Source organism: Paenibacillus rhizovicinus (assembly GCF_010365285.1).
GTDB lineage: Bacteria > Bacillota > Bacilli > Paenibacillales > Paenibacillaceae > Paenibacillus_Z > Paenibacillus_Z rhizovicinus.
This window is the reverse complement of record NZ_CP048286.1, coordinates 1-57671: the sequence shown is the minus strand read 5'-3', so window position 1 is coordinate 57671 and position 57671 is coordinate 1. Positions and strand designations below refer to the sequence as shown.

Sequence of the window (57671 nt, the reverse complement as noted above, 5' to 3'; positions counted from 1 at the left end):
GGGTCGGGCCTGACGTGCGGCCGCATGCTTGGCGACTTCGGCGGCAGCCCCGGCATCGGGTATGCGTGGCTCGCCGAATCTCGCGGGTGGAGCGGCTACGGCAAGTTCGAACAGTGGAACATCAAGCAGTTGACCGGCGCGACGGTCGCCGGCATCCCGGTCGACACGAATATCACGAACGGCAACGGCGGCGGATTCAAAGTGGAAGGAGCGTGATCGGCCGATGGCGCAGCTACGGCTCTCACCGCTGCCGCGTAAGGTTGGCCTGACCGGCTTTGCCGGGCTTATCGGCATTATCGTGCTGATGCTGGTTCTGCCCAGCCTCCTCGTTCACGCGAATTTGACGAAGCCCGAGACGAAGAAGCTTGTGATCGAGCTGGACCGGGCATTGTTCGGCAAGGAGCTGACGGAGAAGGATGCCGCCGGCAGCCGGGTGATGAAAGCGGAGGTGAACCGTATTCTGGCCGCCGCCAATGAACAAGGCGACGCCAAGACTCCGCTCTCGGACGCGCAGCAGAAGCTCGTGGCCTCGCTGAATGAACGAGCGGCTGACGGGCAGGGCGCCTTATGGCTGGCTTCGTTCGTACTGATGGCGTGCTTCTTCTTGATCGTCAGCCTCCGCATTACCGGCAAGGCTTTCGGCCTGCTCGTCAACGAACGCAACCTGATGGATTTATCGCGGTTCCAGACGGTGTTATGGACGATGATTCTGCTCTCCGCCTATTACACGGCAGCTTCCCTGCGCATCTATGGTCTTCAAAACATCGAAGATGCGCTTAACGTTACGTTGGATTGGCATCTTTGGGCGCTGATGGGCATCAGCTTCACCTCCCTCGTCGCCACTCCGTTGATCCACGTGAACAAACAGGCCAAGACGATCGCGGACGACGAAGCAGCGAAGCTGCAACCCGCCGCGGTAGAAGAAAGCGACGGCATCCTGTGCGCCCGTTCGAACTTCGCCGACGCGTCCTGGACGGACCTGTTCAAGGGCGACGAGCTTAAGGACGCCGCCTACGTCGATATCGCCAAGCTGCAGATGTTCTTCTTCACGCTCGTCGCCGCGCTCAGCTACGCCGCGCTGCTGCTACAAATGTTCGGCAGCCTGGCGCCCGGCGCGATTACGGACTTCCCGGCGGTCAGCGAAGGGCTGCTCGCGCTGCTCGGCATCAGCCACGCCGGCTATTTAACCAGCAAATCGATCGATCGGACGAAGAGCGCATGAGACTTGCGATCGTCAACGCGAAGATCGTCAACCCGAAACAATAAAGGAGAGATGAACGGTGAAAGACAGCACTAATCTGCTCACGGACTTCGATTTATGCCTCGCGCTTGCCCAGAAGGCGATCAACAGCCAGATGACCTACGCATGGAAGGCGTGGAAGCGCCGGAAGCAATTCAGCGATACCTTAAGCCTGTATCCGAAGAAAGACGACGGCACCCCTTCCAAGTTCGGCCTGACCGCCGTCATATCCCCGCTCGAGGTTAGCCTGAACGTCAAGGACGGCAAGCTCGGCCAAGTGAAGGTCACCTTGACGCTCGCCTCCGGCAATGTCCACTATTACGACGAGGACCGGGAAGAGGCGGCCGATCAGGCGATCTCGAATTGGAGCGTATCCTTCATTACCGATCTGGATAAGAAGCCCGTCGACCTCGCGGCGCTTGCCCAGATCGACTCCGACGCGCATGACGTCGCGGCGCAGCTGATTGCCGGCAGCGGCCTGCCGGACAGCGTTTTCGCAATCGAATATTTGTTCATGAAGCTGACCGAAGTCGATCTGCTTCTCTCGGACAACAAGAACGTCAATATTCCGGACGGTGTGAACGCCTCCGCGCGGACCAAGGCACTTAGCAGCTTGAATCATTTGCTTCAGGGCGATATGGGCGAATTCATGCTCGGCACCGTCGTTCGCCGCAATACGCTGCATGCGGCGCCGACCTTCGCCATGACGGATTTCGTCTTCGACGTGCATGCCAACTGGACGAACGCGGATGCCGCAACGTTGAGCTATCTTGGCGTGTTCGCGGGACGGAGCCTGCCGAACGATATCAACGCGGCCCGAATCGAGCTGGCCGGCGACTGGGTAAGCCCGGGCATGATCGACGGCTCGGATGCGCTTGTATCCGGCATCATGGCGATTCGCAAGGAGGTGTTCCTGGATCAATACCTGATGCCGCAGTTCACGCAGGTACTGGGCGTTAATCCGACCGTCAACGGTTTGAAACGGCGATTCGCGGTGCAGAACACCCAGAGCCATACCTCCCGCGACCTCGTCGACCGTAAAGTCGAGGATACACGAGGGTACTGGCTGGAAATCGCGATCGTTCCCGGGAGCAACGCAATGTCCATCGCCGGCAGCATCGACGGCTCGTTCACGTATACCGAGCATACGCTGGGACCAGCCGGCATGGAGACGGCCCGTCTCGAGGGGTCGGGAAGCAAGGCGATCAGCGGTTCCGTCGCGCTTTCGACGCCGGGAGGCACGTCGGCCTTCTCCGTCGACGCCAAGCTGAACTACGGCTTCGGCGACCTGCTGTCGCACGAAGATGCCGGCGGCTTCGGCAAAGTCGAGAACGCGATGTCCTGGATTCCGAAGCTGCTCGGCATCAACAAGGGAACCCTGCTCGAGATGCTGGGCGAGATCGTGTCGGATAACGTCAACGCGTTGAATGCCGCATTGCAGAGAGCGCTCGGCCACATTGCGGTCGACATGTCCCATCACCATTTCATTCCGCCGGGCGGAGGCGTGTTCACGTTCCAGAATCTCCGGTTCTCCGATCAGACCGGCGACATGATGCTCGACGTTATTTATAAAGCGCCTTAATCCGGCTATACGATAACGGCATTTCATCCGAAAGAGGAAAGGGGACACCCACAATGGCTAATCCGCGAGTGAACCGATTCACCGCAAACGATAACGCGGGCATTCCGCAAGCATTCACCGTATCCAACGAGATCATCGACCATTTCGAAGCGGCCCGCACATTCGGCCGCGAGGACTTGGCCGACCCAGCCGTGCACGGCCGATTCCAGCGGCGCGTTATTGCGCTTCCCGACCGCAGGTACAGCGCGGTCGCGCCGATGATGCTGTCGATCGGCAATCAGAACGGCCTCTATCTGGCACGCAAGGAAATGTCCGCGGACAGCGGCTGGAGCATGACCGACCTTGGCGCGTCGATATCCTCCGCCGTCGGAGGGGCGACGCAGGTGCGCGCCGTAAGCGCAGGCTGGACCGACGACGACCGGATCACGGTCGCGGTCGCGGTCGACGACGGGCCGGGACAAATCAGGAGCCGCGTATTCGTCGCCTATAATTTATCGAGCGCCGCAAGCGATTGGAGCCGGATCGCCTGGTCGGATTGCGGCACCAGGGAGAACGTGCGGATCGAGGGCATCCGCGTGCTGGACGAAGGCGACGATACGTGGACGGTCGTGCTCGCGGGCAGCAAAGGACCTAACGAAGCTATCTATCTGCTGCGCAGCGACCGGACGCCTTCTTTCGCCGGTGCGCTCGTCTTCAATCCCGCCGTCTCGCTTGAAGACATTCTGGATTTCGAAATCGGCGTTCATCCGACCTACGGCGGCGGGCTGCATGTGCTCGGAATCGGAAGCGGCAGCCGGGTACTGGCCTTCCGGCCGTTCCCTGCGTACGACAGCGCCGGCAAACCGACCACGATTCCTCCCGTTGTCGGGCTGCCTTGCCCGGCTGGCGCCAATGTCCTGGAGACGGGCTTGACGACGGAAGACGGCTCGAATCTCTATATCGGCGGTCAGGGCTTGCAGCTGATTCAGGCCACCGAGCTCGATAACGCGGAAACCGCGCAGACGGTACAGATCGTCGATGCGACGGCGGCGGCGAACGTGCAGGATCTCGCCGCCGGCGAAGCCGCGGACGGCAGCGTATCCGTATGGGCTTTGCTGCAGAACGGAGACTTGAACGTCGTGCGGCGTGCCGGCGCGAACGACGAATGGGGGCCGTCGCTGCGGCTCCGGAGCGGCGTTCAGGAGATGGCGCCGATTCCGGGCGACAACCATTCGGCGACGTCGATTCTGGTCGTCTACGGCGATGCGCAAGCTGCGTATATCTGGCAGGACGGAGCCGCGAACGTCTGGCAGGAAGCCCCGGTGAACGTCGCCGACCCGGGTCAAGTCATGAAGGTGACTTGCTATGGAACGACGCTTCGTCTGCTGGATGACGCCGGCGTTCCGCGGCAGGGCGTCAACGTATCCGTGACGGCATCCGTGCTATCCAGCGTATCCCTTAACGGAAACGCGGTCTTGATCGGCCCCGATCAGGCAGTGACTGCGACAACGGACATGAACGGCGGGATCAACGTGTATAATCGCGTCAGGTCGCTGACCCCGGCCGTGTACCGCTTCACGGTCGACGGCATCGATGGTCACGTCGACGTCAATCCTGCGTCCGGGGTGTTCGACAAGTTCGCGTCGATGACTGCCGACGAGCTTCGCTCCGCTACTGTCAGCACGCCGTCCGGCGACGTACCGCTGCTGCCGGATAACTTCCGCACCGGCGCTGACAGCTCGCAGGTAGACGCGGTCGCCGGATCGCTCAACCAAGCGGCGAAACTCGCTATGTCCGTGGATGGCTCGGCTCCCGATGCGCGCATCGTTCAGAAGAATGCGCCGTTCAGTTCCGCGCTGCGGGCCGACGCGCTTCCCGATTCGTTCCGATGGGGCATTCAAGCGGATGCAAGCGGAGTGCGCGTCGTTCACGACGACGTCATCTCGAAGCTGATCGGAGCCGCGGAGAGCGCGGAGCGGTTCTTCGTGAACCTCGGCCATACGATCGCCGACTTCTTCGAGGGGATCGGCGAGAAGGCGAAGGAGGCGGTAACCTTCGTGCTGCACAAGGCGGAAGGGGCATTCCGGTTTATCTGCGCCATCGGCGACAAAATCAAGAAATTCGTGCTCACCACCCTGGAGGAAGCCGGCGCGTTCTTCAAATGGCTGTGGACGCAAGTCAAGACAGGACTCGAGAAGTTATGGGAATACCTCAAGTTCCTGTTCCGGTGGGAAGACATCGTACTCGTCCGCAACGCCATGGTAGAAGCGACGGACGCCGCGTTAACCTCTGTCAGACAGTCAATCGGCGGGTTGAAGACACAAGTCGCGGACGGCTTCGACAAGGCGATCGTCCAGATCGAACAATGGCGGACTGGAGGAGATGGCGTCGTTCCCGCGAAGCCGCGACGGCCCGAACCGGGGCAGAGCGTCATCGACGATCTGCGCAGGGCAGCATCGCCGATCCAGAAAGTGATGGACGACGTGCAAGGCAACAGCATCGTCGGTTGGGTCACGCAGCGCATTGGAAGACTCATGGATGATATCGTCCATGTGGAAGGGCCTTCCGTCATGAATGAAGCGGTCGACGCAGCGGATCGTTTCGTCGAGGGACTTCTCAGCGATGAGATCAACGATCTGATGGCGACGTGGAATAAGCTGCAGTCGGACATCGGCAGCTTATTCGGAGGCAAGGTTCCCGCGCCGAGCGAACTCAACTTCCGCACGATCAAGGATGCGCTGGTTACGGTAGGGGCCGATCTGCTTGAAGGGGTCTTGACCGGTCTGCGCGACTTCGTACTGCGAACGATCGATCTGATGCAAGACCTGATCGGTATCGCGCGCGACGCGTTATTCGCTAAGATCAGTTTCCCGTTCATCGAGAAGCTGGTAGAGCTTGTCGCGCCCGGCACCCATCTGGATACGTCGTTCCGGCTGGTCGACGGCATGATGCTGCTTTGCGCCATACCCGCCACGATCGCCTACAAGCTCATTGCCGGCGAAGCGCCTTTCAAGAAAGGCGACGTGATCGCGTTCCCGTTCGGGGAAGTAACCGTGCAATCCGACGTCGACGAGCTGCGCAAGTTTTCGTGGGTCGGCGGTCTTACGGCATCGTTCATCAAGCTGATCATCGCGGGCTATCAAGCGTACGTGCAGGGGAGCATCGCGACATCGAACGGGAAATCGGAGCCGACGGCAGCATGGAAGCTGTGGGTCGGCGCCGGCTTCGGAGCGGTCGGCGTCGTGGCGGAGAAATTCGGCATGCATGTGGATAAAGGCGAGGAGGTCTCGGCAATGGAGTGGACGATGCTCGCGCTGTCCGGATTGATGGCGTCGAAGACGGTTGCGCTGCTCCTGGCGGAAAATAAACCCGGCGCCGATGCCAAAACCATGCGGAAAATCAACTCCGGCATCGACCTTGTCGGCAGCGTGGTCCATTTCATCTTCCGAACGGCCGTCTTCGGGAAAGTCATCGACGATACCAACAAGTCAGAGACGGACAACAACAAGAGCAACGAGAATTTAACGGAAACGCTCGCATGGATGCAGAGCTTGTTCGATCACGCGGGAACGTCGCTGCTTGCAGCCGCCGGTTTGGATGACGACGAGGAAACGAAAGCGATGCTGCTCATCGGCGGAGGCGCCGGCAAAGGACTCTCCTTCGTATTGAACATGGTTCGGGTGCCGGTGTCGATAAATACGGGGCTTATGATGACGAACTAGCCGAGAGGGAGATCAAGCGGGCTGACTACCGGCCATGATAAGCCGTTCTCGTCGATGAGTTCATCGCAGCCGGCACGCAGCCGTTGCAGCAGCCGGGTTCCGGCCTCTTCCGGATAAGCTTGCCGCACCGCGGCGAAGCAGCCCGTGACTGCTGCGGCCGCGCCGCTCGTCATTCCTGGTTCGCCCGGCAGGGCGAAGAAGGTGGTGCTGCAGCCGGTGTTCAGGCTGGCATGAAGGCGTTGGCTCGCTTTGGCGAGACCGACGCCTTCTTCCATGTCCGCCAACGCGCCGACGCTTACGGTTTCTCGAATAATGGCCGGCCATGCCATGCCATGCAAGCTGCGGCTTCGATGCTCGGGATACCAGTTGCCTGCAGCCGTAACGGTAAGAATCCCCGACGCCAGCAATGCCGCGATATGGCGCTGCGCAGGCGTTCCACGCAGCGCTTCGTCGGATACGCGATGGCTGGAATCGGCGAATGCGGCGCAGACCACGCCGATTCCGAAACGGGCGGCGTTTGCCAGAATCCATGCGAATGCCGTATCGATCTGAGACTTGTCGCGCAACGCGCCGCGGCGGTCCATTAACTTCACCGGCAGGAGGCGGGCGGCCGGCGCGACGCTTAGGATCGTTGCGGATACGGCGGTCCCATGTCCGCTGTGGTCAGCGATATCCGTCTCGTCTCCTTCGCCGCTTAAATTGATGCCTGGCAGCACGACGGTGCCCGGCGGAAGCTTCTCAACGTTCACGCCGGAGTCGATCACGGCGATCGTTGCTATAGAGGAAAGACACGAATGATCAGATATGCTGTTAATCATGGGAGTACCTTCTTTCGCTTAAGATAGGAGAGGCGACCTTCGGATGATCTGCCGAATCTTGGGGCTCGGCATCATGTATAATTCTATCATTAACTGTTCAATATCCTCTTTTCTATGAAGTTATTCCCAGTATATAGGTTATACTTGGTGTAAGCTTAAGCAAGCTGATAGGAGAAAAGGTTAGATTTCCTTTGTAGAGGATGATAGATAAAAGGCGAATTTGGCATCTATGATTATAGAGCCGCTCCTAAGGGAACGGATCCATAGTTTGGAGAGAATGGAGGTTAAGCGTTTGACGGTAATGGAGCAGTGGCTGTTGGAACGAGAACCGCTGACTAACGGAACAGGGATGCTGAGGGAAATCGCGGAACCGGAGAGCGTAGAGATCTTGGTCGCCCGTGCGAGAACTGGCGATTCCGACGCGTTCGGTCAGTTGGTGCGGCGAAGCCGGGTGAAGGCGTTCGGCCTAGCCTACTCCATGACACGCGATCATCATTTGGCCGAGGATGTCGTGCAAGAAGCGCTAGTCCGCGCATTTTTGCACCTTGGCACGTTGATGGATAGCAGCCGCTTCGCGCCGTGGTTAGCAAGGATCATTCGCAACGAGGCTTATATGAAGCTGCGCCGAGGCGGCCCTCATGGAAAGGAACAACCGCTGTCCAGTTTGGGAACGTCCCAAAGCGCATCGCATCCGAAAGAGCATTCTAATGGATCGCAATGGCGCGACATGGACGAGATATTGTTCCGGCTTACCCGTTCGGCAAGCGAGTCGGCTCGCCAAATGTCCGATCCAACGAGCGCGCTGCTTCGAAAGGAACTTCTTGAGGGCATACGAATCTTGCTTCGCTGCTTGAGCGAGCGAGAGCGGCGCATCTTCGAGGCGCACGTGTTCGATCAACTTCCGCCTCAACATATCGCTGCGCTGCTCGATACGTCGGTAGCCAACGTGTACAACAGCATTTCGCGATCGAGAAGGAAAGTGCAGCAAGAACGGATTCGCGTACATATCGGTACGTACATCGAAGTTAGACGGGCAGAGGGGAAGCCGGTGAGAAAGATGCTAACGGCCCCCGTATACCAATAAAAAGTCGGAAGGATGAATTTGCTATGGGATTAAGGAGACCCGAGGAGTGCACTTCGAGTCATAATACGGACGGAGGTGCGATCCACAGCCTCGTTCAATACACGCATTTGACAGGAATGTCGCTGATAGAAACGATGGGATATACCGGTGATGCGTTTCGTTTGATTATCGATCGGGAGTCGGTGGAAGTAGGCAGTTATTCATTCTTCGATTGGAAACTTCGGCATTCGAAAGCGCTTGAATGCTTGGGATTCACGACTAGAACGACGGGCAACCAGACGAATATTGCGCCTACGCCGGAGGAACTGGAGGAAGGACTCCAGTTCGTTCAAGAGTCGATCGATCGCGGCATTCCGGCGCTCGGATGGGATTTGTTCATGCCTGAATGGGGCGTTATCTACGGCTACGATGACGAGAAGCGGGTGTTGCAGTGCCGTGATATGGGAGGGGACGGCGAATTGCCGTATGAGAAACTCGGCCGAGGCGAGGTGACGGAGCTGTATGTGCTGGCCATAGCCGGATCCCGTCCGCTTCGTAAAACGGACATGCTGGCGAACGGTTTGCGGGTAGGCATCGCGCATGCGTTGGAGCCGTACGCTGAGCTGGATCGAGGCAGCCATCGCAACGGACTCGCAGCATATGACGCATGGATCGAGGCATTCACGAACCGTTCGGCCGATCCGTTCGGCAACTCCGTAATGACGATGAAAGCGGCTGACGCACGGGAATTCGCTGCGCTTTTTCTGGAATTGATCGCCAATCAATGGGAAGAGAGTGCCCCGCATGATGCGCATCTGCGCGAGAAGGCCTTCGAAGCGGCGGTGCATTACCGCAATTTGGCGGAACGATTGGCCGAGCTGCGCGACATGTTCCCGTTCCCGAGCGGCGGGTCGCCAAACGAAGAGGGAACCGCGAACTATACCATTCGCTTGCTTCAAGAGGCGAAATCCGCTGAAGCCGCTGGCGTTGGCTCCTTGCAGCAAATGCTCGAATGTCTGGAAACGAAGGTCAGCCAGCCTTGATCCAACCGATTCGGCGGCAAGGATACAGTTTAGTGTAAAAGCTTGAGAAATCAGGCTTTTTTTCTTATTACTTAAGGGGTATGATATCAGCAAAAAAGCACAAATTCTCCAAAACTGTTTTCTAAGGCACAAAGATTTCTACAATGTATTCAGAAGTTTCGCGCGGTGATGCCGATGGTAGCGAAGTACGAAGTTTTAAGGCGCCTCACGAGCACTAAACGATGCGAAGAAGCACTGGAGCAGCCGAAGGACTACTTTCCTTAGGGCAACAATCCTGTAACGGAGCAAGAATCGGCATCCACCCCTTGAGAGGTACGTGCGATCATTTTTATGGAGCCCGATGAGTTTTTTCGGGTGGGGAGCGATGGAAGCAGGCAAGAATATTCGGATTTTTGCAGGTGCTTTCCTTTTGCCAGTGGTTTGTCTCCTCTATATCGAATTTTAAGCGGTATCACCGACAGGAATGACACGACGTTTTACGATAACACCGCATTTAACGGTAAACTGGATCATGTGGAAGATAGGTGTTGGTGCTCCTTTGAGGAAGCCTTTCTTTACAAGCGGCGCACCGGCTCCCCCGGAAATCGTGTACTTCGTGCCTTGATAGGCTAATTGATCCAAAGCATGCACATGTCCCATGAGAACTTGAGGAACCTTGCCGCGAACAGTTGACAGAAACCGGGTCAATTGACCTTTGGTATTACCAAAGGTCGATGTTGGATCCTGAAAATAGCGCGGATTTGCCCATTTTCCAATTCTAGGGGGTACATGCATCGCCAACAGTGTATTTTTCTGAGCCTTTTTTAACTGATTTCTTAGAAAAGGCAGCTCGCCTGGCGCAAAACCGTAGATCGTTTGCCCATTCGGGTCTGTGCCGATCCGCTGTGAGTTATTCAGACCGATAATAGTGGTTTTAATTTTGGGGAGGTTGATTCCAAAATGCGCAGGACCGATATATTTTCTAAAGTTCGTAAGCGGACCGTTTATTCCTGTATGTTCATGGTTGCCGGGTACGATGAAGAAGGGGATATCGGGTACGCCATTATTCGGATCTTTAATCAGTTGCAGCAAGCTTTTTACCGGCACACCTGAATAAGTTCCGCCTGTCTTGAATTCCTGATCGCTTCCAGTGAAGACGGCATCTCCATTATGCAAAATAAATAAAGGTTTCTTCTTCAAGTTGCGAATGGCAGATAAGGCTGAGCCAAATATTGCATTGCTCGCTTGCCCGTTCCCTGCCCAACCATCACCCATACCAATAAAGGTGTATTCGTTACTTTTCAACTTCTTTACACTCGCCAACAACCGGGCTTGTGAAGTCTGAAACAACGTACTCTGCTTTTTGGGCGCTGTTTGGTTGAATGAAACGTTCCGAGTTCTTGGTTTCAAGTTAACATCCTCCCATGGCTATTACCAGTTTTTCAAGACTGACAATATAATTAATGCGCATGGGCTCTTCTAAAGTTTGAGGCTGGAGCGGATTTAACAGCAATTAATGATGGAATAAAACAAGAAGATCTACCTTTGGTTCTGCCGATGTACTATAATGCCCAACTAAATTATACGATTGGCCAGCATTCACTTGTATGGACGATTCGGAATGGAGATACGGTCATTACGACGACAGTCGATGCGAGATGCCGTCTCTTGCGGACTTGAAAGTGCCGTACACGTACCATAAGCAGGGAGGGCAGTCGTGGGGCATTGGAGGTTTCGTTGTTTCGGCAGCCTTACTGACCTTACAGAGCTTTGTAAGGGGAATGTATCTCGGAGGGCTGAAAGGATGGGATTGGAATGCCAAAAAACTTCCTTTGTTCGGATGCGGCAGCCTGCTGGTGCCAATCCTTGTCGCTTCGGGGATTTTCGCGGCTACGGGCCGACATTACGTGGCCAATCAATCAAGTATGAAGGGGCTGGCTTGCAGGAGACACTTACGCTGCTGACGCGGGCAGGCATTCAGTCAGGCTACGAAGTGCAGGAACTGGCGGACCAAAGCGACGACAAAATCAGCGTTTACCGATTTGCCATGTCGTTCCCGCACGGCCTGTACGACATAACGTATAAGGAATCCAAGACAGACGGCAAGCTGCTGTCCGTTGAAGTGAAGGATGCTTCGATCCAGCCATGAACATACCCCTCCATGTGGAACTCAAACCTCCATGATACCATAAAGGTTTTTTATGAGTGCCTACTTGAAGGGGATCATATCAGCTCAGTCTAAGCCCGAAGCGTTTTTGTGCAGGTGGGGTTCAGCCTCCAAGTAAATTGATGGCGTAACCGATGCTTTTTTTATCCGAAGGCTTCGGCGATCCTGTCATCCAAAATTTATAGCAAACCGCATCGCCATGTCCGTTGAATCGCGCGGAGTCAAACAAGACCCACGGATTATAGGACCGCATGTTGCGCCAAGCCGTTCCGTTGGTTACATCGAAGACTGGATTGGTTGAATACTTCACCCAGTTAAGGCCGTCCGTCGACGTGGCGCAGCCAATACCTTCATAAGACTGATTTAATCCGCCGCTGTACCACATTTTATACAAATTATCCGATACTTTCAGAACGACGGCGCCTACGGTTGCGTAATAGTAGTCCCAGTCGTTGGATGTACCGTGAGGGAGAATGACAGCAGGTCCCGCTTTGCTCCAATTGATGCCGTCCGTAGAGACAGCAAGCGCAAGCTGTTCGAATTGGATCCCGCTCGGATCATTTCGCGTCACGATGCTATAGTAAAGAACATAACGGTTATTCATCGGATTGGCTATATTCAGCGTTGCAGGGTTTTCCGGGAAATACAGCATGTCAGCAGGACCAAAACTTCCTGCATTGTAAGTGACTGATCCGGGAGGTGTTGGCACGGCGAACAGAGGATTCGCAACATCCTGAACAATGGCTCTGTCCGATGTCCAGTTGATGCCGTCCGTCGAATTGGCGGTTCGAATCATGCAGACATTCGGCGGCGAAGTGCAGGAACTGAAGTTAGTGAAAGCGGAATCCCAATACCAGATTCGGTAGGGCTGACCGATACCGAAACCCGCGGGGTCGTATAATATGCGGGAGTGCCGCGCCGTGCTGACGAGACCTGTAACGTTGGACTGAAAGGTCCAGCCAAGACCGTCAGATGAAGTAGCATAAGCGATTCCGCCGGCGCTTCGGTAGTCGTACCACATTTTGTAAAAAGAAAAGGGGCCGTTCGGAGCGAATCCTTGGGCATCATAACGAACCGTCTGATAATAAGCGTCCGTTGGCGTTGGCGGAATATAAATCGGGTTGTTTGGATCTTCCTCCCACACGCAAGAGGGCAATCCGCACGGGGTGGTGCTCACTTGGCTCAGGACATATGAGGCTACAATGCTATTATGGGTATTCTTGCCGAAGACGGTTACGGTCGGCAGGAAGGTAATGGTTGAACCGGTAGTCGTAATGGTACATCTTACTCCGAACGTATCCAGATCGGCGAACACATTATCAAGCGTGAAGGTAGAACCAGGCTGATTCACATCGTTCAACGAGACTTGGTAGAGAACGTACGGAACCTGAGTTCCGAATCCGGCACCTGCTGGCGTTGCAGTGAAGGCTTCCAGCAGAACAATGGGCGTGCCTTCATCTGTCAGTGAGGTTACCGCATTGTTCTCGACCTTAATGACAAGCGATGTTACCGGTCTTCCGCTCTGGGCCGAAGGAGCACGATTCTCAATCAACCCTGTCGATACGATGACGGGTCCCGCCATGAAATCAACTCCTTTCCAATAATGGGTCAACCATTTAAGTGACGGCAGATAAAGGATAGGTGGCGATGATCGTTCCATTCTCATTCTTGCCTGTTACCGTTACGGTCGGTATGGATATGATGAACGAACCTGTTGAAGTTAGCGTATACCGGACGCCGAAGTTGTCTAGGTTGGCAAACACGTTGTCGAGCGTAAATGTGGAAGCAGATTGGTTCACGTCCCCCAACGAAAATTGGTTCAGCGAATAGGTGCTTTGGTTTCCGAATCCGCCGCCGGACGGCGTTTCGTTAAACACTTCAATCAAGATAATGGGTACCCCTTCAGCAGACGCGGCAACCGTTTCGTTATTTTCTACCCGGATGACCAGATTTGTCACGGGTCTGCCGGTACCGGGGTTAGGGGCGCGATTGTCAATGATGCCGGTGGAATACATAATTGGTCCCGCCAAGAATATCACTTCCTCCTCCAGAAAGGTAAGTTGCATGTATCGACCTAATTCCAAGATATGGTCAGAGCTGCAGGAAAATACACCGAATCCCGACTTGACTTTAGCGTATTAAAAACAGACTAAAAACGAGCTTGGTCAGACACGGAACGATGGTGTACCCTCAAGCAAAGGAAAAAGCCCACAGTCTCTAGTGCCGGAATGTGCGTAAGCTAATTTACAGCTTGTGGGGGTATGGCTACAAGAAAAAGAGCAGCAGCACAAGCTCTCCCATAGAGCCGTGCTGCTGCTGTCATAAATGAGGGATACGCTGTCTGCTAGCCAATGATGGCATAAGTTTGGACGCCAGCGGGGATGTTGCGGGAACGGTACTCAAGGCCATTAGCATCGTAAGTGCGGATGTTGTATGAAAAGCTTGTCAGCGTGTTGATGTTATTGAATCGCACTACACCATAGCGGTCAAACGAGGCTGTGGAGACAAGCTGGCCGTTGCGGAATAAACGTGCGAAGAAGCCAGTCGTATTGAACGTAACGCCGTCTAGATTGACCCAAACTACGGTCAGGCGGGTAAATGTTGGACTCGATTTAGAACTTCTAGATCCATTAGCGCTGTTACGAACCGATTTACGGATGACTCTGCCTGTACTTGCTGGATTGTAACGTAATGGTTTTACGCGTTTAGTTGTCATGGTTTATCACTCCTTTCGCTTACAGCTTATGCAAGCGCCTCTTTAATAGAGTGGACAAACCTAAGGGGTGATTGGCCTGTTTTGTCAGAATAGTTCTAACAAAATTTAATGCGGACTTGGACTTGGACTTGTTCCGTAGTAACAAAGGACTCTCACATCTGCCCCCGAAATTAGCAGTTTTCATGACAGAAGCGCAAGGGATTCAAATGATTGTCAACGCGTTGAATCTAAACTTGGATTTGGTTCAATTCTTTAAAGAACCGAAAGCATCAGATTACTTCCCGAACGCGCAAGATGATGCATGGTACGCGAACGCGTTAATTATCGCGTCGGTCAACGGACTCGATCTTCCGAAAGATCTGATTGTTTACTGAACTCTTATCTAAGTGATGACCTCCGCGAAACTTCGTGAAACGACAAATAGCCCTGGGGTATGGGTATCCCCGGGTTATTGGCGATCTATTCATAGCATCTATTTTGAAATTGCAAATCGTTCCATTAAACTTCGATTCCGATTGTCGCCGGTCTCATTTCACTTCTGTCAACCGATGTATATGAGGTAAGGCGGGTGCAACGTTTCCCGGTCTTTTCTTTAAAGAAACAGAAATAATTGTTCAGCAAGTGGGTTTATTACGGATTTTACCCAGAAGCAAGAGTAATAACGGCACGACTAAATATATTGCGGGATAATAATAATCGTTCAGATGTGAATTCCTAATTGTATTCGACAATCGGAGATGGTGCATGCCGAAGAGTACATAGACAAGACAAGCGCAAGTTAGCAGTATGGAGAGGAGCTTCCAGTTACGAATGCCCGTCCATTCGGACAAGCCGTAGCTCAAGATGAACAAGCCAATGGAAAGCTTGATGAATGCGCCTAGCAACCACAGAGGGATGAAAAAAGCATCAATATTTTGCACGAAATTAAGGATGGATACGAATTTGGTAAGAGAATATACCGGAACGATCATATCAGAAGCCAAATATGGACCAGTCACAAACAAAAGTATTAATGTGCAGAGCAAGCCCCACGTCATAGCAACTGCTGTTCCCCATAGAACTCCGCGAGAAGCTGTCTGCTTATTCTCTGCAAAGAAGAAAAGCATGAGCACTATCGATGGATCCACCATGTAATTGACCGACCTCCAAGTTCCCTTCAGTATCAGGAACCAGCCCGAGTCGGTATAGATCGGCAGAATTTGTCCCAGATCGATATCTTGTGGATTCAGAAAAAGCTGGAAAAATAACATGAACACAAAGATTGGGCCAATGATCTCCGCGCAACGGCTGATGATCGTTATGCCTCCGACCCATACTGCATACAACACAATAAACAATAGAAACAGTAATATTACAATCATCGGTGTGTTATGGAGCATAACGAGATTTTGGAACTCCACCGTTCCTTTTGCAATCAACGATAGCTGCATGAACCAATTTAAAAAATAAAACGTGACAATGAGTTTCCCTAACACTGTTCCCATCAGAACACGGACAAAACCTATCAGTGTTTTATCCGGATGCTGAATACAGACTCGGAGAATGAGCCATGTTACAGCCATCATGATTAAACTTCCTAGCAGCAGAGAAATCCAACAATCCTGGCGCGCTACTTCTGCCGCAAGCTGTATGGGCAGGTAGGAATAGACGATCATAGAGGAAATGCAAACCAGCCAAAACATCTGATATCCGCTAATTTTCAAACTTTATCGCTCCCGCTTTTCATCGATTTCTTTTATCGGAATGCTTGTCGTACCAATCGATCTGAGTTGAATGTTTGACTGCGCAGATATCTTAATATTCTTAAAATTGTTATCCCAATCCGAATGCTGAGACATCCACCAGATCGGGTACTTATGATGCAGATACTTGCCGACGCCGAGAACGTCGGTTCCCTTTTGTTGAATAATGTTAATTGTTCCTTGCAGCTGTTTTCGGAGTGCAGCGTTCAAGTACTGTTGTACAGCAATCATGTTATCTACTTCGGCCATGTTAAGTGTTGTTGAATTCTCGAGTAGATAAGCCTGAGCTTTGATCGTAAGATTGACGCTGTTAGGTTCATGGCTTCCCAGTCTCCGCTTGATATGTGTCAATCTGAACGATAGCAACCCTTTGCCGTCTTTCCACGGAATAGTGATACCATCATACGTGCCTTGCCCGCGCATCCACACCGCTTGCGTACCTTCGGATTCGTTCAGAAAACATTTGATTTTTTGGTTCTTATCGAGGACAGCGAACCCTCTCAAAACGGCAATAGGCGTCTTTTTATTTGAACTAAACTGGAATTTCTCGAACTGAAGAAATGGCATAAGAGGCCGAATGCCTTCCGAAACGCTCTCGATAATTAGTTTCCTTGCGCTGAAGCCGCCTAGCCCGTTTGTCTGAAGCTCTTTATCGGCGGAGACGCTAGAGAGAAACTCTATTGGATGTTTTTGCATAAGAAACTCTTTGGCGCTTCCCCCTCGGATGAGCAGGATCGTGTCTCGCATGCTGTACGACGGATCGCGAATAATCTTATCGAATATCAAACTCATATCGTTCTGTCGCACAAATTTCTCACCAAATGCGATTAGTATGCGATGTCTCACCATCAATCGGCGAGACAGCTTGAGCTGGATTTTTTGGGAGGCCTCGAACACATTTTTACCTTTAGCCGATACGACAATATATTGATCCACTTTACCGGAGCTGCTCCCCTTGAGCTGCGACGGAATGACGATTTGATGGCTGACTTCCAATAAGCCGCCCTCCGCATAGTCAATGGCACTTCCCATTACAAAAGCTAATTGATTAGGCTCGACAAAATCGGTGCAACTTGTGATCGACAACAGAAACAAGAATACAACGCTGCTCAAGGCCACATTCCTAATCATCGCTCGGTTTCCTTTTTGACGCGGCCGTTCTTAATCCAGAATGGGTAACGGATGAATATATCTCTGATCCGCTTACCGTCAAATGGCGCAACAGGGCTGAAGAATGGTGTCCCAAACGATTCTAGTTTAACCAGTTGAATTAGCATGAAAATAATCCCAAATGCAAATCCGACGAAGCCGAGCCAGCCGGAGATGAACAGCATGAGATATCTGATCAACCGAAAAGCTAAAGTGGCGCTGTACCTCGGAATTGTATACGCCGCGATACCCGTCAATGAGATAACGATAATAATCGGTGTTGATATGATACCCGCCTCGACAGCAGCTTGTCCGATAACAAGCGCTCCGATAATACTCACGACCGGTCCAAGTTGATTCGGAAGATGGACGCCAGCTTCCTGAAGTCCATCGAAGATAAACATCATCAGGAATACTTCGATTACCGTTGGGAATGGAGAACTTTCCCTGGCGGTCGCGATACCGATCATGAGATTGCTTGGAATCATCTCCGGATGGAAGGTCGAGAGCGCGACATAAAGCGCTGGCAAAGCGAAGGAAACGAACATCAATATATAACGAACTAATCGGTTCAAGATTACGAAGATGAAGCGCTCGAAATAATCGTCGGCTGACTGAAGCCCAGACCAGAACGTAATGGGCATAATTAGTGCAAATGGCGTGCCGTTCGTAAGCAGAGCGACTTTACCATCAAGTAAACTTGCAACGACAATATCCGGACGTTCCGTATTCTGGATTTGAGGGAAGAGGGAGAAGGAATTATCCTCGAGCCACTCCTCGAGATAGGCTGAATCAATGATGCCGTCTGCTTCGATTTTACGGAAACGTTCTCTGACTTCTGTAAGCAAACTTTCGGCTGCTTTTCCCTTGATATATAACAGAACAACCTCAGTCTTTGTATAAGTGCCGATCGTGAACGATTCCATCTTAAGTCCTTCGTGCACGATCCTCCGTCGAATAAGCGTTGTATTCGTCCTAAGATGCTCAACGAAGCCTTCCTTCGAACCGCGCAAAGTCGATTCTTTAAGAGGCTCTTGTATAGCTCGCTTTTCGTAGCCTTGTACTTGCGCGACTAGCGCGATTGCTTCGCCGTCTACTAGAATCGCCGCACATCCTAGCAAGATATTGTGAACGAGTTCATCAACGGATTCTACAGTAAGTACTTGCGTTAAAGGCAGCCATTCACGCACGATCATCTCAGAAAGGGAAGTAATTCGATCTAATCCTTGCGGCAGCCCTTCGAAGATAAGAGAGCGAAGCAACGTGTCTTCAATCGGCTGTTGCCTTGTCATCCCATCCAAGAAGACGAGTAGCAGCAGCGTTCCGTCTTTTGAACGGAAGGACCGAAAAACGATATCCGAGGAGTGATTTAAGCGCGTTCTCAAGTAAAGTTCATTCGCTTCTATGCTGCTTTGAATGTTTCCCAATATTGTCACCTCGGATCGTCACAGATTCATGGTAATTATTATTAGCTCTAAGCGTTTGGGATATGCAAATACATGTCTGTTTATATACAAGCTAGTGGAGTTACTTGGATCGGATGTCATAACGCGAGTTGGGGAAAAAGCAAACCGAGAAGCAGGATCGTAAGAAACAAATGAAGTTCAAGATCCGCGAGCAAGCGGCGGACATCCTGGTTCAGAACCTGAAAGACGTCGGCTTTAAGGTTGCCGTTCAGAAGTACGACTTTGGCACATTGATACAAAAGGTTCTGAAGGGGGATTACGATTTGCCCCTCTTTAACCGAGACTATTATATCCAGCCGAGTCTCTATTTCTCGCTCTTCGTAAGCGACAACCCAAGCAACTTTATTTTTTACAAGAATCCGAAAGCGGACGAACTCATCCAGCAAGGGGAGACCGAAGTCGATTCGGCCACGGAAGGATAACCAGAAACGTATAGGAAAGGCCGTCCCAACGTCGTCGATGACGATTGAGACGGCCTGATCGAGATGCAGGTTCGCTTAGACGGCGTATACGGCCGCGCTGACGTTCATCGGTCCGATGATTTGAGCCACGGTATTCGATTCCAGATTCTCGACGAAGAACGAGTAGCTATGCGCGCCGGACGAAACGTTGATGTCGATCACTTGGAACGTCACCATGTAGAAATGCTCAAAGCCGGATTCCGTCCCCTGGACGCCATAGTAAATTTCCTGCGTGTCGCGGAAAACGCGAAACAACAGCGGCGGCGTATTATCCACCGTCGTCTCCACGGCTTGCGCGCCGAAAGTAGCAACGAGCTGCACGCGGTTGTTGTTCGCGAATTGCGGAAGCACGAATATGCCAAGCTGAGCTAGTATGATTTTATTCGGCGTAATCGGAACCGTGATCGCCACTTGGTTCGTCGCAACTGCGGGAACGCTGACATTATAATCGATTAATTGTGCCATATTCAGTTCAACTCCTTTCTATTGAATTCATTCATTCTATGAAAGTGGCATGTAAAAGGGTTGGACATGTATACGCAGACAACGCAAAAAACTCCTCGAATTCCTCGAGGCCACTGAAAAAGTTCTTTAAAGAGCAAGCACCTCGTTTTTTGAAGGAGCTTGCTCCTTTTTGTTTTTTAATAGAGCTATTATGAGAGTGTAGGTTTGAATCATAATCAGTACGAGTACCAATACAATGTGCTTCCTGGCGTTGGCTTTCAAGGTTATCATTATGATCGGTTGGCAGATGATGTCCGGGAGGTCTCGTCGGGCACTCCAGAGGAGGGACAATCGCCATCCGATACATGTCGCGTCACCAAGGCCATAGCGTATGCAAGCTTGTGCTCATCGACGCTGCTGCACCGGATACTCGTACCGTTCGAGTATAGTGGACACGGTGCTTTCATATGGAGCATGAAAGGCTGAACCAACTACTGAACCGGTTTAGTGGCGAGCAGTAAATGGCTTAGAGCGACCTCCGTAGGTGGCTAAAAGGCACAAGAGATTCCGCTCCATCACCATCTGATTCGTTGGATAAGATGGAGCATGTTACCTTGTTCTTCCTCGCTGATCGGCCATGTACGGATGTCATCTAGGACGGTAGGCGACAAACCATTTATCGGTCAATCGCATAACGCAGTTGAATAACGTCGCCGCCGAGGGGCTTGCAGTCTAGCAATTTTACATGCTTATATTGGTAGTTATTTTTGTCGATTAGAAGATTTAGCCCTTTACCTTCCAACACAGGCGCCACATTAAAAATCACTTCGTTTACAAGTCCTTGGCCTAGAAATGAATTATGGATATCGGCACCGCCACTAATGAGCGCGGTTTGATGGCCTTTATGCTGCAAGTAGTTCAAGGCCTCCTGAGGCGACCGCACCACGGTTACTCCCGGAATTACTGATGCGTTTTTCGAAACTACGACGATATCCACTTCGCCAAAGGGTCCTGCACCACCATTCCCGCGCATAGCTTCGAAAGTCCGCCGCCCGACTATAAAATTCCCTGCAGCTTGAGCGTGTGTTGCGAAGTCTGCTACTGCTTCTTTTTTCGGTGGGTTTTCAGGACCGGATTGCGCATAATTGCCGTTAGCGGTTAAAGTTGCCCATAAAATTGTTTTCATTGTAATACTCCTCCTTGTGTTCTGTTCAGTATTTTTCGAATGGATGCCGCTACCCGATCTGGACGATCCTCTTGCACATAGTGTGAGGCATCTTCGAGGATCTCGGTTTCGTTCATTGGTAGATGGGTTTGCCATTTAACCATTTGTTCCGGCGGGAAGCCGGCGCTGTCTTTCGTTCCCCATAAAATTTGTGAGGGTAAATCGGCCAAATTCGACAACTTCGATTCAATGCTGGCGAGCCATGTCTGTGCTTTGCGGATATTCCTCGGAAATACCCATGTCGGTTTTCTGGACTTCGGGGTCGGAACGGGTCGTATAAGCTTTGCGCAAGCTATCCGTGACTTTATCGGCCTGGTATATGCCATGCGGAACAATAACTTTGGCGAAGAAATTGCGCCGTGTCTGAAGCCAATACCCAATCGGCCATCCCCCCATTGCGAGCGAGAACATCTTCATTGGCAAAATTTTTGCAGGCCATGCCCAAGTATTCATAACGACGATTCCGCGCAAGTTAGCCCGATTTTGTACCGCGTAATCCATGCCGATCGGTCCTCCCCAATCTTGAACCACTAATATAAAATCCTTTAGGTCTAAATGGCGAATAATCGCTTGAACGGCTTCCGATTGCTCTTGCGGCGTAAAGTGGTAACCACTCGGTGCTTTCGACATCCCAAATCCGGGGTAATCGGGAGCGATAAGACGGAACTCCCCGCGAAGCTCTTTGATCACATTCCGATACAGATACGACCATGTAGGATTACCGTGTAAAAGTAGAACTGTCGGTCCCCTACCTTCATCGAGGTAATGGATGTGTCCATCGCGGTAAGGCAGCCAATGATCATTGAACGGGTATTCCGCTGGATCAACTTGAAACGGTCTATTCAATGCTGTTCACTCCTTATCCATTTATTTCTTTCCCTGGTTCACATCATATTGGATCTATGGTACATTTGAAAAGTAGTTACATTTAAGTGCAATAGTTTCAAAAAATGAACTATGGAGGAATTGTGAATGGAAATGGATCAATCTTGCCCTGGGAAGGTCGAGCCGATTCTTGAAATACTGGATAGTAAGTGGATGATCCTTCTCTTGTTCGAGTTGTTTAACGGTAACCGACGGTTCGGGGAATTGCGCCGTAGGTTGCATCCGATTAGCCCCAAAACATTGACGGACCGGCTGCGCCTGCTTGAGGAGAAGGGGCTCGTCACACGCACGTTGTACCCCGGCGTGCCGTTACATGTTGAATACGATTTAACGGCGGCCGGGAAGGGCCTTCAGCCGATTTTCGCTGCCATGTGGACGTGGACTCAGGAATATGGCGCATATCTACGGAAAGATTCGGATAAGGCAGAGGAAGAAGGAGAAAAGGTGATGTGATTGTCAAGAGCAAACAGAGGCTATCCTAACAAGGATGGCCTTAAAATTTGCCTTTACAGACAGAACGGGAACCTCGTCAAGTATCATGGCTGCATCATTGAATCCTAAAGGTGAACGATAGCTGAATGAAGACACAACGGCAGCCGGCAAACGATCGGGTGCCGTTTTCTTTTGAAGGAGATGAGATTATAGGCCAGGGGGAGCAGAATGGGGATTTTAATAACGAAATTAAAAGAGATTATTGAAGAGAAAGTCATAAGTATGAAAAGTAAGGAGATGGCTAAATGCCGACAGATAAAGCTGATATTTTTACACTAGCTAGGTTTGGCAACTTAGATAACTTTAAGAGTAAATTAATTATTGGTCAGATTAATAGGAAGAGTGAGGGCGGCTCCGGACTATTGCATTATGCTATCTCAGGGAATAAGTTTGATATTGCATCATTTCTCATAACTAGTGGGATTGACGTAAACCTTACAAACTCTGATGGTCAGACTGCATTACACCGTATATGTGTCAATCAAAATCTTGATGTAGCTAAAGAACACGTGAAGGGTCGGGTGACAAGAACATTATGTCATTAATGGCCGCGAAAATCGCGGATTTTGTATTTATGGGATCAAGTTCTTGTCAAAACCAAATAGCAAGAACTTGATCCCATTACCGAAATTGATAAGAACTTGATCTCATTCCCGCGATAAGCTTAAAAAGCGCAGAAATGAAGGCAACATGCCAGAAAATGACCAACTGAAATTCGTTAAGCTCCCTCGGTAAAATGTAGTTTTCTCACGAATGTTCGCTTATTCGCAGGATCTCTCCAATAAATAAATCGCTATCCGGATAGAAGAGGGGATGACCGTCAAATTCGGCAACCGAAGCGTTGCAATCCGGTCCGTGCAGTCTTGAGATCCCGCGAATAAGCTAGTATTCGTACTCATTGAGAAGGAAAGAGCTTCTTCCCGTCGGGCTATTTATGAGGTCAAGTTCTTGTCAAAGACAAATGACAACAAAACAATAATTAAAATTCCAGTGTAGCATTTGAAAATGAGTCGAAGCAAAACTCATTGCCAAACAAATCCGTTTTCTTGCCTCTTTTCTCACTTCTTCACTTTTTTTATGCTTTTAAAAAAATCGGTAGTTTTAAAAGAAAATCGATATATCAAAAATAGAAGACATCCCTCATAGTTGGGGAAGCATCTTCTTTAATCTGAATAATCTGGAAGTGCTTGATCTTGGAGAATAAGGCAATCGAGGAGGGGGGGAGTAAGAAAAAGATTTCATCGTCTATTAGCTCGCTTTCTAATCCAAGACGACAGCGTGCTTATACTCGAAGACCCAACAAATGAATGTGGAAAGGTGTGGATTTATGCGAAGGCTTTCTGCCAAATTCGTTTCCTTCCTGTGCTTGATCGCGCTGCTTACTGGATTATTTCCTGAAGTCTCGTTCGGCGCGACCCAAACGTTCTTTGCGCCAGCTGAATCGTCCGGCAGCATCTCCGTCAAGCTGTATCCGATGGAAAATGTCACCGCAGGACAAACGAAGCTGGTCACGTTCGGCGTACCGTTCCCAAGAGGCTCCATTACTCCAGCGGATGTATCGAAAATTCGCGTGTTGAAGGGCGGCACGGAAATTCCCGCTTACGTTGAAATGCAAACGCCATGGCGCAGCATAACAAACTCTTCGCTGGATGGAACTTCCGTTCGTGTTGCACGCATCCAGATTCAGAACAATTTTGCTGCCGTTTATCCGAATTCGGAGACGATCACAGTGGAATGGGGTCTCACCAATCGAACCCAGAACATTTCGACGCTTACGAATCCGAGATCGGCTTGGCATCAAGTGACGTCGGGCACGTTCGCAGCATCGGACAACGTTTTCGAGCCTGACGTTTATGCCGTGCTGCCGAAAGACTTTCTTGCCGAAGGCGTGCTGAAAGGAACGCGGATGAACACGTTCGACAGCAGCATCACCGAGTCAAGGGACAATCCGACCACGATGGATGCAACCGAGCATTGGACGGGCTACACGGAGATGGAGCATGCGTTCAAAAACAACTTCTACAGTCTCATCAATGAGGATGATCCTGCCGTTATCGCCGGCGATTCCGGCTCCGGCTACAAAAGCGACTACAAAACAAACTACGATCCGTGGCTGTATGACCGCGCGGCAACGATGTACACGCTATACATGCGGAGCGGCTCGCTGAAAGCGCTGCGCGAGGCAGTGCGGCATACCGACTTTTACAAAACGAAAATATATCCGGCCACAACGACGCCTTCCCGTGCCGTCGGACTGTTTACGCTCAAAAATCCCGATCCGAACGGCTGGCCTGGCGGCAACGGGGCGATGTACAGCTACGACGAGTCGATGGCGTATACGTACTGGCTGACCGGCGACAACGATATGCTGACTTACATCCCCCTGATCGTTCAGGCGCATGAAACGAATGACGAGCCGACACGGTGGGATCCGAGCCTGGGGACTTGGACCGAACGGCATACGGCTTTCCGGTTGCTGGCCAACCTGATCGCTTACGAGGTAACGGGCAACACGACTTACAAGACGAATGTGCAAAATCAAACGGCTGATTTCATCTGGCATCAGAACGGTGCAGGTGGACTTATACCGGCAAGCCGTGTCGACGGCGGACTGTATCATTACGGCAGCCAGCATGGCGACGGCGTACCCGGCGATTTGATCGCTTCGACCTGGATGAGCGTGCTGACCGAAGATGCAATGATCCGCGCTTACGCGTTTACGGAAGATTCGAATATCGCTAATTTTGTGAAGCGCATGGGCACCTTCCTGAATAACGCTTCGCGTTCCGATGCTTACCACAGCTTCGATACGTATGTCGGAGCGCTTCGTTATCCGGATTATATGGTGAAGTATGACGGCACTCCCGATGCGCTGGACGGCGGACGGGGAAGCGCCAGCGATCCGACCGGCGGTACGACGATCGAGCATGACCTCGAGGTGGGGAACGCGATTCTGTGGGCCGACTACTTCAATCAGCTGCTCGGCGGTTCGCCAAATACGACCTGGGAATCGGCAGTAAACGACCTGTACTACGGCTACGATATCGGCGTCAACTTCTGGATTCGCCCGACCGGTCCTTCGGCGGGAAAAACCGCTTACCGAATTACACCAAATCGCAAGTGGGGCTGGGAATTCCGCACAACGGGCAGCTTCACATGGCTGGCGTCCCAACTGCTGTCCGGCTCAAGCTCAGGTTCCGGCGATACGACGGCGCCAACGGTATCGATCACAGCGCCGACAAGCGGCCAAACGGTATCCGGCACGATTACGGTGTCGGCAAACGCCTCGGATAATGTTGGCGTCGCGGGCGTGCAATTCAAGGTCGACGGTACTAATGTCGGCACCGAAGACACGTCTTCGCCGTATTCGATCTCGTACAGCACGTCGGGCCTCGCGGCTGGCTCGCATACGATTACGGCAGTAGCGCGCGATGCTGCGGGCAATACGACGACATCGTCCCCGGTGTCCGTAACTGTAGGCGCGGCTTCCGATACGACGGCGCCGACGGTATCGATCACAGCACCGACAAGCGCCCAAACGGTATCCGGCACGATTACGGTGTCAGCAAACGCCTCGGATAATGTCGGCGTCGCGGGCGTCCAGTTCAAGGTCGACGGTACTAATGTCGGCACGGAAGACACGTCTTCGCCGTATTCGATCTCGTACAGCACAACATCGCTTACAAACGGCTCGCATGCGATTACGGGTGGTAGCGCGCGACGCTGCGGGCAATACGACGACATCGTCCCCGATAGCTGTAACCGTGTCGAACGGCGCCACGGGAACGGTCACCTTCCAGCAAGGAGTGAGCGGCTACACCGGCGCGAAGGATGTGTCGCTCACTTCGCAATACAGCGGCAACGGCGGCAATATTCTAAGCGGCACGTTGAAAGTATTCGATCAAACCAGCCAGACAACGCCGTATGAGATAAATACGCTGCTGCGCTTCGATAGTATATCGATTCCGGCCGGCAAAACGGTTGCATCGGCAAAGCTGACACTCAAGATGAACACATGGGCATCCGGCTTTACGATGGAAGGCCGCTACATGCAGACGGATTACGATCCGACCTATTCGCTCATCGGATGGCAGAACCGCAAGTCCGGAGCGCTATGGGCGACGGCTGGGGCAAAGGGCAACGGGACCGATTATGTGTCCGGCAAATCGTTTGCGATAACCAGCTTCACAGCATCCGGCGATCAGGTGATCGATATTACTCTTGATCCTTCAGTCGTACAGGGCTGGCTGACCACACCGTCCACCAATCAGGGCGTTCTGCTGTACATTGATAATCCAACTAACGTTGCGGTTGATATATATTCCGCAGAAGACGCCACAACGGCAAACCGGCCTAAGCTGTCGATCACGTACCAGTAAATATTCAATCGGCCAAAGAGTAAATTTTCCTTGGCCGATTTTTTTCTGCGAGCGTTTCGGCATGTCCAAGCTAGCTCTACACGACGGCTAAACGTTTTAAAACATTAGTTGATTTGGAATATGTGTACCAATCAGAATCGGCGGAAGATACTGCTCTGCGAAATGAACGGCAGACATTAGTATGGGATGCAATTTGTCTTTTAACGGATAAAGAGCGCATTGTCATCGTCTTGTATTACATGGACGACTTTGATACGAGGGAAATCGTGAGCTTTTTGAATGTATCAATTGAAAGCTGGTTAAGAAGGACTAGACAAAAACAAAAGGTGACATCCGTAAAAGTGGGCATTAGTGTCGGCTCTTAAGTACATGTACCGATTAATGCCGCGCAATTAGCGGTTTTCTGGTTAATCGGTACATATTCTTGAAAAAAACAAATCTCAAGAATTTGTACCGATTGCCGAATAAAGACAAGAATACATACCGATTCCGGTGTCAAAATTGGTTAAGCTAACGGGCAGGATAGCGTGGAAACAAAACAAATAGGCTTAAATATTACACTTGACTGTTCCAGTATATGGATTATAATTAATACAAATAGTCGAATGGTGGGATATGTGCAGTGATGATGATGATGGTGTTTCTGACGGAAATTAAAGGTTAATTCTAACCTAATATAACATGAGCGTGACCAAGGCAGACTACTTTACTAGGTAGGGTTTGCTTTAACATGTCTTCGTTCGTGTACTCCGTTATGAAACAAATTATCATCACTGCTTTCCGCAAAAGGATGCTTTAGAACGGCCACAGCCGTTTCTTATTAGGCATGCTTACGGAATGAAAGCCGTGGGTGAACAATTGTTCATCCGCGGCTTTTTCTATTCCCTCATTTTACTATTTTTTTATTTGTGACCTCTTGAATGAATGGTTTCATTTAAACATTCCAAAAAGCTGCATCTGCTGACAGATGTATGTCAAAGCCATAGATTTGGGGAGAAGCCTTCCCAACATGTAAACACATAAGGAGGAAGTAACATGAGACCTAACAAGCCAGATCTATCTATTACAACTGTTCAAACGGTATTACTGCAACACTGGGGGTGTCCTGCTCAGGAAGTATCCGCAGTTGGCGATAGTGGGAATTTTAGTACCGTCTATTACTTTACAATGAAAGGGTCCGAGTATGTCATTCTATTTAATCAGGCTGAGCAAGCTGACTACCTAAGGAAGCAGTACATTGCTGACTTACTTTCCGCTCAAGGTGTACGCTATCCAAAAATGATAGGGCAAGGGACTGTGGAATGTTATCGTTATTGCATTTTAGAGCGTATACCCGGTCATGTGCTGGCTGACTGTCTACCCGAACAAAAGGTTAATATGCTTTCCGATTTAGTTCAATCCATAACTGCAATGAATCAGGTTCAATTGCCTGAAACAACGACCGGATTCGGGGAAGTGAGAGAGGATGGCAACGGCGAATTCCCCTCATGGCTAGACTATATCCAGGCATTTTTCGCTGAAGATCAGACAGGAACCTTTTGGGAAAACTGGCATGATCTCTTTCATACCACCTGCTTGGAACGAGACGTCTTCAATGAATGCTTCGGCAGACTGCTAACGTTCAGCAAATACAATGCGTCGTACCGTCATTTCGTTCATAATGATTGTCATGCTTGGAACATTCTATCAGATGGTAGAAGGATTACAGTCATTATCGACTCCAATCCGATTTACGGCGATTTTCTCATTGATATAGCGTCGATTGAAGATGCTATTCCAGGGACAGATGTGGCAGAAGTATTCCGTATTCATGCCGAGCACATAGGCACACCGATTCATGATTTTGGAGCGAGACTTACCGGGGCCAGGTACTTTAAGGGCCTGGATGCCATGCGTTTCTATGCCAAAATGGGCTATACGGATGCCTATGTCGAACTTCGTGACAGCTTGCTAGCCCTTCCAACGGAGTTGTGATACATGGCGTACATGTATGAGAAATATGACCAAAATTATGAAGACTTCGCAAGTGGAAAGGTACTGTACAATGCCCATGGCACAACCTCGTTTCCGGTAAGACTAGCCAGTGAAATCATTCAAAGATGCTTCAGATTACTCGAAATAAAAGGAAATAATGGTCCTTATTCCTTATATGATCCCTGCTGCGGAGGAGCCTATATGTTAACTGTCACTGGGCTAATGCACGGTCATCGAATTACTAATATTTATGCTTCCGATGTTGATCATGAGGTACTTCAAGTAGCTGAACGAAACTTATCTTTACTAACTCCAAGTGGATTAGCTCGGCGTAAAGAACAGCTGACCCGATTAACTGCTTTATTTCAGAAGAAATCACACGAAGAGGCTTTGGCTAGCTTGGAAAGACTTGATGAACATTTGGAAACATCAATTTTAGAAGAGACATATGTGTCGCAAGTCGATATTACCTCAAACGAAAAGAGTAGCTCCCATAGAGATATCAGTATAGTTATGACTGATCTACCTTACGGTGACAAGGTCAACTGGAGAACCGATAGCCCAGACCCCATCTCGGACTTTTTTGATCAGATCTTGAAACGGATAAATCCGGATCATTCGGTTGTAGCAGTAATTACGAATAAAGGCCAGAAGCTAAAGCACAAGAGATTTAAAAAGCTGCAATACTTCAAGATAGGGAAAAGACAAATCGGAATATTTGAGCTGATTTCTTAGTCATTTGATGAAGACCAAGACCGATATAAAATTTGGAATCGAAAAGGTGGACTATATATGGTAAATGAACGAAGCAACTCTCTAATGGAGAAGAAAATACCTCTATTCATTGTAACTGGTTCGAGTGGTTCAGGAAAAACCTACGTCATTAACGAGCTTCGAAAAATATTACCTGATTTTGATATCTTTGATATCGATAATCTCCGTGAAGTGGGTATTACTGACGAGCAGCAAATACGAGAAGTTTGGCTTAGGGTTGCACGAAATACAGCTGAAAGCGGACGGATGACAATCATATGCGGAACAGCAATGACATGGGATATTGAAAAATGTGTTGACTATCCCTATTTTAAACATGTGTATTATCTGAATTTACACTGTGACAATGAAACCCGTGAGAAGCGATTACGTGAAAGAAATTGGCCAGAAGAAATGATTCAAGACTATAAGGAGTTTGCAACATGGTTGATCGATAATGCAGCTTTACGATATAGCCCACCAATGCCGATTGTCGATACTACAGTTGCCGACGTGGTTGTTGTAGCAGCTCAAATTAAAGAATGGGTACTTCGATACGCAATATCTTAGGCTCAATGTATCTTCGTTTTTTTAAGAATCATTGAGCTAACGGGACACTATCGCTCAATACAATACGACGGCAGCTGGCTTGATGGCCAGCTGCCGTTTCCATTGAAGTAATGGGGAGAATTCGTTCCAATTTGTGGTATTATGTATCAGACGATTTTCGGAAAAATATAAAGTGAAAGTGGTGGATTAGACTGAATGCTAAATACGGATTTATAGATGAAAGTGGGCAATTGAAAATAGAAGCAATATATGACTCAACTGGCTATTTTAGTGAAGGTTATGCGCCAGTTGTTCGAAATGATGTTTGTTCTTTAATTGATTACGAGGGGAATGAGGCTCTCCGTACCAATTATTTTTGGTTGCGAGAATTCCATTGTGGGTTAGCAATGTTTAGCCAGAATAATCGTTTCGGATTTATCAATAAAAGAGGGATTGAAGTCATTCCAGCTAAGTTTCTAGGATGCTTTGCATTCCGAGAAAATAGGACGGTTGTTTCGACACAAGCTGGATTCGGAATACTTGATGTCGAAGGTAGGGAGATTCTGCCCACGTTGTTTTATCGGATAGGCAATTATTTCGAAGGATTATCGAATATTTGTCGAGAAGCTAAAGGCAAATTTGGCTTTGTCGATCTCAACGGAAAAGAGATAATTGACTGTCAGTGGGATGACGCTTCGAATTTTTCAGAAAGTCGAGCTGTTATAGGAGAAAAGGGTAAATATGGGCTGATTAATCGAGAAGGCGAGACTGTCCTAAAGCCCAAATATACTCACATTGGCGATGTATCAGGAGGTCTCGCATTCTTTAAGAAGAGCGGACGATATGGCTTCCTCAACAGAGAAGGAGAAATAGCAATAGAACCTCGTTTCATAGAATTGGGTAACTTTGCTGACGGATTTGCCCCGGTACGGATTGGTAAAGCGTGGGCGTATATCAATAGTCAAGGTGTACAAGTGACTGAGCCTCTTTTCAACCATGCCTCGGAATTTGTTAATGGGTATGCTGTTGTCGAAAAAGAGGGAAGAGATAGTTATCTCACCACAGAACTAAAAGAAGTAACTATAAATACTGCCTATTCGTCGGTGGGCTATTATTTTGAAGGATTGGCCGCAGTACGTGTTGGGTAGGCTGCTGAGAAATCGCAGCCTGTTCCGCTAACGGGCAGGATTCGCTAACAAAATTACCGAAATTATAAGGGCAGTTTAATTATTCCACTGCCAACTTAATACTCAGGTTTTCTACTTTCAAGATCACTAGAAATGGAATGATGTATAGAATGAGTCTAATGGTTTATCCGATCTCAAAAAACAAAAATATTAGTACTGCTGATTTAGAAAAACAAATACCGTACCCTCATAATTTCCAATTTGGGTTTGAATCTTATAGAAGCAAACTTTGGGGTAGCAAGATAATGCAGGAAATGGGTTGCCAATTGATTTATTCTTTAAAGGATGGAGATATTTATGCATTTGATGATGATTTGAAAGAGCTAAAGCGCGAACTCAACGTCATTTTGGATAATTTGAAAATTATTGAGGATGTATTTGGTGGTGGTATTGATTTTAGAGTCCAGAATGCAATTGAAGCAGTAAAGGTAGCTGAACAATATAAGGATGTTGGAGTTTATATTGGCTAGAAAGATATTGCAGGCGTAAATGCCCGTTCATTGAGCTAACTGGGAACGATAGTTCAAGACAACACGATGGCAGCTTATCACATGATGAGCTGCCGTTTTCTCAACTAACGGCCAGTTTAGCGCAACAATTTCATACCAAATGCGTTAAATAATAACGGGCATTTTCGAATTGTGGAGTTGATAATATGAGAAGTTTAAATATAAAACGAATGAACATAGGAATTTTATTGCTAATAATCATTGTATTTTGCGGAGTTCTCCCAATCGAAAGAAGTATCTATGGTGAGCGAGAGAATGCTCGAACCCAAAATCAAACAACAGCAGTTAAGAGCTTCAGAATAAATGAAATCGAAGAGGCGCTTTATGGTGTGGATTTAGTGATTGAAGGCAGCGTATCAACAGTGAAACATTCTGAAGTACGTAATTCAGGGGTTGGTGGAAAGATGTCCTTCCAATATGATGTAACTCCAGTACAAATAAATGTTGAGAATGTTGTGTATGGTCAGGAACCAGACAGTACTACAATCACTTACCTTCAACATGGCATTGAAAATGAATCAAATAGCATTCTTGATTTCGTTCATGAAGGTGACAAAGTTGTTTTATTACTTGAGAAAGCCGATGATGGCAAATATTGGTCATATAATTTCAATGATGGTATATGGAAGAATGTGAATGGAAAGGTTCAGTCAAAATCAACCAATGAGATATTAGTCAAATTAAATGGCGAGATATTGGTTCATTCAAAGCATTAATCAAAGAGTATGCAGCGTTGCAAAGAAAACCAGATTAATTTTAGCATCAAATATCTGTCTGTTAAGCTAACTGGGAACGATAGTTGAAAAGAGCAGATCACGACGATGGTCTGCTCTTTTCATTGAAGTAATGGGCAGATTTGCGCAACATAGAACAGGATGCCGACATCGGCAGCCTGTGAAAGAACGATCTAACTTTCATGCTCTGCGGTGCAGCAAAGAGATGCATGGATGGCTAACGGGGATAAGGGTACAAGAAATTTGATTTTAACGACATACCCTGTAAACGAGGGGATGATGGACAAGATACTTTGATCATCTCACATCATTCTCTGCCCTTAGCTAAAGGCAATGTTCCTACATTACCTTTTTTCCGTATACGAGTTGCTTAGTGACGGCTCCAATTATTATTGAAGTAACGGGCAGGAGAACGCGTAGCTGCGCAACGGGAAGCAAAAACCTGTCTACATCTGGAATGCGACAAACCTTTTATCGGTCAATCGCATAACGCAGTTGAATAACGTCGCCGCCGAGGGGCTTGCAGTCTAGCAATCTTACATGCTTATATTGGTAGTTATTTTTGTCGATTAGAAGATTTAGCCCTTTACCTTCCAACACAGGCGCCACATTAAAAATCACTTCGTTTACAAGTCCTTGGCCTAGAAATGAATTATGGATATCGGCACCGCCACTAATGAGCGCGGTTTGATGGCCTTTATGCTGCAAGTAGTTCAAGGCCTCCTGAGGCGACCGCACCACGGTTACTCCCGGAATTACTGATGCGTTTTTCGAAACTACGACGATATCCACTTCGCCAAAGGGTCCTGCACCACCATTCCCGCGCATAGCTTCGAAAGTCCGCCGCCCGACTATAAAATTCCCTGCAGCTTGAGCGTGTGTTGCGAAGTCTGCTACTGCTTCTTTTTTCGGTGGGTTTTCAGGACCGGATTGCGCATAATTGCCGTTAGCGGTTAAAGTTGCCCATAAAATTGTTTTCATTGTAATACTCCTCCTTGTGTTCTGTTCAGTATTTTTCGAATGGATGCCGCTACCCGATCTGGACGATCCTCTTGCACATAGTGTGAGGCATCTTCGAGGATCTCGGTTTCGTTCATTGGTAGATGGGTTTGCCATTTAACCATTTGTTCCGGCGGAAAGCCGGCGCTGTCTTTCGTTCCCCATAAAATTTGTGAGGGTAAATCGGCCAAATTCGACAACTTCGATTCAATGCTGGCGAGCCATGTCTGTGCTTTGCGGATATTCCTCGGAAATACCCATGTCGGTTTTCTGGACTTCGGGGTCGGGAACGGGTCGGTATAAGCTTTGCGCAAGCTATCCGTGACTTTGTCGGCCTGGTATATGCCATGCGGAACAATAACTTTGGCGAAGAAATTGCGCCGTGTCTGAAGCCAATACCCGATCGGCCATCCCCCCATTGCGAGCGAGAACATCTTCATTGGCAAAATTTTTGCAGGCCATGCCCAAGTATTCATAACGACGATTCCGCGCAAGTTAGCCCGATTTTGTACCGCGTAATCCATGCCGATCGGTCCTCCCCAATCTTGAACCACTAATATAAAATCCTTTAGGTCTAAATGGCGAATAATCGCTTGAACGGCTTCCGATTGCTCTTGCGGCGTAAAGTGGTAACCACTCGGTGCTTTCGACATCCCAAATCCGGGGTAATCGGGAGCGATAAGACGGAACTCCCCGCGAAGCTCTTTGATCACATTCCGATACAGATACGACCATGTAGGATTACCGTGTAAAAGTAGAACTGTCGGTCCCCTACCTTCATCGAGGTAATGGATGTGTCCGTCGCGGTAAGGCAGCCAATGATCATTGAACGGGTATTCCGCTGGATCAACTTGAAACGGTCTATTCAATGCTGTTCACTCCTTATCCATTTATTTCTTTCCCTGGTTCACATCATATTGGATCTATGGTACATTTGAAAAGTAGTTACATTTAAGTGCAATAGTTTCAAAAAATGAACTATGGAGGAATCGTGAATGGAAATGGATCAATCTTGCCCTGGGAAGGTCGAGCCGATTCTTGAAATACTGGATAGTAAGTGGATGATCCTTCTCTTGTTCGAGTTGTTTAACGGTAACCGACGGTTCGGGGAATTGCGCCGTAGGTTGCATCCGATTAGCCCCAAAACATTGACGGACCGGCTGCGCCTGCTTGAGGAGAAGGGGCTCGTCACACGCACGTTGTACCCCGGCGTGCCGTTACATGTTGAATACGATTTAACGGCGGCCGGGAAGGGCCTTCAGCCGATTTTCGCTGCCATGTGGACGTGGACTCAGGAATATGGCGCATATCTACGGAAAGAGTCGGATAAGGCAGAGGAAGAAGCAGAAAAGGTGATGTGATTGTCAAGAGCAAACAGAGGCTATCCTAACAAGGATGGCCTTAAAATTTGCCTTTACAGACAGAACGGGAACCTCGTCAAGTATCAAGGCTGCATCATTGAACTATCGGGGAACTATAGCTGAATGAAGACACAACGGCAGCCGGCAAACGATCGGGTGCCGTTTTCTTTTGAAGGAACCGGCAGGATAATTTAATTACTTCACCGAAAGCTTAGGGAAATGAGATTATAGGCCAGGGGGAGCAGAATGGGGATTTTAATAACGAAATTAAAAGAAATTATTGAAGAGTGGGACCCCTACGGTTTGAAACCCAATAATATATATGGGGTAGAATCAATTGAGATATTAAAATGTATTCAGAGTGGAAGGACTAGAAATCCTGAAATCATTATCAGCTATCTGCAAACAATTCTTGAAATGTATTATCCTGATGGTAAATTAAATATCAGTCACAGTGAATATCAAGGCATTGCTAATAAAATTATGGTAGTTTTAGACCAACCATCATTAAACTAACTGGGAAAAATAGCTGAATGGAAACGCAGCGGCAGCTGTCGGATGACAAGAACATGGTAACATTCAGAGTCGCATAAATTGCGGCTTTTTTGTTTTATGTTATCAAGTTCTTGTCAAAATGAAATGACAAGAACTTGATAACATTCCTGATAGGTGACAAGAACTTTGTAACATTTCCGACAAGAGTCCTTTTTGGTCGCTGGTAACGGGCTGGTTATCTCCGCATGTTCTCGGCGCGGTGGTTCGCCGATGGGACCGTCGATTAGATAACTAATAGCTACAATGGCTGCTCGGTGTTACCGTCGATTCCCGTTCGGTACACCGTTAAGGGATAACCCCAACTGGGAATGATATCGTCTTTCGAGCAAGTTATTTGTAAACGTTGGGTAAAATAGGGAGCGCGATAGTAAAGACGTATGAACGAAAGGGTGACATAACATGACGAACAAAAGGTTGGAAGGCATTCGGGCGCTCGTTACGGGATCGTCCGGCGGTTTGGGCTATGCGATGGCGGAAGCGCTGCTGGCGGAAGGGGCAAAGGTAGCGGTATCCTCTAGAGCGGGTGATAAGTTAGATCAAGCGGTTGCCGGCTTTATAAAAAGAGGATACGATGCGCACGCCCTGCCGCTTGACGTGCGATCCGAGCAGTCAGCAGAGGAAGCTGCCCGTTGGGTCCGCCGCGAATGGGGCGGACTCGATGTGCTGGTGAACAACGCCGGGATCGGAATGAAGACAGTAAATCCCCGCTTTCTCACCGAACCTCAGCCTTTTTACCAGGTAACGCCCGAAGGGTTTCGGAATTTGATAGACACCAACGTGACGGGTTATTTCCTCGTCGCCCGCGCTTTTGCGCCTCTTATGATCGAGCAGGGCAAGGGGCGCATTATCAACATTTCAATGAACTATGAAACCATGAAAAGAAAAGGCTTCGTGCCTTACGGTCCGTCACGCGCGGCAACCGAATCGCTCTCTTATATCATGGCAGAAGACCTAAGGGAACATGGCGTGGCAGTCAATATGCTGCTTCCCGGTGGGGCGACGGTGACCGGTATGATTCCGGACGAACTGCGCAAGGAACTTGGCCAGCAGGCGCGTCTGCTAACGCCGGAAATTATGGCAGCACCCATTATCTACCTCGCTTCACCGGACGCGGAGGGAGTGACGGGAGAACGGATGGTGGCGGTCGAATTTGAGCAATAGTTGTCTAACCGGGACAATAAAGAATAACAACTATGGAGAAGCGCGATAGGTTGTGTTTTTAGCCACCAACGGAATCATCACTCGAAAGAGTATGGCACGAAGCCGTTTTCGGCCTCTCTTGGCATTTTTAAACTTATGGGATCAAGTTCGTGTCACCGTAACATGACAAGAACTTGATCCCATTCCCGATGGCAAATCTCATCCTCAAGATGAAGCGCTTCCATAAGCAGGGTGATATCTGAGAGGGCGATGCTAACGCTTTCATTAGAGTATCCTGCCATTAAAGGTTCGTTTGTCTGTCATTATCACCTGCAAGCTGCGAAAGCGGTTTGAGCACAGCCTCATTTAACCGCTCGCGGTTGATTAACGGTGAAACTTGGTCTCGCTAATATTGACGAAAAATCGTTAAACACATGGGGCTGTCCCACAGGGTACAATACCCATGGCACAGCCCCTCTTTTTCATGCCATCATTTAAGGCTTCAGGACGAATTTAATGCATTCGTCCGCATGGTTGTAGAAGGTGTTGTACGCATTATGCGCCTGATCGAGCGGTACTTTATGCGTGATGATTTCCGTCGGATCGAACTCGCCTGCCATAATTTTTTGATACAGCATCGGCATGTAATGAATCACGGGCGCCTGTCCCATAGTCAGTTTTACGTTTCGTTCCCAAATGTTTCCGAACATGAACTGATTGTATTTAGACCCATATACCCCCGTAATCTGAATCGTGCCGAATTTCCGCACCGCATTCATCGCGATGTTGATCGGGCTGAGCGTTCCGCCAACCAGCTTGGCCTTCTGCTCTTCCTCCTCCAATGGGGTCTTCTTGCCGTCCATTCCGACGCAATCGATGACGACATCCGCACCCCCGCTCGTTATTTCTTTGATATGCAGCCCCATGTCTTTGTAATCTTCAAAGTTGAAGATTTCGACGTTATTCATTTTTTTGGCATGGTTCAGCCGGTATGGGAGATTGTCGACCGCAATGACCCGTTTGGCTCCTTTCATCCAGGCGAATTTTTGTGCCATCAAGCCGACGGGGCCGCAACCGAGCACCACCACCGTATCTCCCTGCTTCACGCCGCCGTTGTCCACGCTCCAATAGGCCGTCGGCAACACGTCGGACAGGAACAGAAGCTTCTCATCCTCCAATTCGCATGACTCCGGAATAACGAGAGGCATGAAATTGCCGTACGGCACGTAAAGCAATTCGGCTTGTCCGCCCGAATAATTCCCGTAACGTTCGGTAAACCCAAAGTAAGCTCCCGTATCCACTTGGGGATTAGGGTTGGAGTTGTCGCATTGGCTCTCCATATCATGCTGGCAGTAATGACAGCTGCCGCACGAGATATTGAACGGGAGCACGACCCGGTCCCCTTTTTTGACCTTTGTCACCTCGGGGCCCACTTCTTCGACGATGCCCATCGGTTCATGTCCGACCACATATCCGTTTTGGGCCTGAATCGCCCCCTGGTAGATATGGAGATCGGAACCGCATATGGCGGTCGAGGTGATCCTGACGATAATCCCGTCTTTTTTCTGAATCGTCGGATCCGCGACCTGCTTCACTTGCATGTTCTTCACGCCATTGAAAGTTACAGCCTTCATAATCACCCTCCTGTTATGACATGCCTTAAATTTGCATGCATGGCTTCTATTATGGAATTGGAGAGTGAGGCTCATACATTCGATATACGGTATTTTCGACAGCCGCGAAGCGCCTAAGAACAAGAAAGGAAACATATTCGTTGTGCGGCTCATGCGCGCTCAGCTTCCGTACCCGATTGGACAAGGCGTACCGTATCTCTAGCTGATTTCATCTTTACATGATTTTTCCGTTATTGAACAATCTAGTATAGGTGTAATCATCCACAAGGAGGCATACGCATGAACCCCAAATATAAGCCATTATTTGAAAACTTTACGCTGCGAAGCGGCATCCGGCTGGACAATCGAATCGTCATGGCCCCGATGACGAACTGGTCGTCAAATGAGGACGGCACGGTGTCGGACACCGAGGTCGACTATTACATCCGCCGCGCCGGCGGCGTCGGCATAGTTGTGACCGCATGCACCTACGTCACCCGCAACGGCAAAGGGTTCGCCGGCGAGTTCGGCGCCGACACCGACGACATGATCCCAGGTCTGCGGCGTCTTGCATCCGCGATCAAGGAAAAAGGCGCCGTGGCGCTGCTGCAGATTTTCCACGGTGGGCGATTGTGCCCGCCGGAGTTGGTACCGGGCGGGGATATCGTGAGCGCGAGCGACGTACCGTCGGAACAGAACGCGAATGTCAGGCCAAGGCCGCTCCAGGATGACGAGATCGAAGCCATCGTGCGCGACTTCGGGGAGACGACACGGCGGGCGATTGAGGCGGGCTTCGACGGTGTAGAGATTCACGGCGCGAACGGATACCTGCTGCAGCAGTTTTTCTCGCCGCATACGAACCGCCGCGTCGACCGCTGGGGCGGGGATCTGACGAAACGGCTGACGTTTCCGCTTGCAGTGGTGGACGAGGTGAAGCGGGTCGTCGCCGAGCATGCCAATCGGCCGTTTGCCGTCGGATACCGCTTCTCGCCGGAAGAACCGGAGGAGAATGGCATCACGATGGATGACACGTTGAAGTTGGTCGACGTGCTCGCGGGCCTGGAGCTGGACTACCTCCATGTGTCGCTCATGGACTTCTCGTCCAAACCGCGGGTCGGGGCGGACGAAAGTAAGTCGCGGCTGCAATGGATTGTGGATACGGCCGGCGGACGGACGCCCGTCATCGGCGTCGGCTCCGTGCATACGCCCGAGGAAGCGCTGGAGGCGCTGCTGACGGGCGCGGCGCTGGTTGCCCTCGGCCGCGAGCTGATCATGGAGCCCGATTGGGTCGCTAAGGTAGCTGAAGGCCGGGAGGCTGAGATCGCAACGACGCTCAGCAAACACGACCAGCGCCGGCTGATCATCCCGGATCCGCTCTGGCGGTGCATCATGGGCGCGCCGGGCTGGTTCCCGGTAGTGGATTGAATGCTTCGCCGCGGCTTGCTGCCCGTCCGCTGCCGGATTTTCCGTCACGCCTCCTGTATTAAGCCGATCTTCAGTTCGGATCATAGATACTAAGGCCGCGAAAATTGCGGCTTTTTTAACATTATAGAAAGTATAAGTTTTTTGGGGCGGAATGAGCATATGCACCGGGAAGCCTTAGTAACCAAGCATGGAAAGAATATACGATCCGTAGTATTTACAGAAATTGAAAAGTTTCGTGACTGCGATAACCGTCAAGGCTGAATTTCCACCCTATATTCATATACAAGTAACTATGGGAGGAAGGGGAAGAACGGAGAGTGGAAACCGGCCAAGGACTACATCCGATTCGAGATGTTAAGAATACATTAGCAGACGCTAATAATAAAGTGGTACGTGTGGAAATATTATTGCACGAGAGACAAACTGAAAATCATTTTTTCAGTTTATCGTGGTTGGACTAATTAGACGATTGAATGGGAGAGATCTTCATGGAATTGCACAATAAGACAGCAATTATTACCGGAGCGGGGAAAGGAATCGGAAAGGCGACAGCGATTGCTTTGGCCACAGAAGGCGTACAGCTTGGTTTAATAGCAAGAACGAACAGCGACTTGGAGTCCTTACAGGCAGAATTGACCCGGATTTATGGAATAAAAGTTTTTATTGCAACCGCTGATGTATCTGTTAAGGCTGAAGTGGACGCCGCCGTTTCCAATTTGATCGAAAGACTCGGGTCCATCGATATTTTGCTTAATAATGCGGGAATCGCGCAGTTCGGAACACTGCTCGATATGGATCCCGATGTGTGGGAGAATATCATCAAAACGAATGTCCTTGGGACCTACTACGTAACTCGTGCTGTTCTGCCTGCCATGCTGAAACAAAGCAGCGGTTCTATTATTAATATTTCTTCCTCCGCCGGCGAGCGTGGAAACGCTACTGCTTCCGCCTACAGCGCCTCCAAATTTGCGGTGATCGGAATGACCGAATCCCTAATGCAGGAAGTACGCAAATCCAATATTCGGGTAACGGCCCTAACACCAAGTACCGTTAACACCGAGCTGGCATCCAATGCAGGGTTGAAAATAGGGGAAGAGGATCGGATGATGCAGCCGGAGGATGTGGCAGAGTTGATACTGATGACTTTAAAATTACCACAGCGTGTATTCGTCAAAGCCGCTGGAATTTGGACAACCAACCCTCAATAAGATTGGAATCTAACGGGGCATAAACTCGAAAATTAACTTTGACCGGGTTATGAGTTGACATTCTATTACGAAGTAACTACAATGGTTACAACGGTGGTGATGCTAGAGTGAAACAGATTAGTAGCCGATTTTCCATTGCAGTCCACATCCTTTCTCTGATCGCCTTTAGCTCCAAAGATTGTACCGGTGATTACATAGCGGGCAGCGTGAATACGAATCCGGTTATAATCCGCAGGATAATGGGGATGCTTAAGAAGGCTGGTTTGGTAGACATTCGTCTCGGAGTGGGCGGCGCTTCCTTGCTGAAGGATCCCGATCAGATTACGCTTCTGGACGTGTACCGCGCCGTGGAAGTCATCGAGGACGGTCAACTGTTTAATTTTCACGATGAACCTAATCCCCAATGCCCTGTTGGCCGGAATATTGAAGCGGCTCTTCGTTCGGAAATGAAGGAAGCCCAAACCGCGATGGAACAAAGGTTGGCTCAAGTGAACTTAAACCAGCTAGCTTCTCAGTTTGTGTAAAAAAAAGCTCTTAGAGCTTTTTTTATGTCCTCGTTGTAACCGGAGTTGTTATAACGACTGTGATTATTGATTCATACTAGGAGGAAATACGATGAAAATTTTGGTGACAGGCGCAACTGGGAAATTGGGATCACTTGTAGTAGAAACGTTATTGGAAACCGTACCGGCTAAGGATCTTGCAGTCAGCGTTCGCAACCCGGAGAAAGCGGAGAGCCTTCGAGCTCGCGGCATTGATGTAAGACTTGGGGATTTTGAACAGCCGGATACGCTAGATAAAGCGTTCGCAGGTATCGACCGCCTCTTGATCGTTTCCACGGACGGCGACAACGAAACTCGGACTCGCCAGCATACTGCGGCAGTAGCGGCTGCTAAGCGCGCTAATGTCGGTTTCATTGCTTATACCAGTTTAGTAAACGCTAGCGAGAACACGATATTCCTTGCGCCGGTGCATCGTGCCACTGAGGAAGCCATCAGAAATTCGGGGATTCCTTATTCGTTATTGCGCAACAACTGGTATTTGGAGAACGAGACTAGCAGCATTCAAGCAGTCCTTGGAGGAGCACCTTGGTTGACTTCGGCGGAATCCGGCAAAGTAGGCTGGGCGGCTCGACGCGATTATGCACAGGCAGCTGCAGCCGTACTGGCGGGTGTTGGCCATGAGAATTCCGTGTATGAGCTGTCCGGCAAACTTGTTACACAAGAAGAGCTAGCTTCTGTCCTTGCCGATGTCTTGGGCCGGGAAGTTCCCGTTCAACAAGTGGATGACGAAACTTATGCCAGCATAATGAGCAGCGTAGGTGTTCCAGAACCGGTCGTTCCGATTCTGGTTGGAATTCAGAGTGCAATTCGCGATGGCGCATTGGAAGTCGAGAGCAATGACCTTAAGAAGCTGCTTGGACGTCCGGCCACGTCACTCGAAGAGGGTCTACGTCAAATCGTAAACGAAATTCAGGCTTAATGGAGCGTGCGAAACAGAGGTTGTTCCATTGTTCCCGAAGGTCTTGCGACCGGAGGGGTGGATTCTTTTTTATGCGTGTATGGAAAGTCTGGAGAATGTTGGCGATCGCCCGTGGCATGCTTCGAGTTCCTTATTGGACTATCCATGCTGTTAAATCGCTTAGAAGCGTATATACCGCCATTCCAAAGCAAAATGAGCGGGCTTATCATTAATCGGAAAATAGGGAGGCTATCCGAATGTCTTTGAAAGAGAAGCGAGTCATAGTCGTAGGAGGCACATCAGGTATTGGATTATCGACTGCCAAGGCATTTCTGGAAGAAGGGGCAAAGGTAGTTATCGCAAGCCGTTCCGCTGCCAAGCTTTCGGAAGCCAAACAAACGCTTGGCGGGAATGTTGAAGCTTACGAGCTGGATTTTCGGAGTGAAGAGAAAGCCGCGGAGTTTTTCGAAAAGGTTGGCAAGTTTGATCACTTGGTGATCACCGCTGGCGAAGGCGCGATGGGTGAGTTCCGCGAATTGCCGGTTGAACAGGCGCAAACTGCCTTCGACAGCAAGTTCTGGGGCCAGTATATCACCGTTAAAGCGGCTATCCCCTATTTGAACCAAGAAGGTTCCATCTCCTTGACTTCCGGCGTTTACGGCAAACGGCCTCCGAAGGGGGCATCCACGCTGGCTGCGATCAACTCGGCGTTGGAGGGTTTAATGCGGGGATTGACGGTGGATCTTGCCCCGATTCGGGTCAATGTGGTTTCTCCCGGAATCGTAGATACGCCTGTCTATGCAGGTATGCCGGAGGAAGACCGGAAATCCATGTTCAACGCCATTGCGCGCCAATTGCCTGTCGGACGGATCGCGCAGTCGGAAGATATTGCCGAAGCTTATGTTTACCTTGCGAAAAACGGATTCACCACTGGCTCCGTTATCTTGATTGAGGGCGGGGCGCTTCTGTCCTAAACTCAGTACGTAAAACATAATAAGATGCACTGAAAAGGTCATGAATATCTACGCGAGTAGAGTTCATGGCCTATTTTTCAAAAAAGATTTAACCAATATATTCAATAAAACGAAGCCAAGTCAGCGTTATCAAGCTCTGATCATCATATTCAAATACAACTCGTTATCATATCCGGAGCAGCGTTAATCGCTTTGCTCGTTGCTACAGTCCTTTCATTGTATAAACCTAGAGGAATAACGGCATATGGATGGAGAAAGCAAACTAAACGACAGAAGTTAAGTGATATTTATTGAAAATCTGTTTTTGAGAAAGCTAAATTTTAGTCAACAGCCCTCTTGATATACCCTATGGGGGTATGGTATCCTTTGATACAAGGAGGGCTGAGAGTTATGGATCAACCAAATAACGAACATAATGATTATTGCCATACTGGCGCCGATGAACGAAAGAGTCACCATTCCGATAAAGTAAAAAACAACTTCATTTCGCGGTTAAATCGTATCGAAGGTCAAATCCGAGGTTTGAAGGGTTTGATTGAGAAAGATACTTATTGCGACGACGTATTAAATCAAATTTCAGCGGTCCAATCCGCATTAAACAGTGTAGGGAAATTGCTTCTCGAACAGCATATGAACACCTGTGTGATCGAGCGTATTCAAGAGGGTGATCATGAAGTTGTTAAAGAACTCATGATTACTGTGAATAAATTAATTAAATAATAATGGGGGAAATCCTATGCAAACAGCTATTCTGAAAGTTGAAGGTATGTCTTGCGGTCATTGTGTAAATTCTGTTGAAGGTGCCGTCAAGAAGCTTGGAGCGACTGGTAAGGTTGATTTGAATGCCGGACTGGTTACTTTGGAGTATGAAGAATCAAAAGTGTCGCTGGATGAGATAAAAGAAGCGATTGAGGAACAAGGGTACGACATCAAAAATTAAAGAATAGGGAGCTGCACAGCAGCTCCTTCTCAGTAAAAATTTTTTTGATTATAATATACCCCCATGGGGTATGGTGAAGATGAGGTGATCACGTTGGAAAAACAAGCAGAGCAGCAGCAAACGACTTTCCAAATAACAGGCATGACTTGCGCGGCATGCGCCAATCGGATCGAGAAGGGACTTAAAAAACTGGAGGGAGTAGACGATGTAAATGTCAATTTTGCGCTAGAAAAGGCGTCTATCACATATAACCCCAAAAAAGTGGATGTATCGGTTATGGAGAAAAAAATTGATGATCTTGGATACAGTACAGTTAAAGATGAAGTCGACTTCCATTTGGTAGGGATGACGTGTGCAGCGTGTGCCAACCGGATCGAGAAGGGTTTAAACAAATTGCCTGGCATAAGCAGTGCCGTTGTTAATTTTGCTCTGGAATCCGCGTATGTTGAGTTCCATTCACAAGAAATTTCAATCACTGATATGATCAAGAAAGTTGAACAACTCGGCTATCAAGCAATCCGTAAAGATCAGGCAGCCGAAGAGGATTTTAAGACAAAGGAAATTCGTTTAAAGAAAATTCAACTTCTTGTATCCGCATGCCTTTCAATCCCACTCCTTTGGGCTATGGTTGCTCATTTTTCGTTTACGTCTTGGATTTATGTTCCAAAGGTGTTCATGAATCCTTGGCTGCAGCTCGTTTTAGCAACTCCAGTACAATTCATCATAGGTCGTCAGTTTTATATTGGGGCATTTAAAGCACTTCGTAATAAGAGTGCCAATATGGATGTGCTAGTTGCATTGGGTACATCTGCTGCCTACTTCTATAGCTTGTATTTAACATTAAACTGGGCGAGTTCCGAACATGCTCTTCATGCACCGGATATGTATTTTGAAACGAGTGCGATATTAATTACTTTAATCATTTTAGGGAAATTATTCGAGTCATTGGCAAAGGGGCGCACATCATAAGCAATAAAAAAACTGATGAGCTTGCAAGCCAAAACAGCCATTGTGGTTAGAAATGGTCAAGAGCTCGCGGTTCCAATAGATGATGTAGTAATTGGTGACATCGTGGTTGTTAAACCAGGGGAGAAGATACCGGTTGACGGTGAGGTTCTTGAAGGTCATTCCGCTGTTGACGAATCCATGTTAACCGGTGAAAGTATACCGGTTGAAAAGCGAACAGGTGACTCTGTAATAGGATCTACACTTAATAAAAATGGATCCCTGCGATTGAAAGCTAACCGTGTAGGAAAAGAAACAGCACTTGCACAGATCATAAAAGTGGTCGAAGAAGCGCAGGGATCCAAAGCTCCGATTCAACGGATTGCAGATTCGATTTCCGGCATCTTCGTTCCAATTGTTGTAGGGATTGCATTGCTTACCTTCATTGGTTGGTATTTTTTCCTTTCGCCAGGAGAGTTTGCTTCCGCATTGGAAAAATCCATTGCCGTTCTTGTTATCGCTTGCCCATGCGCACTAGGTCTTGCAACGCCGACATCAATAATGGCAGGCTCGGGACGTTCGGCAGAGTTTGGGATTTTGTTTAAAGGCGGAGAACATCTGGAATCACTACAAAAGGTACAAACAATAATTCTGGATAAAACCGGTACTGTCACGAAGGGAAAACCGGAATTGACGGACGTGCAGGTCTCGGGTATGGAAGAGTCGGAAATACTTCGGTTAATCGGATCAGCCGAAAAACAATCAGAACATCCTCTTGCTGAAGCAATTGTAACTGGAATTGTGGCAAAAGGGATTCTGCTTGAAGCAACAGAGCATTTTGAAGCAATTCCCGGATATGGGATTCGTGCCAGAGTTTCAGGAAATGAAGTGTTGGTAGGTACACGAAAGCTATTGCTACGAGAAAGCATCGAAATTGGAAGTGCCGAAGAAGTAATGGAGCGTTTTGAGGCAGAGGGTAAGACCGCTATGCTAGTTGCGATTAATGGATTTTATATGGGCGTACTCGCAGTTGCCGATACGATTAAAGAGACCTCTAAAGATGCGATCATGAAATTGAAACAAATGGGTATCGAGATCATTATGATTACTGGCGACAATAAACGTACTGCGGCTGCGATTGCCGAACAAGTTGGGATTGATCTTGTTTTTGCCGAAGTGCTTCCAGAGGGCAAAGCAGCGGAAGTAAAGAAACTCCTAGCAAACGGCAGGAAAGTAGCGATGGTTGGAGATGGGATTAATGATGCACCTGCACTCGCTACTGCAGATGTTGGAATCGCAATCGGTACCGGCACGGATATAGCGATGGAGGCAGCAGATATTACGCTTATGCGCGGTGATCTCAATAGTATTGTAGAGGCCATATTTATTAGCCGTAAAACAATGGTTAACATCAAGCAAAATTTGTTCTGGGCACTTGGCTATAATGCGCTAGGGATTCCTATCGCTGCAATTGGACTCCTTGCACCTTGGGTAGCTGGTGCTGCAATGGCGCTAAGTTCAGTTTCAGTCGTATTGAATGCCTTGCGTCTGCAGCGGTTGAAGCCTTAATGCTTTTACTGCAATCACTGAATTTCATAATGAATTTTGAGGTGTTTATGAAGACGATTCTAATGGTTGACGATGAAGAAAAAATACGTGAAGTCGTTGTTTCTTATTTGCACATGGATGGATTCCAAACATTAGAAGCCGATACTGGTGGTAAGGCGCTAAAAATGGTGAGATCCGGTGTAAAAATTGATCTCGTCATCTTAGATTTGATGCTGCCGGATCTCTCAGGAGAAGAAGTCTGCAAATCCATCCGACAATTCTCTGCAATTCCGGTTATTATGTTGACAGCTAAGATAGCTGAGGACGATCGTATTAAAGGGCTATCGCTTGGCGCAGATGACTATGTGCTAAAGCCCTTCAGCCCGCGTGAATTAATAGCAAGAGTGAAGGCGAATCTTCGGCGTACACAAAATGATACATTGCTGGCAGAGACGATTTCGTTTGGAGATGGAGATCTTGTTATCCAGCCTTCAAAACATGAAGTAAGCAAAGCAGGTAAACAAGTAAGTCTTACGCCGAATGAATACAAACTGATGCTAGCGTTTGCTCGGCACCCAGGAAGGACATTTTCACGAGAAGAACTAATTGTTAAGGTGCTTGGCTTCGACTTTGAAGGAGATTCGCGAGCAATCGATCAACATGTGAAAAACCTTCGTCAGAAAATTGAATCGGATTCCAAAAATCCGCAGTATATAACGACCGTATTTGCAGTAGGATATCGTTTTACCGGAGGAGTATGAACATGAGAGGACTATATGCTCGGATTTCGATTGCATGTATAGGTATTGCATCAGGTGTCCTGCTTATCTCCACAATTACTTTCATTTTTGAAGCGCACTACCACCTTGCTATGTTTCAGCGCCAAGCTAAGGATATGAATATGATTTCAAAATCATTTAATGACCACTTTGAGCAGGCACTTATTCAGTCAGTATTGTTAATAGCTATCCTGGGTATTATTCTCGCTGTTATCATAAGTCTATTTGTGGCCAAACGGATAACTTCACCGTTAGTTCAAATGAAGAACGTTGCTGAACGGATGGCAAAAGGGGAGCTAACCTCACGAACAGAAGTTAAAGGAAATGACGAATTAGCCGACCTCGGCATTTCACTAAATCATCTCGCAGAACAACTCTTACTTCAAGAGCAGCTTCGTAAAACGATGACAGCAGATGTTGCCCACGAGCTTAGAACTCCTCTTGCGACACTTAAAAGTCATATGGAAGCGATGATGGAAGGCGTTTGGGAGCCGACACCTAGACGCTTAGAGTCATGTTTTGATGAAATAGAAAGGCTTCGTTTCTTGGTTGGTGATCTAGAGCAATTGACGGAAGTGGAGTCACCTAATTTTAAGCTTAAACTGCAAAATGAGAATATAGGCTCCATTGTTCAACATTACATCGACACCTATCAATCGGAATTTAAGAAAAAAGATGTGCGGCTTCTGTTTCATTGCGAAGCACTGTGCATCGCTCTTATTGACAGACTTCGTTTTGGTCAAATCATGGTGAACATACTCAGTAATGCCTTGAAATTCACTCCAAGTAAAGGTGAAGTAAAGATTGAAATAAAGGAACGCAGTGAAGCAATTCAGATCGCTATAACCGATACGGGAATTGGTATCGATGAAAGTGAACTCCCTTTTGTATTTGAGCGATTTTATCGTGCGGACAAGTCTCGAGATCGAAAATCGGGAGGAAGCGGTATAGGACTAACTATCGTAAAAAAACTGGTCGATGCGCACAATGGGACCGTCGAAATATACAGTCGGTTAGATATGGGAACATCAATTAAAATTAATTTGCCGAAATCAACATAAGTTCTACACAAGTGATTTCTATACTAGAGAAGAGAATTGATTTGCAGGAGGGAAACATGAAGAAAGCAGCAATTACATTATTGTTATCAGCCGCAATTTTATCAGCATGTGGGAATATGGGCGGGATGAATCACTCTGGGAAGATGAACGGCGATAAGAGCTCTGAAATGCACCATCCTACCGGAAACATGGATATGGCGCCTGCAGCGGATCAATCACAAGCGGAAAGCGTGAAGGCGATGTTTATGCTTTCCAATGATAAACCGCAGCCGAATTCGGAAACAACGATATCTGTTCATGTTCAAGACAAAGACGGTAAGGCTATTGATAAGTTTGATGTGAACCATGAAAAGCAGATGCATATGATTATCGTAAGCAAAGATCTTTCGTTCTTTAATCACATCCATCCGGCGTATAAAGGAAATGGCGAGTTTACGGTGTCGACTCAATTTCCTTCAGGAGGGGAATATGAGATTATATCCGACTTTGCTCCAACTGGTATTGGTGCAATGAGTAAAAGTCAGTGGATCACAGTAGAAGGCACACCGCCAGCAGCAAAACCAATTGTACCGGATACTTCGCTAACAAAGGTAGTCGACGGAAAGGAAGTAACACTTTTCTTGGATCATGTTATGGCAAATATGGAGTTGAATTTGAACTTCTCTATTAAAGATGCTCAAACAAAGGATCCGATTTCGGATTTGCAACCCTACCTTGGTGCCGTAGGTCACGTCGTTATTTTGAATCAAGAGGGCGGCGAGTATTTGCACGTACATCCGACTGATGAAAAGTCATCTGGACCAGATGCTAAGTTCATGACATCGTTCCCTCACAGCGGCGTGTATAAGATCTGGGGGCAATTCCAACAAAATGGAAAGGTCTTTACGGTTCCATTTGTTGTAAAAGTACCATAATTAGCCAAGGTAGCCTCGCTGTCATTTAGCCCAATGTTTTTAATTGATTTACTGACTGTTCAAGCTAAGGGTGTCCAACCATACATGCGCCAGCTTCATGAGAGTGGCGATCGCCGAATGCAAGCAATTCTTGTCCAAGGACACAAATCCACCCTCAAAATTACTTTTATGAAAGCTTGAGAAATCAAGCTTTTTATTTATGTATGAAGGGGAATTTGTGTCATCTAAAAAAGCACAAATCCTCCAACATTATACGCCATAGAAACAAAAATACCTACATAATCGGTGCCAGTATATGCGTTAGGCGTCAGTTTTTTGTCGCACGTGTCGGATCTTAAAAACATGTACCGATTAGTGCAGTGCAATTAACGGTTTTCTCGGTTATCTGTACAAATTCTTGAAAGAATCATTTCTCAAGAATTTGTACCGATTGCTGAAACTCGACAAAATTATATACCGATTCCCGCGTCAAGATCGATTAAGCTATTCCAGCTAATAGCTTGTCAATATTTAATTATTAATAGAAGATTTTTGAGATGTTATACTTAAAAAAGGGTATGACAAATAACCGTCCCTGTTGGCACAGGAAGAAATTTCATCTGATTCTATTCCATGCTACTTACTCTAATCGAAATGCTTCTTTTGAAGTCAAGATGGCAAAAATCCAGTGGATGAGTTTGTTTACACAAGCAATAACGATTGCTGCAGCCACTAGAATATGAGCACGTTCCAGACACCATGAGGCGGATTTACCTCGCCCAATGATTCGGTGGATCTTTGTTGAAATTCCCTGCTCTGACATTTCTAGGACCTCTTTTGACGTCGGGTGTAAGGCCAGAAATCGAAGAGACACCTTTGAATAAAGGTCACCAAACACGCCATGATATTCGGGAAAAACTTGATCCAGAATAGCCTGAAATTGCAGTTTTGCTTGAACATACATCCCCGTTAAAGATTCATGCAGACGTGTAAGATAGCGTAAATTCATGAGATGCTGACCCCGTTTTTTGAAGGGTTCAAACTCTTCTTTATAAAATAGCATCCCAAGTTGATAGGCATCAGCAGCATCCGTCTTGACCCGTCTCAGATTCGTTTTTTGGCTTCATATGAGATTAACGGATTAATGACGATGTATAGATACTGATGCTCATCCAGAAACTGAACAATGGGGCTATGATAATGGCCCGTTGCTTCCATTACAATGGTGGGGCGCACCTCTGCAGCTGATTCGACTCCCCTAATATAATTAAGAAAAGCTTCTAACCCTTCAAGATCATGATTAAACCTAAAGATCTTCCCATGAGGTACTCCACGGTCTAAAAAGGCTTGTGCGTGGCTTTCTCCTTTAGACACATCTACACCAATGACTGGATTCATAACATCACTCCCGAAGTATATTCACCGGTAACCCCTAACCTTCTTGTCTTCCACACTATCGCATGTGATACGGGATCAACGTCCCAACCAGCCTAAACATGGTTGAACAAGTAGGGGGGATGAACGGAATAGCTCTCGGGATCCAAGTCCCACGGGCAGAATCGTTCGATCCCCGGCTACCGCTATCTTACGACCATACAAAAAAGAGATCGACCAGAAAGATCTGGTGACCTCATAATACGAACGGGCAGGATAGCTTAATCGAAGGCACGAATTATATATATATAAAATTTGTGATACGAGGTCAGCTCTAACATGGAGTATAAACCGAGGGGGAAGTGTCATAAAGGCGATTATTTTTGATATGGATGGAGTCATAATTGATTCTCACTTAGTTGCTTATCAGCTGTTATGTGAGGCAGCCAATAAATTTGGATGCAACTTGACGATAGAGGAGATTAAGAAATGGGGCAGCTTAAGTTCGCGCCAGTTTTGGGCAAGGGTTAAAGAAGAGTATCATCTGCCGCACGATATTTCCGTATTAATTAACAGTTACGATCAAGATAGGGAAATAGAGCTTTATATAGGAATAGAGCCGATTCGAGGCGTAAAAGACTTTCTTCACGAATTGAAGATTAATCAAATAAAAACCGCTTTGGCTACAAGTGCCTCAAAAAAGAGAATGAATGCAGTGCTTGAATTTTTTCAGCTCCATTCACTTTTTGATGAAGTGGTGTGCGATGAAGAAGTGCTTACTTCCAAACCCGATCCGCAAATATTTTTACTGGCGAGTGAAAAGATTTCCGTTGAGCCTGCAGAATGCGTGGTAATTGAGGACTCTGAAAACGGGAAAATTGCGGCAAAGAAAGCAGGGATGAAGTGCTTTGGTTTTAAGGGGTTACCCCATGTACAGGAAAATATGGAAGAGTCAGATTTAATTTTTTTCGATTTTGACGATCTAAGGGTTGAAGAGTTAAAGAAGTTATTCTGAACACCCGTAGGATGCTTACGGATGAATCAGCGGACGGTTTTACGCTAACGGGAAACGTTAGTTCAGAGCAACCGGAGCAGTTTGCCGCCGTGGCAACTGCTCCTTTTTATTGAGCTTGGTCAGGATTGCGTGGTGGCAATCGGCTGTTTTTTCTGAGCTCTAACAATTAACCTTATGGAAGGGGAGTACTACAAAAGTTAGAACTAATCAACAACAGAGAAGTGGGATATAATCCTTGATTAGATGGAGAAGATGGGAGCTTGGTGATGTATGATAAAGAATCGGAAATATGCTGGCGTAAATATTATCACAATACTACTTGGAGTCATAACTGTATTTGGGATTATTGCTATTGCTGGGTTAGGGTTCACCAAGTCCTCTTCAACGAATGATATTTACCTAATCCCTGAGGGCTTTGAGGGCGATATTCAAGTGAATTATAATGTTCAAGGTGCACCAGCTCTAGAAAAGGAAGGTAAGTATGATGTAATTCCAATTGGAATTGATGGAACATATAACACCTCTAATCCTGATATGGAATACGGGTTAGTAACCGACCAATATTTCTATGTCAGTCATGAAGGGAAGCGAACTCCAATAGATACACTTTGTGTCAATGTTAGATGAAATGGTTCATCCGAGATTGGTGCAAACATCACACGACATAACTATCTGAAAATTAACAAAACAAAGTGTAGTGAGGATTTTAGTGTTGGGGGAGAGTAAATATTCATAATTACTCTCGGTTCAATGCACACCAAGAAATAACTTGAGATGCAGATAGCCCACAGAAACATGAAGGTAGACGTATCAATAATTCTCTGCCTTTGCTCAACAGATCGGCAGGATACTTGAGTTAAAGATAGAATTAAAATAGGAAAATACTTCCTAATTGGTAGGGTGAGGGGAAGCTTATGAAGTTAATATTAATATTCGGACCACAGGCAGTTGGGAAAATGACAGTTGGACAAAAGTTAGAAGAAATAACGGAATTAAAGCTTTTTCATAATCATATGACGATTGAATTACTTAGTCCGATTTTAGGATTTAGCCCTGAAATGTGGGAGTTATCAAATTTATTTCGTCAAAAAATATTTGAAGCAGTTTCGAACAGCAATTTGAACGGCTTGATATTCACTTTTGTGTGGTCATTTGATTCACAGGAAGACTGGGAATACGTAAAGAGCGTAAGCGATATTTTTGAAAGAAACGGCGGAGAAGTTTATTTTGTAGAGCTTGAGGCTGATTTTAATGAAAGAATTGAACGTAACAAAACCCACAATAGGCTAGAACACAAACCTTCAAAAAGGAACGTTGAAGAATCAGAACACAGAATGAGAATCGCAGCAAAAAACCATAGATTAAACTCTTACGAAGGTGAAATTAAAAAAGAGCATTTTCTTAAAATCAATAATACAAATCTGACACCAGAGGAAGTTGCTATTAGTATTAAAGAAAAGTTTGAATTACGCTAACGTTTAGAACGGAAAATTCACGATTGGAGGAGCAGACTGCCGCGGCAGCAGTCCTACTTATGAAATTCAGTATATTCAGTATACTGAAGAAATCAGAAAGGAAGAGACGCATGATTACTATTTACGATTGGTTTGGATATAACTTGACCGTTAAAGAACGCTATCGGTTAATTAAAGAAGTCGGATTTGAAGGCATCTTATTATGGTGGAGTGATGGCTTTGGTCGTGACTGTTTTGGTAGCGGCGATTATCTTAATGGGCCACAACTTGCGCGGGAAGCGGGTCTATTCATAGAAAACATCCACGTACCAGTCCATAATCAAAATAGTCTCTGGTCAGACGACTTGGCTGGGTCATCCGTTTACGATTGTTATTTGCAATGTGTTACGGATTGCGTCGAATACGAAATTCCGACAATGGTAGTGCACTTACCTAAAGATGACTATCCTTATACCGCATTAGGATTGGATAGAGTTAAGAGAATCGCCGAAAAAGCTGAACAACTTGGTATCAACGTCGCGCTAGAGAATGTAAAGAACTTTGCTAATTTGGCTTATGTGCTAAATCAAGTCGATTCCCGCCGTATCGGATTTTGTTATGACTGTGGGCATCACTACCGCAATAATTCTGATATTGATATATTATCCATGTACGGATCTCGCTTAATGGCTCTTCATTTACATGATAATAACGGAAGTCATTCTGAACACGGGTTACCTTTTGATGGTACGGTCGATTGGTTTACAACCATGAAAAAAATTGCAGAGACGGGTTATTCGGGAGCGATTGCAATTGAGGCGATGAACTGGGATTACGAGGCTTTATCAGCTAAACAGTTTTTAGAAACCGCATTTGAACGAGCAATAAGGCTGGAATCATTAACACTTCAATTGAACTAAAGGGGAACGATAGCTCAACAAAACACGAAGGCAGCTGGTCAGTGAAAATGATCAGCTGCCTTCATTCAACTAACGGGCAGTATTCTGAAATAATAAGTTGAATGGATTTTTGATGTTAATTTGACCTCCTGCTGAATATTCTGAGTGGCTAGATGAAACTTTTAAAGAGCAAACAGATATGGTAATTGCTCATCTCATTAGTCTTTCGGGTAATGCAGATAGCAAAAAAATCATTGTAGATGGATTTTTTTCCGTAGAGATCTTGCAAAGAATTTCGGAGTATAACAGAGTTGTATTCCTACTCTCTTCTGAAGAAGTTGTTCGGCGCGAATACTTCAATCGAGACTGTAAACGGGATATGTACGAATGCATAAATGGGCTTAGATATCCGGAAGCAGCTTTCGAAAACGTATCTTGGAGCGGTTTACCAACGGCAGCTGCTCCATTTTTAGTTAAACCTAACGAGCAGAATAACGCAACATTGCTACTTAACCCAACGTTTATAATTCAATGCCAAGCATTGGGGATTGGAGGTATTGCGTGAAAGCAATTTATATTTTAGTTCTTTTAGTGTTGTCGATGACCCTCGCAATCGGCTGTTCTAACGTCAATTCAAAATCGGTTGATATGAATGCTATTCGTGAAGTAGCATGGAACAGTATTTCCAATCAAGATAAGCAACAATTAAATCTGGTATGGAAAAATGCAGAAGTAACAAAAATTAAATTCGATGAAATGATTAATGAATATTCCATTCCTGAAGGTGCTGAGCCAAAAGAAATAGAAAATTTGTATAAAGTAACGTTTGATAAAAATCATGTGATATTTGTAGATGGCAATACAAAAAAAGTTGTTGGAACGATATCTAAAGAATAGCCACATTCCGAATTATGGATTAACGGAATTACGGACCACGATTAAGCTCCCTCGAAATGATTCAGTTTCCTCACTCAGACTCATGAATTCGCAGGATTTCACCCTTAGATGAGAATGAAAGAAGAAGATATGCTGGAGCTTATTGCTCGGATGAAATGAAAAGGGCATTCGTAAATAAAGGTGAGGAAAGCTTCACCCACATTGTTCCATTTACGCACGTCTCCACTTCGCCTTAGCGATTTCTCGCTCCATGTCTCAACGGGTCATAGCCCTTTCATTCCTTCGTCACATCTAACTAAGGGTGGAGGTCGGTTTTTCTAACGGAACGGGTCCGAGCCCTTTTGCGTAACGTCTCCCGATACTCCGTGCTTCTTGTCATCCTGCGAATGCATGAGCTGTGAGGATTCGAGCGATCTTAAGCTGCCTGAGAGAAAACTCGAGTTGAATCGTAAGTCTCACTGCTTTTTGCTAAACCGACTAGCAAACGCGCTACTTTACTACATAACTTCATGATGGATTTCATCTTCTTCAGGTTCTTTTTCTCCACGTTGTAACGGTGCAAAGCCCTGATTTCCGGGTTTGTCATGACCATACACATCGTCATGAGATAGAGGAAATGGCGCAGACGTGGCCGACCTCGTTTGCTAAGAACCAGCTTGCCTCGCCACTTCCCCGAACTCGCCTCAGCTAGATTCAACCCGGCATGTCGAAGCAACGCATTGCCGTGCGAATAGCCACTTAAATCACCGGCCTCACCAAGCACACCAGCTAAACTCGTTGCACTCACGCCCCGTATTTCAAGCAGCTTCTGTGCGTAAGGAATGTGTTCAAGAATGAGATGGAGCTCGCGTTCAATCTGTTCAAGTTGGCGCTGGGCCAGGTCGTATTCTTCAAGCAACTGTTCCAGATGAAGTTTGTAAGCATGGAGTGCCTTGGTGGTGCCAACGCTAGATTTTGCAAGTGAAATGAGCAACTCAGCACGTTTTACGCCAGCATGGCGCTTCACGTATTGCTTCCAACCGTCGAGGATCTGTTCCGTGCTTAACCGACTGATTTCACTCGGCAGAGGAAAGGTTCTAAGCGTTGCGATTGCACTGGTGCAGGTAAGGATTTTAAAGACCTGACGGAGCTCGGGAAAGACAATGTCTACCCAGCGATGAAGCTGATTAACCGCGCTGTTAAGTCGTTTGGTAACCGTCTCTCGGTTTGCCATGAGAATGCGCAGTTCCTCGTAGGCTTCCGGATGGAAACGAACGGGTGAGTAATACCCGTTTTTGATCATATCTGCAATGACGAGCATCCTTGCGATCGCTTTTAGACGGGGTGTTGTCTCGGTTTTCCTTGTTCTTTTTGACGAGGTGGGGGTTAACCAGAACAACTTCCATGCTTTGAGCGACAAGCCATCGAGCTAGGTTGAACCAGTAGTGGCCAGTGGGCTCCATGCCAATGATGACGTTGCTCAGCTTGTGGGTTTTGAGCAGATCCTGAATCCAACGTTCGAACAACATGAATCCTTCACGGTGGTTACCGAACTCGAGTGGAGTTCCCAGTGTAATGCCTCGGAAGCTAACGGCGCGGGCCACATGAACTTCCTGGGCGATATCTACGCCGACGACAAGGTGAGAAACGGTAATGTTTTCAATGCGTTGATTTTGCTTATCCTGTGTTTTAAAATTCATAGTAGAGCGACCTCCTGATGGGCTTTTTGAGGCTTTTGACCTCGTGCGTAACCCCATCGTACCGAGGCGCTCGTTTTTGTTCAAACGCCAAATTATTCGTTTTACAGGAATTCTAACGGGAAACTAAAGTTGAATGTAGTCGTAACGGCAGCCGGACACCTGATCGGCTGTGTAGCGACATGAATATACTTGAATTGAAAAGATTGCAGCTACAATGTTTAAACTAGTTATTGACGTATATTCTTGTCGTGAGATTGCGACAAGAATATACGTCAATAATTTTTTTAAGACAAGAACTTGCTTCAATAACTCCCAGGAAACGTTTAAACCGATGCACAGCACGGAAAATCATTATTGCATATTTATACATTGCAATAGATCGTTAACCTTACTTACTTCCATAAAGAAAAACCTCAACCATTGCACCTGGTTTCCACACCCTACCAATTTCAATATCATCCCTAATTCTTCCGGAGTATACACCAAGAAATTTAGTTACCAGAGGACCTCCGATTAAATGATGGCCAGCTGATGTAGTATACCCACTCGATATCCTTAGGAAAACGGGGGATCCTGACATCCCTCCTCTTGTTGTAGCATCGATAAGAAACATTTTGCGCCCGTCGTAGTCAACAATTGGGTCAGATGCGATATGACCAGTCTTCCAAATGGGCCAACCAGTCGAGGATAATCCAAAGGGGAATCCAATGATTGAGACTGACATGGCTGGGCGCATTACTACATCAGTGTTCACTAATGCCATATCTAAGGGGAAGACCCTTATCAGATCATTAGGTGTAAAAGGAATTGCAACAACATCAACCAATTGACCGTTTGGATGTTCGATCCAACGCCTATCGCCCTGATTATCATACAAATATACTTCGTCCTCTGCCCACTCTCCGAAGATGTGGTTAGAATGGTGCAAAACCTTAATTTTATTAGGAATGGCACCGGTTTTTGGGCTTAATAGCTCATTCGTATCGGCATTTTTTCCTGATACTACATGCCAATTTGTAACAATATAATTTTGTTTTTCAAATTCAACTATGAATCCTGTCGCGTCTGCAAGAAAGACTTCATTAAAAAACATTGAAGGTGAACACTTGACAAACTTTGTGGATCAATGTCAGTTTCGCTAATTGTGGATGTCATCGAAAAACAACTCCATTCCTAAGTGGCTTATTATTTTG

Annotated in this window: 53 protein-coding genes and 4 pseudogenes (1 of these 57 running past the window's edge); 40 read left to right on the top strand and 17 right to left on the bottom strand. The window is 47.7% G+C overall.

Annotated features, from left to right (window positions below; translation table 11 throughout):
* The 4 genes in view from GZH47_RS00280 to GZH47_RS00265 are tightly spaced (at most 58 nt apart) and all read left to right on the top strand, a layout consistent with a single transcriptional unit that may run on beyond the window.
* Positions 1-216: the 3' end of a DUF1906 domain-containing protein gene (locus GZH47_RS00280; protein ID WP_162637987.1), read on the top strand. Its footprint begins 423 nt before the window's first position; only the last 216 of its 639 coding nucleotides appear in the window; its start codon lies beyond the left edge, outside the window; the stop codon is at positions 214-216.
* A gap of 7 nt (positions 217-223) precedes the next feature.
* Positions 224-1222, top strand: coding sequence for a hypothetical protein (locus tag GZH47_RS00275; RefSeq protein ID WP_162637986.1), 999 nt, complete (start codon positions 224-226; stop codon positions 1220-1222).
* Positions 1223-1280: 58 nt separating this feature from the next.
* Entirely contained in the window at positions 1281-2822 is a 1542-nt protein-coding gene (locus GZH47_RS00270) for a hypothetical protein (protein ID WP_162637985.1), read from the top strand.
* A 53-nt stretch (positions 2823-2875) separates the two neighbouring features.
* The gene (locus GZH47_RS00265) at positions 2876-6523 is read left to right on the top strand and encodes a hypothetical protein (RefSeq protein ID WP_162637984.1); all 3648 of its coding nucleotides are present in this window, start codon (positions 2876-2878) and stop codon (positions 6521-6523) included.
* Here GZH47_RS00265 and GZH47_RS00260 read toward each other — a convergent pair.
* Positions 6520-7341: a S8/S53 family peptidase gene (locus GZH47_RS00260; protein ID WP_162637983.1), complete on the bottom strand. Its 822-nt coding sequence runs from the start codon at positions 7339-7341 to the stop codon at positions 6520-6522. The genes GZH47_RS00265 and GZH47_RS00260 overlap by 4 nt on opposite strands.
* A 301-nt stretch (positions 7342-7642) precedes the next feature.
* Between GZH47_RS00260 and GZH47_RS00255 the strand changes: the two genes are divergently transcribed.
* Entirely contained in the window at positions 7643-8425 is a 783-nt protein-coding gene (locus GZH47_RS00255) for an RNA polymerase sigma factor (RefSeq protein ID WP_225446611.1), read from the top strand.
* Positions 8426-8448: 23 nt separating this feature from the next.
* On the top strand, positions 8449-9447 hold the full coding sequence (locus GZH47_RS00250) for a hypothetical protein (protein ID WP_162637981.1): 999 nt from the start codon (positions 8449-8451) through the stop codon (positions 9445-9447).
* A 441-nt stretch (positions 9448-9888) separates the two neighbouring features.
* On the opposite strand, the gene GZH47_RS00245 is transcribed toward GZH47_RS00250, so the two are convergent.
* Positions 9889-10836, bottom strand: coding sequence for a metallophosphoesterase family protein (locus GZH47_RS00245; RefSeq protein WP_162637980.1), 948 nt, complete (start codon positions 10834-10836; stop codon positions 9889-9891).
* Positions 10837-11365: 529 nt separating this feature from the next.
* Here GZH47_RS00245 and GZH47_RS00240 point away from each other — a divergent pair.
* Positions 11366-11575, top strand: coding sequence for a hypothetical protein (locus tag GZH47_RS00240; RefSeq protein WP_162637979.1), 210 nt, complete (start codon positions 11366-11368; stop codon positions 11573-11575).
* A 121-nt stretch (positions 11576-11696) separates the two neighbouring features.
* Here the strand turns inward: GZH47_RS00240 and GZH47_RS00235 are convergent, their stop codons facing one another.
* From GZH47_RS00235 to GZH47_RS00225, 3 genes are all read right to left on the bottom strand, one after another.
* The gene (locus tag GZH47_RS00235; protein WP_162637978.1) at positions 11697-13253 is read right to left on the bottom strand and encodes a glycoside hydrolase family protein; all 1557 of its coding nucleotides are present in this window, start codon (positions 13251-13253) and stop codon (positions 11697-11699) included.
* Positions 13210-13623, bottom strand: coding sequence for a hypothetical protein (locus tag GZH47_RS00230; RefSeq protein WP_162637977.1), 414 nt, complete (start codon positions 13621-13623; stop codon positions 13210-13212). Before GZH47_RS00230 ends, GZH47_RS00235 begins: the two co-directional genes overlap by 44 nt.
* A gap of 314 nt (positions 13624-13937) precedes the next feature.
* Entirely contained in the window at positions 13938-14309 is a 372-nt protein-coding gene (locus GZH47_RS00225; RefSeq protein WP_225446304.1) for a hypothetical protein, read from the bottom strand.
* 182 nt (positions 14310-14491) lie between these two features.
* Here GZH47_RS00225 and GZH47_RS00220 point away from each other — a divergent pair, with 182 nt between their 5' ends.
* Positions 14492-14683, top strand: coding sequence for a hypothetical protein (locus tag GZH47_RS00220; RefSeq protein WP_162637976.1), 192 nt, complete (start codon positions 14492-14494; stop codon positions 14681-14683).
* Between the two features lie 240 nt (positions 14684-14923).
* Here GZH47_RS00220 and GZH47_RS00215 read toward each other — a convergent pair whose 3' ends face one another.
* From GZH47_RS00215 to GZH47_RS00205, 3 genes are read right to left on the bottom strand one after another with little or no spacing between them, the layout of a single operon-like run.
* Positions 14924-16012 carry a GerAB/ArcD/ProY family transporter gene (locus GZH47_RS00215; RefSeq protein WP_162637975.1) on the bottom strand — a complete coding sequence of 363 codons (1089 nt, stop codon included), beginning with the start codon at positions 16010-16012 and terminating at the stop codon, positions 14924-14926.
* 3 nt (positions 16013-16015) lie between these two features.
* A complete protein-coding gene (locus tag GZH47_RS00210; protein ID WP_162637974.1) occupies positions 16016-17182 on the bottom strand; it encodes a Ger(x)C family spore germination protein in 1167 nt (388 codons plus the stop codon).
* Complete coding sequence (locus GZH47_RS00205) at positions 17179-18627, bottom strand: spore germination protein (protein ID WP_162637973.1); 1449 nt, start codon at positions 18625-18627, stop codon at positions 17179-17181. Before GZH47_RS00205 ends, GZH47_RS00210 begins: the two co-directional genes overlap by 4 nt.
* Positions 18628-18755: 128 nt before the next feature.
* Here GZH47_RS00205 and GZH47_RS00200 point away from each other — a divergent pair, with 128 nt between their 5' ends.
* Complete coding sequence (locus GZH47_RS00200) at positions 18756-19088, top strand: hypothetical protein (RefSeq protein ID WP_162637972.1); 333 nt, start codon at positions 18756-18758, stop codon at positions 19086-19088.
* A 75-nt stretch (positions 19089-19163) separates the two neighbouring features.
* Here GZH47_RS00200 and GZH47_RS00195 read toward each other — a convergent pair whose 3' ends face one another.
* Positions 19164-19592 carry an exosporium protein C gene (locus GZH47_RS00195; RefSeq protein WP_162637971.1) on the bottom strand — a complete coding sequence of 143 codons (429 nt, stop codon included), beginning with the start codon at positions 19590-19592 and terminating at the stop codon, positions 19164-19166.
* Positions 19593-19796: 204 nt separating this feature from the next.
* Between GZH47_RS00195 and GZH47_RS33955 the strand changes: the two are divergent.
* Positions 19797-19996 (top strand): annotated as a pseudogene (locus tag GZH47_RS33955) (alpha/beta fold hydrolase); the annotation flags it as partial.
* Positions 19997-20247: 251 nt separating this feature from the next.
* Here the strand turns inward: GZH47_RS33955 and GZH47_RS00190 are convergent.
* Together GZH47_RS00190 and GZH47_RS00185 are read right to left on the bottom strand one after the other, a co-directional pair.
* Positions 20248-20757, bottom strand: a complete 510-nt coding sequence (locus tag GZH47_RS00190; protein ID WP_162637970.1) for a dihydrofolate reductase family protein — start codon at positions 20755-20757, stop codon at positions 20248-20250.
* 225 nt (positions 20758-20982) lie between these two features.
* A complete protein-coding gene (locus tag GZH47_RS00185) occupies positions 20983-21642 on the bottom strand; it encodes an alpha/beta fold hydrolase (protein WP_225446303.1) in 660 nt (219 codons plus the stop codon).
* Between the two features lie 126 nt (positions 21643-21768).
* On the opposite strand from GZH47_RS00185, the gene GZH47_RS00180 reads away from it, so the two are divergent.
* From GZH47_RS00180 to GZH47_RS00135, 10 genes are all read left to right on the top strand, one after another.
* Positions 21769-22134 carry a winged helix-turn-helix transcriptional regulator gene (locus tag GZH47_RS00180; protein WP_162637969.1) on the top strand — a complete coding sequence of 122 codons (366 nt, stop codon included), beginning with the start codon at positions 21769-21771 and terminating at the stop codon, positions 22132-22134.
* A 284-nt stretch (positions 22135-22418) separates the two neighbouring features.
* Entirely contained in the window at positions 22419-22718 is a 300-nt protein-coding gene (locus tag GZH47_RS00175) for an ankyrin repeat domain-containing protein (RefSeq protein WP_162637968.1), read from the top strand.
* A gap of 782 nt (positions 22719-23500) precedes the next feature.
* Positions 23501-26101: an Ig-like domain-containing protein gene (locus tag GZH47_RS00170; protein WP_162637967.1), complete on the top strand. Its 2601-nt coding sequence runs from the start codon at positions 23501-23503 to the stop codon at positions 26099-26101.
* Positions 26007-26552 carry a DNRLRE domain-containing protein gene (locus GZH47_RS00165; RefSeq protein WP_162637966.1) on the top strand — a complete coding sequence of 182 codons (546 nt, stop codon included), beginning with the start codon at positions 26007-26009 and terminating at the stop codon, positions 26550-26552. The genes GZH47_RS00170 and GZH47_RS00165 overlap by 95 nt, the downstream gene beginning before the upstream one ends.
* A 1035-nt stretch (positions 26553-27587) precedes the next feature.
* Entirely contained in the window at positions 27588-28526 is a 939-nt protein-coding gene (locus tag GZH47_RS00160) for an aminoglycoside phosphotransferase family protein (RefSeq protein ID WP_162637965.1), read from the top strand.
* 3 nt (positions 28527-28529) lie between these two features.
* Positions 28530-29261 carry a hypothetical protein gene (locus tag GZH47_RS00155; RefSeq protein ID WP_162637964.1) on the top strand — a complete coding sequence of 244 codons (732 nt, stop codon included), beginning with the start codon at positions 28530-28532 and terminating at the stop codon, positions 29259-29261.
* Between the two features lie 57 nt (positions 29262-29318).
* Positions 29319-29849: an AAA family ATPase gene (locus GZH47_RS00150; protein WP_225446302.1), complete on the top strand. Its 531-nt coding sequence runs from the start codon at positions 29319-29321 to the stop codon at positions 29847-29849.
* A 185-nt stretch (positions 29850-30034) separates the two neighbouring features.
* On the top strand, positions 30035-30976 hold the full coding sequence (locus GZH47_RS00145) for a WG repeat-containing protein (RefSeq protein ID WP_318653433.1): 942 nt from the start codon (positions 30035-30037) through the stop codon (positions 30974-30976).
* A 158-nt stretch (positions 30977-31134) separates the two neighbouring features.
* Complete coding sequence (locus tag GZH47_RS00140; RefSeq protein ID WP_162637962.1) at positions 31135-31485, top strand: hypothetical protein; 351 nt, start codon at positions 31135-31137, stop codon at positions 31483-31485.
* A gap of 185 nt (positions 31486-31670) precedes the next feature.
* Positions 31671-32240: a hypothetical protein gene (locus tag GZH47_RS00135; protein WP_162637961.1), complete on the top strand. Its 570-nt coding sequence runs from the start codon at positions 31671-31673 to the stop codon at positions 32238-32240.
* A gap of 489 nt (positions 32241-32729) precedes the next feature.
* Here the strand turns inward: GZH47_RS00135 and GZH47_RS00130 are convergent, their stop codons facing one another.
* Both GZH47_RS00130 and GZH47_RS00125 read right to left on the bottom strand, forming a co-directional pair.
* On the bottom strand, positions 32730-33239 hold the full coding sequence (locus GZH47_RS00130; protein WP_162637960.1) for a dihydrofolate reductase family protein: 510 nt from the start codon (positions 33237-33239) through the stop codon (positions 32730-32732).
* Positions 33236-34126 (bottom strand): alpha/beta fold hydrolase, encoded by an 891-nt coding sequence (locus GZH47_RS00125; RefSeq protein ID WP_162637959.1) that lies wholly within the window; start codon positions 34124-34126, stop codon positions 33236-33238. Before GZH47_RS00125 ends, GZH47_RS00130 begins: the two co-directional genes overlap by 4 nt.
* Positions 34127-34252: 126 nt before the next feature.
* On the opposite strand from GZH47_RS00125, the gene GZH47_RS00120 reads away from it, so the two are divergent.
* From GZH47_RS00120 to GZH47_RS00110, 3 genes are all read left to right on the top strand, one after another.
* Positions 34253-34618, top strand: a complete 366-nt coding sequence (locus GZH47_RS00120) for a winged helix-turn-helix transcriptional regulator (RefSeq protein WP_162637958.1) — start codon at positions 34253-34255, stop codon at positions 34616-34618.
* A gap of 246 nt (positions 34619-34864) precedes the next feature.
* Positions 34865-35134 (top strand): DUF1871 family protein, encoded by a 270-nt coding sequence (locus GZH47_RS00115; protein WP_162637957.1) that lies wholly within the window; start codon positions 34865-34867, stop codon positions 35132-35134.
* A 438-nt stretch (positions 35135-35572) separates the two neighbouring features.
* Positions 35573-36334 carry an SDR family NAD(P)-dependent oxidoreductase gene (locus tag GZH47_RS00110; protein ID WP_162637956.1) on the top strand — a complete coding sequence of 254 codons (762 nt, stop codon included), beginning with the start codon at positions 35573-35575 and terminating at the stop codon, positions 36332-36334.
* A gap of 473 nt (positions 36335-36807) precedes the next feature.
* On the opposite strand, the gene GZH47_RS00105 is transcribed toward GZH47_RS00110, so the two are convergent.
* Positions 36808-37947: a zinc-dependent alcohol dehydrogenase gene (locus GZH47_RS00105; RefSeq protein WP_162637955.1), complete on the bottom strand. Its 1140-nt coding sequence runs from the start codon at positions 37945-37947 to the stop codon at positions 36808-36810.
* A 279-nt stretch (positions 37948-38226) separates the two neighbouring features.
* Between GZH47_RS00105 and GZH47_RS00100 the strand changes: the two genes are divergently transcribed.
* The 11 genes and pseudogenes from GZH47_RS00100 to GZH47_RS00050 all read left to right on the top strand — a co-directional run bounded on the left by GZH47_RS00100 (position 38227) and on the right by GZH47_RS00050 (position 49181).
* Positions 38227-39351 carry an NADH-dependent flavin oxidoreductase gene (locus tag GZH47_RS00100; protein WP_162637954.1) on the top strand — a complete coding sequence of 375 codons (1125 nt, stop codon included), beginning with the start codon at positions 38227-38229 and terminating at the stop codon, positions 39349-39351.
* A 488-nt stretch (positions 39352-39839) separates the two neighbouring features.
* Positions 39840-40559: a 3-ketoacyl-ACP reductase gene (locus tag GZH47_RS00095; protein WP_162637953.1), complete on the top strand. Its 720-nt coding sequence runs from the start codon at positions 39840-39842 to the stop codon at positions 40557-40559.
* A gap of 107 nt (positions 40560-40666) precedes the next feature.
* Entirely contained in the window at positions 40667-41083 is a 417-nt protein-coding gene (locus tag GZH47_RS00090; protein WP_162637952.1) for an Rrf2 family transcriptional regulator, read from the top strand.
* A 91-nt stretch (positions 41084-41174) separates the two neighbouring features.
* A complete protein-coding gene (locus GZH47_RS00085; RefSeq protein WP_162637951.1) occupies positions 41175-42041 on the top strand; it encodes an SDR family oxidoreductase in 867 nt (288 codons plus the stop codon).
* A 236-nt stretch (positions 42042-42277) separates the two neighbouring features.
* Positions 42278-42994, top strand: coding sequence for an SDR family oxidoreductase (locus tag GZH47_RS00080; RefSeq protein ID WP_162637950.1), 717 nt, complete (start codon positions 42278-42280; stop codon positions 42992-42994).
* A 390-nt stretch (positions 42995-43384) separates the two neighbouring features.
* Complete coding sequence (locus tag GZH47_RS00075; RefSeq protein ID WP_162637949.1) at positions 43385-43714, top strand: metal-sensitive transcriptional regulator; 330 nt, start codon at positions 43385-43387, stop codon at positions 43712-43714.
* A 16-nt stretch (positions 43715-43730) separates the two neighbouring features.
* Positions 43731-43934: a cation transporter gene (locus tag GZH47_RS00070; protein WP_162637948.1), complete on the top strand. Its 204-nt coding sequence runs from the start codon at positions 43731-43733 to the stop codon at positions 43932-43934.
* Between the two features lie 63 nt (positions 43935-43997).
* Positions 43998-46448 (top strand): annotated as a pseudogene (locus tag GZH47_RS00065) (heavy metal translocating P-type ATPase).
* 47 nt (positions 46449-46495) lie between these two features.
* The gene (locus GZH47_RS00060; RefSeq protein WP_162637947.1) at positions 46496-47188 is read left to right on the top strand and encodes a response regulator transcription factor; all 693 of its coding nucleotides are present in this window, start codon (positions 46496-46498) and stop codon (positions 47186-47188) included.
* Positions 47189-47190: 2 nt separating this feature from the next.
* A complete protein-coding gene (locus GZH47_RS00055) occupies positions 47191-48267 on the top strand; it encodes a sensor histidine kinase (protein WP_162637946.1) in 1077 nt (358 codons plus the stop codon).
* Between the two features lie 56 nt (positions 48268-48323).
* Positions 48324-49181 (top strand): hypothetical protein, encoded by an 858-nt coding sequence (locus GZH47_RS00050; RefSeq protein WP_162637945.1) that lies wholly within the window; start codon positions 48324-48326, stop codon positions 49179-49181.
* Positions 49182-49881: 700 nt separating this feature from the next.
* Here GZH47_RS00050 and GZH47_RS00045 read toward each other — a convergent pair.
* Positions 49882-50558, bottom strand: a pseudogene (locus tag GZH47_RS00045) (IS110 family transposase); the annotation flags it as partial.
* Positions 50559-50838: 280 nt separating this feature from the next.
* Between GZH47_RS00045 and GZH47_RS00040 the strand changes: the two are divergent.
* The 6 genes from GZH47_RS00040 to GZH47_RS00015 all read left to right on the top strand — a co-directional run bounded on the left by GZH47_RS00040 (position 50839) and on the right by GZH47_RS00015 (position 54799).
* Positions 50839-51549, top strand: a complete 711-nt coding sequence (locus GZH47_RS00040) for an HAD family hydrolase (RefSeq protein WP_318653432.1) — start codon at positions 50839-50841, stop codon at positions 51547-51549.
* A 270-nt stretch (positions 51550-51819) separates the two neighbouring features.
* Positions 51820-52176, top strand: a complete 357-nt coding sequence (locus GZH47_RS00035; RefSeq protein WP_162637943.1) for a DUF6843 domain-containing protein — start codon at positions 51820-51822, stop codon at positions 52174-52176.
* A gap of 287 nt (positions 52177-52463) precedes the next feature.
* A complete protein-coding gene (locus tag GZH47_RS00030) occupies positions 52464-53024 on the top strand; it encodes a DEAD/DEAH box helicase family protein (RefSeq protein ID WP_162637942.1) in 561 nt (186 codons plus the stop codon).
* Positions 53025-53134: 110 nt separating this feature from the next.
* Positions 53135-53923, top strand: a complete 789-nt coding sequence (locus GZH47_RS00025; protein ID WP_162637941.1) for a sugar phosphate isomerase/epimerase family protein — start codon at positions 53135-53137, stop codon at positions 53921-53923.
* 178 nt (positions 53924-54101) lie between these two features.
* Positions 54102-54467, top strand: a complete 366-nt coding sequence (locus tag GZH47_RS00020; protein WP_162637940.1) for a hypothetical protein — start codon at positions 54102-54104, stop codon at positions 54465-54467.
* Positions 54464-54799 (top strand): hypothetical protein, encoded by a 336-nt coding sequence (locus tag GZH47_RS00015; RefSeq protein ID WP_162637939.1) that lies wholly within the window; start codon positions 54464-54466, stop codon positions 54797-54799. The genes GZH47_RS00020 and GZH47_RS00015 overlap by 4 nt, the downstream gene beginning before the upstream one ends.
* Before the next feature lie 415 nt (positions 54800-55214).
* Here the strand turns inward: GZH47_RS00015 and GZH47_RS00010 are convergent.
* Positions 55215-56478 (bottom strand): annotated as a pseudogene (locus GZH47_RS00010) (IS110 family transposase).
* A gap of 388 nt (positions 56479-56866) precedes the next feature.
* The gene (locus tag GZH47_RS00005) at positions 56867-57571 is read right to left on the bottom strand and encodes a S1 family peptidase (protein ID WP_162637938.1); all 705 of its coding nucleotides are present in this window, start codon (positions 57569-57571) and stop codon (positions 56867-56869) included.
* Positions 57572-57671 lie beyond the last annotated feature (100 nt).

Excerpts from the sequence above, each read along its gene's own strand:
- GZH47_RS00275 (WP_162637986.1), top strand. The coding sequence starts at position 224 with ATGGCGCAGCTACGGCTCTCACCGCTGCCGCGTAAGGTTGGCCTGACC.
- GZH47_RS00265 (WP_162637984.1), top strand. The coding sequence starts at position 2,876 with ATGGCTAATCCGCGAGTGAACCGATTCACCGCAAACGATAACGCGGGC.
- GZH47_RS00260 (WP_162637983.1), bottom strand. The coding sequence starts at position 7,341 with ATGATTAACAGCATATCTGATCATTCGTGTCTTTCCTCTATAGCAACG.
- GZH47_RS00255 (WP_225446611.1), top strand. The coding sequence starts at position 7,643 with ATGGAGCAGTGGCTGTTGGAACGAGAACCGCTGACTAACGGAACAGGG.
- GZH47_RS00250 (WP_162637981.1), top strand. The coding sequence starts at position 8,449 with ATGGGATTAAGGAGACCCGAGGAGTGCACTTCGAGTCATAATACGGAC.
- GZH47_RS00235 (WP_162637978.1), bottom strand. The coding sequence starts at position 13,253 with ATGGAACGATCATCGCCACCTATCCTTTATCTGCCGTCACTTAAATGG.
- GZH47_RS00225 (WP_225446304.1), bottom strand. The coding sequence starts at position 14,309 with ATGACAACTAAACGCGTAAAACCATTACGTTACAATCCAGCAAGTACA.
- GZH47_RS00220 (WP_162637976.1), top strand. The coding sequence starts at position 14,492 with ATGACAGAAGCGCAAGGGATTCAAATGATTGTCAACGCGTTGAATCTA.
- GZH47_RS00210 (WP_162637974.1), bottom strand. The coding sequence starts at position 17,182 with ATGATTAGGAATGTGGCCTTGAGCAGCGTTGTATTCTTGTTTCTGTTG.
- GZH47_RS00195 (WP_162637971.1), bottom strand. The coding sequence starts at position 19,592 with ATGGCACAATTAATCGATTATAATGTCAGCGTTCCCGCAGTTGCGACG.
- GZH47_RS00190 (WP_162637970.1), bottom strand. The coding sequence starts at position 20,757 with ATGAAAACAATTTTATGGGCAACTTTAACCGCTAACGGCAATTATGCG.
- GZH47_RS00180 (WP_162637969.1), top strand. The coding sequence starts at position 21,769 with ATGGAAATGGATCAATCTTGCCCTGGGAAGGTCGAGCCGATTCTTGAA.
- GZH47_RS00175 (WP_162637968.1), top strand. The coding sequence starts at position 22,419 with ATGCCGACAGATAAAGCTGATATTTTTACACTAGCTAGGTTTGGCAAC.
- GZH47_RS00170 (WP_162637967.1), top strand. The coding sequence starts at position 23,501 with ATGCGAAGGCTTTCTGCCAAATTCGTTTCCTTCCTGTGCTTGATCGCG.
- GZH47_RS00160 (WP_162637965.1), top strand. The coding sequence starts at position 27,588 with ATGAGACCTAACAAGCCAGATCTATCTATTACAACTGTTCAAACGGTA.
- GZH47_RS00155 (WP_162637964.1), top strand. The coding sequence starts at position 28,530 with ATGGCGTACATGTATGAGAAATATGACCAAAATTATGAAGACTTCGCA.
- GZH47_RS00150 (WP_225446302.1), top strand. The coding sequence starts at position 29,319 with ATGGTAAATGAACGAAGCAACTCTCTAATGGAGAAGAAAATACCTCTA.
- GZH47_RS00140 (WP_162637962.1), top strand. The coding sequence starts at position 31,135 with ATGGTTTATCCGATCTCAAAAAACAAAAATATTAGTACTGCTGATTTA.
- GZH47_RS00135 (WP_162637961.1), top strand. The coding sequence starts at position 31,671 with ATGAGAAGTTTAAATATAAAACGAATGAACATAGGAATTTTATTGCTA.
- GZH47_RS00130 (WP_162637960.1), bottom strand. The coding sequence starts at position 33,239 with ATGAAAACAATTTTATGGGCAACTTTAACCGCTAACGGCAATTATGCG.
- GZH47_RS00120 (WP_162637958.1), top strand. The coding sequence starts at position 34,253 with ATGGAAATGGATCAATCTTGCCCTGGGAAGGTCGAGCCGATTCTTGAA.
- GZH47_RS00115 (WP_162637957.1), top strand. The coding sequence starts at position 34,865 with ATGGGGATTTTAATAACGAAATTAAAAGAAATTATTGAAGAGTGGGAC.
- GZH47_RS00110 (WP_162637956.1), top strand. The coding sequence starts at position 35,573 with ATGACGAACAAAAGGTTGGAAGGCATTCGGGCGCTCGTTACGGGATCG.
- GZH47_RS00105 (WP_162637955.1), bottom strand. The coding sequence starts at position 37,947 with ATGAAGGCTGTAACTTTCAATGGCGTGAAGAACATGCAAGTGAAGCAG.
- GZH47_RS00100 (WP_162637954.1), top strand. The coding sequence starts at position 38,227 with ATGAACCCCAAATATAAGCCATTATTTGAAAACTTTACGCTGCGAAGC.
- GZH47_RS00095 (WP_162637953.1), top strand. The coding sequence starts at position 39,840 with ATGGAATTGCACAATAAGACAGCAATTATTACCGGAGCGGGGAAAGGA.
- GZH47_RS00085 (WP_162637951.1), top strand. The coding sequence starts at position 41,175 with ATGAAAATTTTGGTGACAGGCGCAACTGGGAAATTGGGATCACTTGTA.
- GZH47_RS00080 (WP_162637950.1), top strand. The coding sequence starts at position 42,278 with ATGTCTTTGAAAGAGAAGCGAGTCATAGTCGTAGGAGGCACATCAGGT.
- GZH47_RS00075 (WP_162637949.1), top strand. The coding sequence starts at position 43,385 with ATGGATCAACCAAATAACGAACATAATGATTATTGCCATACTGGCGCC.
- GZH47_RS00070 (WP_162637948.1), top strand. The coding sequence starts at position 43,731 with ATGCAAACAGCTATTCTGAAAGTTGAAGGTATGTCTTGCGGTCATTGT.
- GZH47_RS00060 (WP_162637947.1), top strand. The coding sequence starts at position 46,496 with ATGAAGACGATTCTAATGGTTGACGATGAAGAAAAAATACGTGAAGTC.
- GZH47_RS00055 (WP_162637946.1), top strand. The coding sequence starts at position 47,191 with ATGAGAGGACTATATGCTCGGATTTCGATTGCATGTATAGGTATTGCA.
- GZH47_RS00050 (WP_162637945.1), top strand. The coding sequence starts at position 48,324 with ATGAAGAAAGCAGCAATTACATTATTGTTATCAGCCGCAATTTTATCA.
- GZH47_RS00035 (WP_162637943.1), top strand. The coding sequence starts at position 51,820 with ATGATAAAGAATCGGAAATATGCTGGCGTAAATATTATCACAATACTA.
- GZH47_RS00030 (WP_162637942.1), top strand. The coding sequence starts at position 52,464 with ATGAAGTTAATATTAATATTCGGACCACAGGCAGTTGGGAAAATGACA.
- GZH47_RS00025 (WP_162637941.1), top strand. The coding sequence starts at position 53,135 with ATGATTACTATTTACGATTGGTTTGGATATAACTTGACCGTTAAAGAA.
- GZH47_RS00020 (WP_162637940.1), top strand. The coding sequence starts at position 54,102 with ATGGTAATTGCTCATCTCATTAGTCTTTCGGGTAATGCAGATAGCAAA.
- GZH47_RS00005 (WP_162637938.1), bottom strand. The coding sequence starts at position 57,571 with ATGTTTTTTAATGAAGTCTTTCTTGCAGACGCGACAGGATTCATAGTT.